This window comes from Streptomyces canus 299MFChir4.1 (assembly GCF_000383615.1).
In the GTDB taxonomy this organism is placed as follows: Bacteria; Actinomycetota; Actinomycetes; order Streptomycetales; family Streptomycetaceae; genus Streptomyces; species Streptomyces canus_C.
In genome coordinates, this window is sequence record NZ_KB911619.1 from 1 (window position 1) to 57,671 (window position 57,671).

General features: G+C 68.5%; 46 protein-coding genes and 8 pseudogenes (1 of these 54 running past the window's edge). 23 read left to right on the forward strand and 31 right to left on the reverse strand.

All coding sequences use genetic code 11. The annotated features are described in order from the left end of the window. The 7 genes and pseudogenes from H293_RS51070 to H293_RS0141100 all read right to left on the reverse strand — a co-directional run. Positions 1-263 (reverse strand): helix-turn-helix domain-containing protein (locus H293_RS51070; protein WP_020123593.1); only part of this gene is annotated, 263 nt, incomplete at its 3' end. Positions 264-338: 75 nt separating this feature from the next. Next, positions 339-1,091 carry an alcohol dehydrogenase catalytic domain-containing protein gene (locus H293_RS51075; protein WP_020123594.1) on the reverse strand — a complete coding sequence of 251 codons (753 nt, stop codon included), beginning with the start codon at positions 1,089-1,091 and terminating at the stop codon, positions 339-341. 105 nt (positions 1,092-1,196) lie between these two features. Continuing rightward, positions 1,197-1,708 (reverse strand): annotated as a pseudogene (locus H293_RS59395) (SDR family oxidoreductase). Positions 1,709-1,801: 93 nt separating this feature from the next. Further along, a complete protein-coding gene (locus tag H293_RS0141090) occupies positions 1,802-2,233 on the reverse strand; it encodes an Rrf2 family transcriptional regulator (protein ID WP_028808636.1) in 432 nt (143 codons plus the stop codon). A 230-nt stretch (positions 2,234-2,463) separates the two neighbouring features. Further along, positions 2,464-2,919 (reverse strand): Tn3 family transposase, encoded by a 456-nt coding sequence (locus tag H293_RS59400; RefSeq protein ID WP_020123596.1) that lies wholly within the window; start codon positions 2,917-2,919, stop codon positions 2,464-2,466. Beyond that, on the reverse strand, positions 2,916-3,782 hold the full coding sequence (locus tag H293_RS59405; protein WP_078612829.1) for a Tn3 family transposase: 867 nt from the start codon (positions 3,780-3,782) through the stop codon (positions 2,916-2,918). Before H293_RS59405 ends, H293_RS59400 begins: the two co-directional genes overlap by 4 nt. 206 nt (positions 3,783-3,988) lie before the next feature. Then, positions 3,989-5,476, reverse strand: a complete 1,488-nt coding sequence (locus tag H293_RS0141100; RefSeq protein ID WP_028808637.1) for a hypothetical protein — start codon at positions 5,474-5,476, stop codon at positions 3,989-3,991. A gap of 119 nt (positions 5,477-5,595) precedes the next feature. On the opposite strand from H293_RS0141100, the gene H293_RS0141105 reads away from it, so the two are divergent. Beyond that, entirely contained in the window at positions 5,596-5,907 is a 312-nt protein-coding gene (locus tag H293_RS0141105; protein ID WP_106968540.1) for a transposase, read from the forward strand. Positions 5,908-6,249: 342 nt separating this feature from the next. Continuing rightward, positions 6,250-6,381, forward strand: a complete 132-nt coding sequence (locus H293_RS60695; protein WP_020123599.1) for a hypothetical protein — start codon at positions 6,250-6,252, stop codon at positions 6,379-6,381. A gap of 98 nt (positions 6,382-6,479) precedes the next feature. Here the strand turns inward: H293_RS60695 and H293_RS55865 are convergent, their stop codons facing one another. Next, the gene (locus H293_RS55865; RefSeq protein WP_158694508.1) at positions 6,480-6,923 is read right to left on the reverse strand and encodes a nuclear transport factor 2 family protein; all 444 of its coding nucleotides are present in this window, start codon (positions 6,921-6,923) and stop codon (positions 6,480-6,482) included. A gap of 382 nt (positions 6,924-7,305) precedes the next feature. Between H293_RS55865 and H293_RS0141120 the strand changes: the two genes are divergently transcribed. Then, entirely contained in the window at positions 7,306-10,323 is a 3,018-nt protein-coding gene (locus H293_RS0141120; protein WP_020123601.1) for an AfsR/SARP family transcriptional regulator, read from the forward strand. A gap of 112 nt (positions 10,324-10,435) precedes the next feature. On the opposite strand, the gene H293_RS61805 is transcribed toward H293_RS0141120, so the two are convergent. After that, positions 10,436-10,624 carry a hypothetical protein gene (locus H293_RS61805; protein ID WP_199790254.1) on the reverse strand — a complete coding sequence of 63 codons (189 nt, stop codon included), beginning with the start codon at positions 10,622-10,624 and terminating at the stop codon, positions 10,436-10,438. Between the two features lie 554 nt (positions 10,625-11,178). On the opposite strand from H293_RS61805, the gene H293_RS0141130 reads away from it, so the two are divergent. Beyond that, entirely contained in the window at positions 11,179-12,147 is a 969-nt protein-coding gene (locus H293_RS0141130) for an alpha/beta hydrolase (protein ID WP_020123603.1), read from the forward strand. A gap of 171 nt (positions 12,148-12,318) precedes the next feature. Here the strand turns inward: H293_RS0141130 and H293_RS53955 are convergent, their stop codons facing one another. Further along, entirely contained in the window at positions 12,319-12,873 is a 555-nt protein-coding gene (locus tag H293_RS53955) for a TetR/AcrR family transcriptional regulator (protein ID WP_020123604.1), read from the reverse strand. Positions 12,874-12,953: 80 nt separating this feature from the next. Between H293_RS53955 and H293_RS55870 the strand changes: the two are divergent. Both H293_RS55870 and H293_RS0141145 read left to right on the forward strand, forming a co-directional pair. Then, a pseudogene (locus H293_RS55870) lies at positions 12,954-13,085 on the forward strand (3'(2'),5'-bisphosphate nucleotidase CysQ); the annotation flags it as partial. Between the two features lie 651 nt (positions 13,086-13,736). Beyond that, positions 13,737-14,120: a hypothetical protein gene (locus H293_RS0141145; protein ID WP_020123606.1), complete on the forward strand. Its 384-nt coding sequence runs from the start codon at positions 13,737-13,739 to the stop codon at positions 14,118-14,120. 81 nt (positions 14,121-14,201) lie between these two features. On the opposite strand, the pseudogene H293_RS61810 reads toward H293_RS0141145, so the two are convergent. After that, positions 14,202-14,399 (reverse strand): annotated as a pseudogene (locus tag H293_RS61810) (serine hydrolase); the annotation flags it as partial. A gap of 15 nt (positions 14,400-14,414) precedes the next feature. Here H293_RS61810 and H293_RS0141150 point away from each other — a divergent pair. Next, positions 14,415-14,801 (forward strand): annotated as a pseudogene (locus H293_RS0141150) (transposase); the annotation flags it as partial. On the opposite strand, the gene H293_RS0141155 reads toward H293_RS0141150, so the two are convergent. Continuing rightward, the gene (locus H293_RS0141155; RefSeq protein WP_020123608.1) at positions 14,785-15,447 is read right to left on the reverse strand and encodes an HAD family hydrolase; all 663 of its coding nucleotides are present in this window, start codon (positions 15,445-15,447) and stop codon (positions 14,785-14,787) included. The pseudogene H293_RS0141150 and the gene H293_RS0141155 overlap by 17 nt on opposite strands. Before the next feature lie 323 nt (positions 15,448-15,770). Between H293_RS0141155 and H293_RS0141160 the strand changes: the two genes are divergently transcribed. Both H293_RS0141160 and H293_RS55875 read left to right on the forward strand, forming a co-directional pair. Next, positions 15,771-17,171: a cytochrome P450 gene (locus H293_RS0141160; protein ID WP_158694509.1), complete on the forward strand. Its 1,401-nt coding sequence runs from the start codon at positions 15,771-15,773 to the stop codon at positions 17,169-17,171. 402 nt (positions 17,172-17,573) lie between these two features. Then, positions 17,574-18,176, forward strand: coding sequence for an IS3 family transposase (locus H293_RS55875; RefSeq protein ID WP_078612833.1), 603 nt, complete (start codon positions 17,574-17,576; stop codon positions 18,174-18,176). Here the strand turns inward: H293_RS55875 and H293_RS0141165 are convergent. Next, positions 18,096-19,175 carry a LacI family DNA-binding transcriptional regulator gene (locus H293_RS0141165; protein ID WP_020123610.1) on the reverse strand — a complete coding sequence of 360 codons (1,080 nt, stop codon included), beginning with the start codon at positions 19,173-19,175 and terminating at the stop codon, positions 18,096-18,098. The two genes, H293_RS55875 and H293_RS0141165, sit on opposite strands and share 81 nt — an antisense overlap. Positions 19,176-19,332: 157 nt before the next feature. Here H293_RS0141165 and H293_RS0141170 point away from each other — a divergent pair, with 157 nt between their 5' ends. Further along, positions 19,333-20,988: a glycoside hydrolase family 13 protein gene (locus H293_RS0141170; protein ID WP_020123611.1), complete on the forward strand. Its 1,656-nt coding sequence runs from the start codon at positions 19,333-19,335 to the stop codon at positions 20,986-20,988. 124 nt (positions 20,989-21,112) lie between these two features. Here the strand turns inward: H293_RS0141170 and H293_RS0141175 are convergent. Continuing rightward, positions 21,113-21,352, reverse strand: a pseudogene (locus H293_RS0141175) (SAM-dependent methyltransferase); the annotation flags it as partial. 580 nt (positions 21,353-21,932) lie between these two features. On the opposite strand from H293_RS0141175, the gene H293_RS60705 reads away from it, so the two are divergent. Then, positions 21,933-22,850 carry a hypothetical protein gene (locus H293_RS60705; RefSeq protein WP_020123613.1) on the forward strand — a complete coding sequence of 306 codons (918 nt, stop codon included), beginning with the start codon at positions 21,933-21,935 and terminating at the stop codon, positions 22,848-22,850. A 435-nt stretch (positions 22,851-23,285) separates the two neighbouring features. Here H293_RS60705 and H293_RS51100 read toward each other — a convergent pair whose 3' ends face one another. Continuing rightward, entirely contained in the window at positions 23,286-24,218 is a 933-nt protein-coding gene (locus H293_RS51100) for a LysR family transcriptional regulator (RefSeq protein ID WP_020123614.1), read from the reverse strand. A gap of 89 nt (positions 24,219-24,307) precedes the next feature. On the opposite strand from H293_RS51100, the gene H293_RS0141190 reads away from it, so the two are divergent. Next, positions 24,308-25,084: an alpha/beta fold hydrolase gene (locus tag H293_RS0141190; protein WP_020123615.1), complete on the forward strand. Its 777-nt coding sequence runs from the start codon at positions 24,308-24,310 to the stop codon at positions 25,082-25,084. Positions 25,085-25,381: 297 nt separating this feature from the next. On the opposite strand, the gene H293_RS0141195 is transcribed toward H293_RS0141190, so the two are convergent. Together H293_RS0141195 and H293_RS53960 are read right to left on the reverse strand one after the other, a co-directional pair. Beyond that, positions 25,382-29,179, reverse strand: coding sequence for a S8 family serine peptidase (locus H293_RS0141195; protein ID WP_028808640.1), 3,798 nt, complete (start codon positions 29,177-29,179; stop codon positions 25,382-25,384). A 735-nt stretch (positions 29,180-29,914) separates the two neighbouring features. Next, complete coding sequence (locus H293_RS53960; RefSeq protein WP_020123617.1) at positions 29,915-31,141, reverse strand: PucR family transcriptional regulator; 1,227 nt, start codon at positions 31,139-31,141, stop codon at positions 29,915-29,917. Positions 31,142-31,306: 165 nt separating this feature from the next. Between H293_RS53960 and H293_RS0141205 the strand changes: the two genes are divergently transcribed. The 5 genes and pseudogenes from H293_RS0141205 to H293_RS60710 all read left to right on the forward strand — a co-directional run bounded on the left by H293_RS0141205 (position 31,307) and on the right by H293_RS60710 (position 38,294). After that, on the forward strand, positions 31,307-32,611 hold the full coding sequence (locus H293_RS0141205; RefSeq protein WP_028808641.1) for an NAD(P)/FAD-dependent oxidoreductase: 1,305 nt from the start codon (positions 31,307-31,309) through the stop codon (positions 32,609-32,611). Between the two features lie 47 nt (positions 32,612-32,658). Beyond that, positions 32,659-34,641 (forward strand): S9 family peptidase, encoded by a 1,983-nt coding sequence (locus tag H293_RS0141210; protein ID WP_020123619.1) that lies wholly within the window; start codon positions 32,659-32,661, stop codon positions 34,639-34,641. 33 nt (positions 34,642-34,674) lie between these two features. Beyond that, positions 34,675-36,765 (forward strand): prolyl oligopeptidase family serine peptidase, encoded by a 2,091-nt coding sequence (locus H293_RS0141215; protein WP_020123620.1) that lies wholly within the window; start codon positions 34,675-34,677, stop codon positions 36,763-36,765. 57 nt (positions 36,766-36,822) lie between these two features. Then, a pseudogene (locus H293_RS62030) lies at positions 36,823-37,390 on the forward strand (transposase); the annotation flags it as partial. 67 nt (positions 37,391-37,457) lie between these two features. Further along, complete coding sequence (locus H293_RS60710; protein WP_020123622.1) at positions 37,458-38,294, forward strand: flavin reductase family protein; 837 nt, start codon at positions 37,458-37,460, stop codon at positions 38,292-38,294. A gap of 451 nt (positions 38,295-38,745) precedes the next feature. Here the strand turns inward: H293_RS60710 and H293_RS51110 are convergent. The 6 genes and pseudogenes from H293_RS51110 to H293_RS0141255 form a co-directional block, all read right to left on the reverse strand. Beyond that, positions 38,746-39,039, reverse strand: a pseudogene (locus H293_RS51110) (zinc-binding dehydrogenase); the annotation flags it as partial. Positions 39,040-39,531: 492 nt separating this feature from the next. Beyond that, positions 39,532-40,005: a type II 3-dehydroquinate dehydratase gene (locus tag H293_RS0141235; RefSeq protein WP_020123624.1), complete on the reverse strand. Its 474-nt coding sequence runs from the start codon at positions 40,003-40,005 to the stop codon at positions 39,532-39,534. 116 nt (positions 40,006-40,121) lie between these two features. Then, positions 40,122-41,084: a beta/alpha barrel domain-containing protein gene (locus tag H293_RS0141240; RefSeq protein WP_020123625.1), complete on the reverse strand. Its 963-nt coding sequence runs from the start codon at positions 41,082-41,084 to the stop codon at positions 40,122-40,124. Between the two features lie 23 nt (positions 41,085-41,107). Next, complete coding sequence (locus tag H293_RS0141245) at positions 41,108-42,718, reverse strand: AMP-binding protein (RefSeq protein WP_020123626.1); 1,611 nt, start codon at positions 42,716-42,718, stop codon at positions 41,108-41,110. 2 nt (positions 42,719-42,720) lie between these two features. Then, positions 42,721-43,746 carry an LLM class flavin-dependent oxidoreductase gene (locus tag H293_RS0141250; RefSeq protein WP_020123627.1) on the reverse strand — a complete coding sequence of 342 codons (1,026 nt, stop codon included), beginning with the start codon at positions 43,744-43,746 and terminating at the stop codon, positions 42,721-42,723. Between the two features lie 48 nt (positions 43,747-43,794). Then, the gene (locus tag H293_RS0141255) at positions 43,795-44,814 is read right to left on the reverse strand and encodes an Ldh family oxidoreductase (RefSeq protein ID WP_020123628.1); all 1,020 of its coding nucleotides are present in this window, start codon (positions 44,812-44,814) and stop codon (positions 43,795-43,797) included. Positions 44,815-44,854: 40 nt separating this feature from the next. On the opposite strand from H293_RS0141255, the gene H293_RS0141260 reads away from it, so the two are divergent. Then, complete coding sequence (locus H293_RS0141260; RefSeq protein ID WP_020123629.1) at positions 44,855-45,325, forward strand: MarR family winged helix-turn-helix transcriptional regulator; 471 nt, start codon at positions 44,855-44,857, stop codon at positions 45,323-45,325. Positions 45,326-45,329: 4 nt separating this feature from the next. Here H293_RS0141260 and H293_RS0141265 read toward each other — a convergent pair whose 3' ends face one another. Then, positions 45,330-46,643 (reverse strand): MFS transporter, encoded by a 1,314-nt coding sequence (locus H293_RS0141265; protein WP_020123630.1) that lies wholly within the window; start codon positions 46,641-46,643, stop codon positions 45,330-45,332. 169 nt (positions 46,644-46,812) lie between these two features. On the opposite strand from H293_RS0141265, the gene H293_RS51120 reads away from it, so the two are divergent. Further along, complete coding sequence (locus H293_RS51120; protein WP_020123631.1) at positions 46,813-47,322, forward strand: nuclear transport factor 2 family protein; 510 nt, start codon at positions 46,813-46,815, stop codon at positions 47,320-47,322. 123 nt (positions 47,323-47,445) lie between these two features. Here H293_RS51120 and H293_RS60720 read toward each other — a convergent pair. The 3 genes and pseudogenes from H293_RS60720 to H293_RS0141280 form a co-directional block, all read right to left on the reverse strand. Further along, positions 47,446-47,679, reverse strand: a pseudogene (locus tag H293_RS60720) (IS630 family transposase); the annotation flags it as partial. Between the two features lie 102 nt (positions 47,680-47,781). Next, on the reverse strand, positions 47,782-48,129 hold the full coding sequence (locus H293_RS53965; protein WP_158694510.1) for a 2-dehydropantoate 2-reductase N-terminal domain-containing protein: 348 nt from the start codon (positions 48,127-48,129) through the stop codon (positions 47,782-47,784). A gap of 156 nt (positions 48,130-48,285) precedes the next feature. Continuing rightward, positions 48,286-49,356 carry an isopenicillin N synthase family dioxygenase gene (locus tag H293_RS0141280; protein ID WP_020123632.1) on the reverse strand — a complete coding sequence of 357 codons (1,071 nt, stop codon included), beginning with the start codon at positions 49,354-49,356 and terminating at the stop codon, positions 48,286-48,288. Positions 49,357-49,538: 182 nt separating this feature from the next. On the opposite strand from H293_RS0141280, the gene H293_RS0141285 reads away from it, so the two are divergent. Both H293_RS0141285 and H293_RS0141300 read left to right on the forward strand, forming a co-directional pair. Beyond that, positions 49,539-50,099: a helix-turn-helix domain-containing protein gene (locus H293_RS0141285; RefSeq protein WP_028808644.1), complete on the forward strand. Its 561-nt coding sequence runs from the start codon at positions 49,539-49,541 to the stop codon at positions 50,097-50,099. A gap of 832 nt (positions 50,100-50,931) precedes the next feature. Continuing rightward, positions 50,932-51,612, forward strand: coding sequence for a DUF4241 domain-containing protein (locus H293_RS0141300; protein ID WP_259294645.1), 681 nt, complete (start codon positions 50,932-50,934; stop codon positions 51,610-51,612). Positions 51,613-52,001: 389 nt separating this feature from the next. Here H293_RS0141300 and H293_RS51130 read toward each other — a convergent pair whose 3' ends face one another. Next, positions 52,002-52,343, reverse strand: coding sequence for a hypothetical protein (locus tag H293_RS51130; RefSeq protein ID WP_020123637.1), 342 nt, complete (start codon positions 52,341-52,343; stop codon positions 52,002-52,004). Between the two features lie 325 nt (positions 52,344-52,668). Here H293_RS51130 and H293_RS60725 point away from each other — a divergent pair, with 325 nt between their 5' ends. Further along, positions 52,669-53,412 (forward strand): transposase family protein, encoded by a 744-nt coding sequence (locus H293_RS60725; protein WP_028808645.1) that lies wholly within the window; start codon positions 52,669-52,671, stop codon positions 53,410-53,412. On the opposite strand, the gene H293_RS0141315 is transcribed toward H293_RS60725, so the two are convergent. Continuing rightward, positions 53,295-53,864 carry a TetR/AcrR family transcriptional regulator gene (locus H293_RS0141315; RefSeq protein WP_020123639.1) on the reverse strand — a complete coding sequence of 190 codons (570 nt, stop codon included), beginning with the start codon at positions 53,862-53,864 and terminating at the stop codon, positions 53,295-53,297. The genes H293_RS60725 and H293_RS0141315 overlap by 118 nt on opposite strands. A gap of 242 nt (positions 53,865-54,106) precedes the next feature. Then, the gene (locus tag H293_RS0141320; RefSeq protein ID WP_020123640.1) at positions 54,107-55,012 is read right to left on the reverse strand and encodes an NmrA family NAD(P)-binding protein; all 906 of its coding nucleotides are present in this window, start codon (positions 55,010-55,012) and stop codon (positions 54,107-54,109) included. A 102-nt stretch (positions 55,013-55,114) separates the two neighbouring features. Between H293_RS0141320 and H293_RS0141325 the strand changes: the two genes are divergently transcribed. Beyond that, a complete protein-coding gene (locus H293_RS0141325; RefSeq protein ID WP_020123641.1) occupies positions 55,115-55,657 on the forward strand; it encodes a TetR/AcrR family transcriptional regulator in 543 nt (180 codons plus the stop codon). Positions 55,658-55,989: 332 nt separating this feature from the next. Here H293_RS0141325 and H293_RS0141330 read toward each other — a convergent pair whose 3' ends face one another. Beyond that, positions 55,990-57,671: the 3' portion of a carboxypeptidase regulatory-like domain-containing protein gene (locus H293_RS0141330; protein WP_020123642.1), read on the reverse strand. It continues 2,416 nt past the right edge of the window; the window shows 1,682 of its 4,098 coding nt (coding positions 2,417-4,098); its start codon lies beyond the right edge, outside the window; the stop codon is at positions 55,990-55,992.

A 57,671-nucleotide genomic window follows, 5' to 3' on the forward strand; every position in this document is an offset into this window, starting at 1 on the left:
AGCAGGCGGGGACGGCCTCCCGCCCACCGAGGGTCCAGGCAGGCCAGGCCGATCGCGTTGAACCGGTGGATCACATCGCGCACGGTGTCCTCGTCGGCCTGCACCAGCTGTGCGATCACCGGCACCCGGTTCCCGCCGGCCGAGGCCAGCAGCATCATCGCGCGCCGGTAGCGCACCGAGCTGGTGCTACCGCGGCGCACGATCTGCTGCAGCTTCTGCCCCTCCTGGTCGGTCAGTCTGCGCACACGGACAGGCTCGGCCACCGCGCCTCCAGCGGTCGGTTGGGACGTCACCGCACATCCAACCGTCATGACCGCCAACCCGGCGAACCTATGCGGTCAGAGCACTAGATCGCCCCAGACGACCAGCGTCCCGCCATCGTCGAGAAAGGGCAGGATCTCCCGCACGAAGGGACCGCCGTGCGCATCGGCGATGACCGGCACCGGCCTCCCGCGGACCGCCCCCTCCAGCTCGCGCTGCCAGCCGCCGCCTCCGGAGACCACGACGGGCACGTCCGGCCAGTTTGTGCGGACCGTTGACGCAGAGCGGTCACTGCGGACGACGGCGACAACGGGCCAGCCACGGTCGCGGGCCTGCTGAACGATGAGCTTGCCGACCGCGGACGCGGCCCCCGACACGAGGAGTGGAGAATCGCTCGGCGCTGCCGCGGCGGCCCTCAGCTCATCGACCGCACGGAGCACGTCACGAGAGGTGATGGTGTTGACGAGCAGGACGCTCGCCGTTTCGTCGCTGAAGGAGTCCGGGACGGCTACGGCGGCCTCGGCCGGCACGGTGATGTGCTCGGACCATGCGCCCGGGGCCGGAAAGACCGCTACCCGATCGCCGACACGGAGCGCCGGCACCGATGGACCCACCGCAGTCACCACGCCCGCCGCCTCGGTGCCCAGCCTGCGCCCCGCGGATCCGTCCGGCAGGCCGGTCTCCGTCGCGACCAGATCGCCGCGGTGGACCGGGGAGATGCTGACACGCACTTGGATTTCGCCGGCTCGAGGGGCCGGCGCCTCCGGCCGGTCCTCGATCTGCGCGACGGCTGCCGCATCGCCCGCCCGGTAGTGGACCACGCTCTTCATGACTCACTCCTTGTTGTGTCGAAGCCATTGCCCTGACGACGGTCGCAAGTACGCGGCTCAGACGCCCTGGAGCGTCGAATGCGTCCCGCGTCGCCGATTTGGCGTCTAGAACTGTGTGGCGCCGCCGTCGACGAGCTGTTCCGCGCCGGTGGTGAAACTGCTTTGGTCGCCAGCCAGGTAGAGGGCGGTGGCGGCGACCTCGTCGGGATGGGCGGCGGCATCACCGAGGCGCCGGCCGTCAGCAACGGCAGCGCCTTTTGGACAGTGAAGACCGTGCCCTTGAGATTGATCGAGGCAGTGCGGTCGTACTCTTCCTCGGTGATCGCGCCGAGCGGGCCGTAATCCCCGACGCCGGCGTTGGCCACCACGATGTCCAGGCAGCCGCTGCGGTTCGCGATCTCGGCGAAGAGCCGGTCGAGGTCGCCGAGGCCCGAGGCATCGCCCTGGATGGCGATGCCTCGGGCGCCGACCTGCGCGACGGCGGCGTCCAGCGCGGCCTTGCGGCGCCCGGTCCGGTAGACGGTGGCGCCCTCGGCGGCGAAACGGCGGGCGATCGCCATGCCTTTGCCGCTGGAGGGGCCGGTGACGAAGACGGTCTTGTCGTCCAGTTGGCCCATGAGACTCTGCTGTTCCTTAGTGTAACCATTCTTGTTACATCGGCGGGTGTGGGATGCGACTCCCCTCGATCAGGGGAAGTCGACGGCCCGAGGTCAGGCGGCTTTCAAGACGTCCCGCAGCACGTCCTCCAGCGTGGTCTTGGCCAGCTCCCTGCGCAGGGCGGCCTCCACGTCGTCGTACACGGCGGTCATTGCCGGCCCGATGCCGTGGCCCACGACGCACTCGGGGTCCGGTGTCGCGCGATGTAGGGCGAAGGCCGGTCCCGGTTCGATCGCCTGGTAGACGTCGAGCAGAGTGATCGCCGCCAGGTCCCGCGCGAGCATCCAGCCCGCCCCCGCACCTCGCCGTGAATCGGCCAGGCCGGCCTTGCGTAGCTCGCCCAGCAGGCGGCGGATCACCACAGGGTTGGTGTTGACGCTCGTCGCGATCTGCTCGGAGGTGGCGACCTCGTGGCCACGCCGCTGATGCAGCCCGATCCATGTCAGGGCGTGCGCCGCGATGGTCAGTCTGCTGTTGGCGCTCACGTCGGACTCCACCTCCCTCACCCCTCGGCTCTAGTCGTAACTGTAGTTGTTACAACCCTATGCGGCAAGTCCTGCGGGGCTGGCTGGACCGGCCTGGTCAAGGAGCACGCCACCCGCGGGCACACCATCGCCGAGTTCTTCTCCTCAGCCGGGCCACCGTCCATCGACTCCTGGAACGCACCCAGGGCCAGCACCAAACAGAAGCCGAACGGCGCTAGGGCCCCGCCAACCTACCGGCGGATCAGGTGCCCCCTGGTCTCTGAGCCAGTAGGACTCCAGGTCCGACTCTCCTGGTCATGCCGCCTGGCCGTAGCCGTCCGGGGCGGTTGGGTCGTTGCCTCGGAGCGGGCTGAAGTCGACGTCCAGGTGCGGTCGTACGCCTTGGGCTGGATGCAGAGTTCGTGGGTGGAGTACTCGCCGAAGCGGCGGATGTGCTCGGTCAAGTACGGCGGGATGTGGGCGAGGTCCTCGGGGCCGATGACGTAGCCCTCCTCCTGGAGCTTGCGCACGATCTCGGCGATGTCCAGGGCGTTGTGGAAGATCACCGCGTTCGTGAGCAGAACGTTGAACTTCACGGTCTTCTCCTGCTCGACGGGGTCGTTGTCGGTGATGACGCCGCCGTTGCCGAAGCCGATCCACTGGGAGAAGCCGTTGAACGCCTCGACCTTGTTCGTGGCGGCGGTCACCCGCCGGCGCAGCGGGGCGTCCGAGAGGTAGCGCAGCAGCTGGACGCCTTGTTCGTGGCGGCGGTCACCCGCCGGCGCAGCGGGGCGTCCGAGAGGTAGCGCAGCAGCTGGACGGTGCGGACGACGCGGCCGACCTCGCGAAAGGCCGTGTATGTCGCGTTCTTGCGTGAGCCCGCCCGTAAGCGCCGCAGCAGCAGCGTGGAGGAGATGGCGCCCTCGCGCACGGAGACGGCCACCCGCATCAGGTGCCGGAACTGGGACTCGATCAGGTCGAAGTCGATGACGTTGCGGCCCGGCTCCCCGAACAAGGCGTCGATGTGCACGTACTCGGCTCTCTTCGTGGGCCGGTAGAAGGTCAGGTCCTTCCGGTTCCTGATCCTGGGCATCAGGTCGAAGCCCAGCAGGTGCGCGAGCGCGAAGACAGGGAAGCTCTGGCCCTGCGTATCCGCGTGCACGGTGGTCGGTTTCAGCTCGAAGGTGTTCTTGAGCAGGCCCTCGATGATGTAGACGGCCTCCCACACCCCGCACGGGATGAAGTGCGTGAACAGCGATGTAGGTGTCGGAGATGTGGTGGTAGGCGATGCCGCCCGGCTAGCCGTACCGCACGGACGTCTCGGACAGCAGGTTGTTGAGGTAGGTGTCCATCTGGGTGCCGTCCGCGGCGACCGCGGAGCCGTCGCCCCACGCCTGGAGATATCCAGGCGGGCGTACACATTGACCAGGTCGGCGATCGCCTCGTCGAGCGTCGGGATGGACAAGTGCCGGTTCGCGGACAGCGACAGCTCGTGCCCGCTGACACCGGGGCTGTGGCGGGCGGCCTCGTAGGGGCCCATGTTGGTGCCCTTGACGAACGTGGTGATCACGTACCGGCCGAAGGGGGTCCTTCAGCTTCGGCTCGTTGCCGGAGGCGGGGCCGAAGCGGCGCCACCACTCCACCCAGTACGCCGTGCGGGAGATGATCCCGAGCAGGGAGCGCTCCGGCATCCTCGCCCTGATCTCCTGCTCCAACACCTTCGCCGAGGCGCGCTGCCCCTCGGCGCGGTGGGCCTTGAGAGAGGGGATACCTGTCTCAGGGTCGATGACCAGGCCCTCGTTGTCCGGGTACCCGGCATCCGCACTCGCGGCGGCCGCAGTGAGTTGTCCTCCAGCTGCCGACGGAACGCCACCGCGTCGTACGGCGCATCGTCGCCGGACTCGGCGAGGCCGACCTCCACCAGGTAATCGTCCAGCTTCGCCACGACATCCTCCCAGGGAAGCACCTGCTCACTTCCAAGTCGGCGTACTCCTCGGACCCGGTCATCGCGACGTCACCTGTGCGCAGTTCCTCGGCGAGCGCGGCGAAGACCATCGCCTCGAAGTGCTTGCGGACAAACGCGCCGGGCCGGTTCTTGTCTCGGACGGCTTTCTGCCAGTTCAGCGTGGCGAACGAGATGTCGACCGGGTGGCCGTCCTCGTGCCGTTCCGGGATGTAGTCGCGGGAGGTCTTGTACCGGCGGGCGTGCGCGAGCGCGTCCAGGACCCGGCTGTCCTCCGAGGTGGTCGTCAGTTCCAGGCGGCTGGTCAGGTCGTACATCGTGGCGCGGTCCTTGAGCAGGTGCCCGTACAGCAGCACCTCCCAGTAGTTGCCATGGTGGGCGGCGACCTTCTCGACTCTCTCGTACCTCCCCTCGAACACGCCGAAACCATCTACCGCTGCCGCATGCACTCCCAGGGCGCCGGCCTGCACCCGAAGGGCCTTCGCCATCGTGTGCAGGGCGAGCGCGAGCCCGCTGCCGAGCCGCGCGGCCACAGCGCCGGCCTCCGCGTCCTGGTCGAGTTCCCCGACCGCCGCCAGGATCTCGGCCGTCAGCGCTGCCGCCTTCTCCCGTGCGGCCTGGACTGGGCCGTCGGCGTCGATGTGCTGGAGCACGGTGCGGTAATTCGCGATCAACGCCTCTACGATGGCCTGCTGCTGCTCCCGGATGCTCTCCAGCTCCGCCTTGGCCCGCTTGACCTGCAACGCGATCCGCTTGTAGAACATCGTGGTCAGCTCGTCGCGGGCCCGCATCCGCGCCTTGTGCACGAGACACACCAGCAGGGCGAGCCGCTTCATCAGTTTGTAGTCCCGCAGTCCCGGCGCGTCCGCAGCGTCCGCCTCACGGGCGAAGTCCGTGATCTTCCCCGATGCGACACCGTCCAGCCACACCCCGGTCTCGCCCAGCTCGTCCACCCACCCAAGGTGCTCGGCCTGGGAGCGGAAGTGCGACCACGTCGGGGCCTTCGCCGACTGCTTCAGTTTGTTGTACTTCGTGGTGACGGAGGCGTCCTTGTCCGAGAGCAGGGCCAGCAGCCGCTCCCGGTGCGCCTTGCTGAGCTGGTCGTAGGTGCCCACGCAGATCGAGGCGTTCACCTCGGTGCGGACCTTCGCCGCGAGCGCGTCCAGTGTGGTGGAGCCCGGCAGCTCCAGCCCGGCCTCGACGACCTTCTCCAACGCGATGTTGATCAGGTCCGCCGGCCGGTTCTTCGACATCGCCTCGTTCCGCATCACTGCCTCGGCGATCTTCCGGGCCTTCGCCACATTTGTGCGAAAAAGGGGGAGCCGAAGACTGGTCCGTCGCCGGTCGACAGGCGGAAGACGGGGCAGCAAGCACCACTTGACCTGCGACGGACGCGGCACCCCGCTCAGAGTCATCACCACTGCGGCCAACGCGTCCCGGCCGGCGCCGCCGCCCCAACTCGCTGCTCGGGGACAAGGGTTACGACTCCAAACGCCACCGTGAAGAGTTGCGCAAGCGCCGGATCCTGCAGGTGATCTCCCGCAAGGGCGCCCCGAATATCAAGGGCCCGGGCAAACTCCGCTACGTCGTCGAGCAGACCTTCGCCCTACTCCACCAGCTCAAACGTCTCGCCGTCCGCTCGGAACACCGAACCCAACTCCACGACGCCTTCGTCCCATTGGCCTGCGGTCTCATCTGCTGGAGGCGGCTTCGGAAACCCATGAACGGCTGACCGGTGTCGGGGCAGGAGGGCCCACCAGCGGGCTGCTTCAGAGCGTTGGTACTCTCCGCATCCAGGGCTAGGCGGGGGAGATGACCGTGGGAGCGGAGCCGTAGAGTCCTCCGAGCCGGTGGTTCAGCGGAATTGGGGTTGGTTTCCTCTTCGGTGGGCTGACCGCAGTGGTGACCATTGCTGCGATCGGGAGGGCATGGGCTGCTTGTGACGTCGGCAGCAGCGCAGGATCCAACGGCGTGACTTTGCTGTTGCTTGCGCCTCTCATATGGGTCGCCGCTGCCGTTCCGTGGGGTGGTTCTGCACAGCACCCTCGGAAGACGCCATCGCAGGACAGGCCTGATGGCAGGGCTCATCTTCACCCTGTGGTTCATCTGGTTCCTTGCCACATGGCTCGGGATGCCCAACTCCTACCCCGCCCCGCTCTGCCCGGGCAACGTCCCACCCTGGTGGCCGAGCTTCATCCCGGCATGACACCGGCATGGCTGTGAACCACCTTGGCACCGGCAGCACCAACCCCCTCAGCACCCGCGACCAGCCGCTTCCCGCCAGCAAGATCGCGTTACGAGCTCTTAGCTCTCTTGCCCCCCTGTGACCGCCATCTTGCCCACAGGCGGAACGTAGCAATACCGGCGATAGCTGCGGACCAGACCATGCTCGGAGAGGGTGAACACATCCGCGAAGTCCAGGTCACGCGGTGCCACTTCCAGTGCGTCGGCCACTGCCCGTACCAACCGCCCGATTACCACCACGGTACGGTCCTCAGCCACCACGGTGGCCAGTTCGTGCCGTGAAAGAAGGTCTGCCTGAGCAGCCTGAGCCTGCGCTGCGGCATTGCGCCCGCTGTGCGACGCTACGCCGGGACGGTTGATGGTCACATCTTTCGTTAAGAGTGACGCATACCCATCGATATCCCCAATGTCTAGATAATGATAGTAAAGCATCACATGTTTGACGCCTTCTGCAGTTACCGCTGAACCTGCCGGAGGGTTCCCGATTCTGTCGATTTTCCTCATTGCCTGACTGACTCCCTGCCCATTCGTGGCGGCGCAAGCCGCACCATCGGCTCCGCGCACCATCGTCATCCGGCCCGCTAACTCGCTCCTATCTCCAGGCCATTCCGGCCGAGCTGATGCCCAACTTGTGGTCTGTTCGTGATCACAGGTGCCCACGTGCGGGCCGCACAGATGCGGAGGTCAGAGCGCAAACGCCGAGTTGCACGCCGAGGCGGATGGGTGAGCACGGATCGCGGCCAAGGGTGCCGGGTGCTCACCTACTGCTCACGGCGATCAGGGGGTGGATCTTGGCACCTACACTCATCAGGGTGACAAAGGGGCACACTATGTGTGGGGTCGGAGGGATCATGAACCGGTGCACCTCGAATCATGGAAGCCTGCGGTGAGTTTCACCTTTCAGGTTTTGGGCGAGCTGAAGGTGTTCAGCAGTGATTACTCCGTGCCCATAACCCCCGGCAGGCAGGAAGCTGTTCTCGCGGCCCTGCTCCTGGAGAGCGGCAGGCTGCTGAGCAGCGATCACCTGATTCGGCTGTTATGGGCCGAGGACCCACCCGAGACGGCCCGTACCCAGGTGCAGATATGTGTGTCACGCGTCCGAAAGGCACTGGCCGCCGGCAATGTTGAAGCCACCATCGTGACCCGGTCGGCGGGATACTTGCTACAGATCGGGAACACCGCCCTGGATCTGAACGTCTTCCGCGATGACGTCGCCGAAGCCCGGACCTTCGTCGGTGGTGGCAGGACGGCCGACGCGGCCGAGAAACTGCGCAAGGCCGTCGCTCTGTGGAACGGCCCCTGCCTGAACGGCATCTCCAGCGAGCTACTCGCCCGGGTCGCCCAACAGATAGACGAGGAGCGGCTCGCGGCCACCGAGACGATCGTCGAGTTGGAACTGAGTCTCGGCCGGCACCATCAGCTGACCGCGGAAGTGGGCCGCCTCGTAGAGGAAAACCCGCTGCGGGAACGTTTCCGCAGCCAGCTGATGCTTGCTCTGTACCGTTCCGGACGGCAGGCGGAGGCCCTGGATGTGTATCGACGGGGCCGCGCGTTGTTCCAGGAGGAGTTGGGTCTCGAACCTAGCCAGGATCTACGCCGCCTCGAACAGGCGATCATTACAGACGACCCGGATCTGCGACATGAGCCGGACGCCATCACCATGGCCGTGCCTATACGTGAGGCCAGACCTGTCACGGAACCAGATGGCACACCACCGTCCGAAGATGGTGTCGAGCATCCGCGCAGCGTCGTCATCCCTCGGCAACTCCCCATCGACACCGCAGACTTCGTCGGTCACGCAGGGCTGGTGACCGAGGCGGAAGAGGTCTTGACCAGCGCCCAGCCCGATCGAGCCACTGGCGTCGTTGTCATCACCGGCCGTCCCGGCATCGGAAAGAGCACCTTCGCCACCAGGGTCGCGCACCGACTGGCCGACGCCCACTTCCCAGACGGCCAACTCTTCTGTCAACTTCGCGGTGGCCGCGCAGATCCGGTCAACGCACGGGAAGTCTTGGGGCGTTTTCTGCGCGCGCTAGGCCTGCCCGGACCGGCCATCCCGGATTCGCTTGAGGAGCGGGCGGAGATCTACCGCAGCCTGTTGGCGGCTAGACGCATCCTCGTGGTTCTGGATGACGCCGCAAGTGAGGAGCAGATTCTCCCCTTGCTCCCCGGGAGCCGGTCGTGCGGTGCGCTCATCACGAGTCGGGCTCGGCTGACCGCGCTGCCGGGCGCTTACAGTGTGCCCCTGGAGACCTTGAACCAACAGGATTCACTGGAACTCCTCAACAACGTCATCGGCTCAGGCCGTGTGAACGGTGAACCGGAAGCGGCCAATGCACTGGCCCGTGCAGTCGACGGTCTTCCGCTTGCTCTGCGCATCGTGGCAGCGCGCATGGCGGCCCGTCCACACTGGTCACTGGCGTCGATGGTGCAGCGCCTCGCCGACGAGCGTCGCCGACTCGACGAACTGGCCCATGGTGAAATGACCGTGCGGGCCAGCCTCTCCCTCACATACAACGGACTGCCGGACAACAGCAGGAAGCTGCTGCGCCTCCTCAGCCTGACCAACGGGTCCACCTTTCCCAGCTGGGTCGGCGGCGCTTTGCTGAATGACTCCTCTCCCTTCCCATCCGACATCATCGAACCCCTGGCCGACGTTCAGATGATCGATGTCGCCGGACACGGGGCAGCCGGAGAGCTCCGCTACCGGTTCCATGACATCGTTCGGTTGTTCGCCCGCGAACGCATGGTTGCGGAGTCCGACGAGGCGGAGCGGGGTGTTGCGATCCGGCGCGTGGGCGGAGCCTGGCTCTCTCTGGTCGCCCAAGCACAGAGACACGCCTTCGGGTATGACTACTTCAGCGGGTCGGCTCCGCACTGGGACCCGCCGAAGAGCCACACCCAAGTCATTCTCTCCCAACCGATGGAGTGGTTGGACAGCGAACGGGAGAACCTGGGCCTGGCCGTGGACAGCCTCGCCACCGAGGACGAAGACGAATACGCATGGGAACTTGCCGTCAATCTGGCTCCGTTCTACGAGGCACGTGGATATCTGGACCACTGGGCCCGTACGCACTGCAAGGCTCTTACCGCGGTTCGCCGGGCAGACAACCATGTGGGTCAGGCAGCCCTGCTCGCCTCCCTCGGATCCCTGTACATCGATCGTCGGCAACTACCCGAGGCGCGGAAGGCATTGACGTCTGCGCAGGAGATCTTCGAAACGCTGGGTCACCGCAAAGGATTGGGCCTGTGTCGAAGGGATCTCGGCACTTTGGAGCAACTCACCGGCCGCGACACAGCCGCGATGAGACTCTTTCAACAGGCCGAACGTGACTTCGAAGCGATCGATGACGCCTGGGCGCGCGCCGCTGTTCTCACAGCACGGGCGGTCGTCCTGCTCCGGCAGGGCGACGGCCGACGTGTGGAAGCGGAACTACGCGAGGCACTGCAGACCTGGCGCGACCTCGGATATGTGGGCGGTCAAGCCCGCGCGATGCAGCGAATCGGCCAACTCCACATGCATCGCGGGCAACTCGATGACGCACGGGAGGTTCTGGCCGAAGTCCTAGGCATGGTCGTGGACGAGGGTGACGTGATTGGTGAGGGGCATCTGTTGCACAATCTCGGGCGCGTGCATGTGGAACTGGGGCGGCCGGCTGAGGCCACGGCCCTCTTCGAAAGGGCTCTTGCAGTCCGTGAAAGCATACTCGACAAGGTCGGCGCGGCCTCCGTCCGAGTCAGCCTCGCCGAGCTGTCTCTGCGAGCCGGCGAGACACGGAGAGCACGTGCCCTGCTGGAGAACGCGATGGAGGCGTTCGACATGCACGGCGTGGTGCATGAGCGCGAGCGCGTCGAGCGACTGATGCAGAGCGTGACCACTGCCCGCTCTCTCGGTCATGGATGACGTCATGCAGAACCGAGTTCCGTGTCGAGATGGGACCCTGGCCGGACACGACGTTCCCGTCCGCGGCCGAACGCGGCTTCCCCGGCACGGCAGGAAGCGTTCGCGCGTCGGTTCACAGCGAGACACGTGTGGTCCCGCGCTTGCGCAGGTAGGCGCGGAAGCCGCGGGAGCTGTAAGTCTTCTCCGCCACGCGTTCGTCGGGCCTGCAGCGTGGCCGTCCAACGCCGGTGCGCGGGACGCGGATACGCAGCGGCTTCGGCCGGGCCGCGCTCATCACCGGCGAGGTTCTCGTGGACCTCATGCTGAGCTGCCGCCTCCTGACGGGGCCTCACGGCGCTCAGGCGGGTGCCTGCCGTACCGGAGGTAGACGGACCGGCCGCGGCTTCTGCTTGGCCCTTTGGCCGCCGCCCTTATTCCGGGCCGCCTCCATCGCGGCGCGCCCGGCACGCCATGGCACGCGTCGCCGTGATGCGTGAACTGGCGGGAGACAGGCGGCAAGCAGACCGCTTCGCGCGGAGTGCAGCTGATGCAGGGAACCCCAGCGCCCTTGCCCCAGCGCGTTGGACCGCTTTGCACGCGCTGCCGCAAGAAGTCCACGGCGACGAGCGCGCACAGCGCGGCCACGGTCACCAGCCAGACGGTGAGCGAGACGTTCCCTGGTGCTCCTGAAACATGGGGGTGAACCGACGGTCATGACTCGGCATAGAGTGCAGCTCGCGTGCGGTACGGGCGGAATGCACGGAGCCACCCGCCGTACGGCGGGCAACTTCCGCCGTACGGCGGCTACGGGGTCGGGGGCCGGTACTGCGACCATGATCGAAAGGATCGCCGCGCCCCCTGCGTGAGGAGAAACCATTGTCCCCGGTTCCGCCGCCGTTCGACCCCGAACTCGCCGCCGTCCTCGAAGTGATGAAAGAGATGATCGGCCCGAGCCTCACCCTCGACGGCCTCGCCGACGCACGTGCGGGCCTCGGACCCCTGCTCCCGCCCGACGAGGTGCTGACGGGAGGCGGGGCCTTCGAGATCGAGGACCGGTCCGTGCCTGGGCCGGTGGGCGCGCCCGACATCTCGCTGCTGATCTGCCGCCCGGTCGCCTCCGCCGCACCGCGGCCCGTCATCTACCACATCCACGGTGGCGGCATGGTCCTCGGCAACAACCGGTTCGGCGTCGACATGGTCCTGGAGTGGGCCAAGGAACTGGACGCGGTCGTGGTGTCGGTGGAGTACCGGCTGGCACCGGAGAACCCGCACCCGGCCCCGGTCGAGGACGTCTACGCCGGTCTGGTGTGGACCGCGGAACACGCCAAGGAGATCGGCGGCGACCCGGGGCGGATCATCATCGCGGGAGCCAGCGCGGGCGGCGGTCTGACCGCCGCGCTGGCGCTGCTCACTCGGGACCGCAAGGGGCCGCAGCCGATCGCGCAGGTCCTCATATGCCCGATGCTGGACGACCGCAACAACACCCCGTCCGTGCGCCAGATGGTTGGCATCGGCAATTGGGACCGCACGGCCAACGAGACCGGCTGGACCGCACTGCTCGGCGAGCAGCGCGGCGGCCCGGACGTGCCCGCGTACGCCGCACCGGCCCGTGCCGAGGACCTGTCCGGGTTGCCCCCGGCCTTCCTCGACGTCGGCTCCGCGGAGAGCTTCCGCGACGAGGTAGTCACCTACGCCTCCCGGATCTGGCAGGCCGGCGGGGTGGCCGAACTGCATGTCTGGCCGGGCGGCTTCCACGGCTTCGACGGTCTCGCCCCACAGGCAGCCCTCTCCCAGGCGGCCCGCGCAGCCCGCCTGCGGTGGCTGCGCGGGATCGTCGGGGAGTAACCCCCCGTAGGGCCGGGCTCGGACGCGGCATCGCCGAGATAATCCCAGGACACCAGTGCCTTGCCGATCGTGCATGATGTGGTCCTAGAGAAACCGCATCACCGTAGGCCACAAGGCACTTCTCCGTTTCCGGAAGAACTATCCACAGGCATCGATCCGGCGGATCCGGGCTCAGCGGTCCAGACCCCAGAGCGTGAAGAACCTGTCGATCTGCGCCTCCAGGCCAACCGACCACACGCGCCCGGGCTTGTGGACACGGAGCGAGACGAGGCCGTGAAGGCCACACCACAGGTCCTCCGCGGTGACATCCGGACCCGACCCGCAGGCACGCAGCAGCGCGTCGATCCCCGCCAGCAACTCGTCGGCGGCCCCGGTCCGGACGTAATCTGCGCCCAGCTGGTCGGCACTTTCGAAACGCAGCTGGTACAGGCCGGGGTGCCGCGTTCCCCAGTCGACGTAGGCATGGGCGTAACGGCGCAGCCGCTCCAGCGGCGGTAGTCCCGGATCGTCGGACGCAGTCATCGCGTCGATGAAGACGGAGTCGATACGCATGAGCAGGGCCCGGTTCAGTTCACTCTGCGAGGAGAAGTACCGGTACACCGCGGTGGCCGACACTCCACACGCCCGGGCCACCGCACGCAGCGACGGAACAGCCGTGGCCAAGCGCGGCGACGCGAGTTCGACGGCGGCGGCCAGGAGTTCGGAGTACAGTCCTCCAGCTTGCACGCGCCATCCTTTTCCTCTGAGTTTCCTGCACGATATCCCCTCCGCCCGAACGGTGGGCCCCGCGCGACCAGGCCAGGGATGGGGCCCGGCCACCCGGCGAATGGTGGGTCGTGGATCCGGCCGAAGGCAACGCCAACCACCCGCACGCCCTGCCGGAGTGGGCGGTGACCGTCAATCTCGTGCGCGATAACCAGCCGGTGCTCACCGCGGTCAGCCCGCGTTGACCGGCGGGACACGTGATCCGATCCAGCGGATGCGCCCCCTTCGCGATCTCGAGCTCCCGCTGATCCGCACCGAGGGGGCCATGACTGCCCACACCGTGAACATCACCCCATCGCCCTGCGCGACAGGGTCGACGTCCTGGTCAACAACGCGTTCGACCCTGGCTCGTACGCGGCGCCGTCGACACTACGGTTGCGGACTTCGACTTGCGCGTCGCTTCCCCAGCGGCCGCTTTCGTGCACTACGCGAATCTCGCTGCCGAAGGGGCGCGGTCTGACCACCGTCGACCGTCCGTGTGAGCGTGAACCGCAACCGGAGCGTCCGCGCACGCTCATCTCGATCCGCCGCACGGTCGGGATCAGCGCGCAGTTTGGTCCGGGCGGCCAGCAGTCGCTCGGATACGAAGGTCTTCTCCATGGCTGTGCGGGCGTCCAGAGCTGCGCCTCGGATCACGGCTGGACGACACCGTGCCCACCGGCATCGACCAGCGTCACGGCACGACCAGTCCCGGACCTTACTGATCGTTTCAGAATGAGACGTACAGACGTTGGGAGAGCCGGTAGGCACGTTGACGTACGGGGAAAGTCAGGCAGGGCACTGGTGCTGCTGTACAAACGGTCACTATTAGCTGGGTGGCGAACATGATGATTTCGGTCGACGCGGCAGACACTGCAAATGTGGAGGCGTTGAGCGAGTGGTTGCGGACGGACGCCCCACGTCGTGCTCAACTGGAGGTCCACGGCGTCGGCTTCTTGAAGCTGCTCACCAGTCCTGAGACCAACCAATGGGGTGGCTGGAAGCACCCCGAGTGCCAGGTCTGGGCGGGTGCTTTGAACCATGCCGACCTCGACGCCCTCAAGCAGCGCGTGTTCGAGATGCCGTGGCGCGAGCCGAACCTGGTACAGCTCCTGATCATGGATCAGGAGGAGGGGTTCTTCCGCATGTGGATGATCCGGGACAGTGAACTGCGGCAGTTTGCACCGCTGCAGCCGAACGAGGATGACGAGGGCTTCTACCTGGGCTGATGAGCCGGGCCCGCGGCCCATGCCGACGGTGATTTTTTCAGCACGAAGATCTGCTGGAATGCCTAGCTCTTTAAGGTGGCCACCATTCCCGAAGACCGCATCTTGCGCTGTCATGCGGTTCTCTGCGAATAGCTTTCCAATGGTCATCGCAGTGATCGGCTTAGAGAGGCTGGCTATGTGGAAAAGGCTTGCGCTGGTCACCCGCGTATTGTGGGGGGCGTCAATGTAACCATATCCGCCGGTAGCAACTTCGGCCCAGTCAAACCCTCCCGTGTACACGATTTGCCCATTTTGGGGCAGCGGGGTGACTCCCCGCAGTTCGAGGTCGTCCTGGGTCGCATCCGGGTTCCTCGCCTGGGGCAGGGCAGGCCCCGCACCCGGCCGCGGCGGGTCCGCGCGGACAAGGCGTACGCCTCTCGCAAGAACCGTGCCTACCTGCGACGACGCGGCATCCTCTGCACCATCCCGGACAAGGTTGACCAGGCCCGTAACCGCAAGAAACTCGGCTCCCGTGGCGGCCGGCCGCCGAAGTTCGACGCGGTCGACTACCGTGAGCGGCACGCGGTCGAGTGCGGTATCAACCGCCTCAAAAGGCACCGGGCCGTGGCCACGAGGTGCGACAAGCTCGCGGTTCGCTACGAGGCGACCGTACTGGTCGCGGCCATCAACGAGTGGCTGTGACCAGGCGACTCAAGACGGGAAGCACGCCCCGCAGGTCGTCGTCGTCCACCGTGACGGTCGCCGTTTCGCGCGCTCCTGCCGATGCGTTGAACGCCACGCTCAACCCGATGGATGCGAACAGTGGCAGGTCGGAGCGGCTGTCTCCAACTGCCCCGCACGAGCGGGGAGCCAGCCCCAACTCCCGCGCCTGCGTGAGGGCGAAATCTCGTTTGTCGTACTCGTCGAAGTGACGGGCGACCCGGCCTGTGAACCGGCCGTCGGTGGTCTCCAGCCGTGGTCCGCTGAACGCGTGGAAGCCGAAGCGGTCAGTCAGGTAGCTGCCGACTGGCGACCAGGCGAGGGTTGCCAGTACGGGCACCAACCCGTTCTGCCAACACCAGGCCACCGTCTCCGTGATGCCCGAGACCAAGGGAAGCCCGTCGAGCCAGCCAGAGACCTGGTCTTCGGGAACTCCCGCCCAGCCGGCGGCGTCCAGCTCGGAGACCTGCCGATTGTCCACGGCGCCGGAGGCGTAGGCATCCTCGGCCTTGGCCAACTCGTCCCGATGGCCAAGGAAGCCAGCCAGAAAGACCGACGAACTCGTACCTGGGACGAGCGTGCCATCGACATCGAAGAACACGGCGCCCGCGTGATCGGATGAGAACACCGACCAAGGATGCCACTACCTCGCGAAATGCAGGGTCGGTCAGGGGCGCCCCTCCTACTTCCGACACACGCCGTAGCGGTGATCGCACTTGGGGGCGACGTCCGACCCCGGCCCGGAGCACCGTCGGGTGGAGCGCCACGGTGCGGCGGTCGCGGGTCGCTGTACGAACTCGGCAGAACTCGACAAAAGGCGGCGAAGAAGTGTTTACTCCAGGGGAGTTAACAGGTGTCAACCTTGCTGGAGGCATGATGCATGTCCCCTCTGCCACCCCTCGTCAGCACGATGAGGACGGCGAGGACGGTCGGATCCGTTCACGGCTGACCGTGTCCGATCTCCCCGAGCCGCCGGGTCTGCCCCTGCTGGGCCACTTGCCGGCACTGGCCCGTGGCGGAACCATGCACCGGACGCTGAGCGACTGGCGAGACCGCTACGGGCCGACCTTCCGGGTACGGCTGGGCCGTAAGGACGCGGTCGTCACCTCGGCGCCGGCCATCCTCGATACGGTGCTGCGCGAGCGGCCGGACACGTTCCGCCGCGCCCGCTCGCTCTCCGATCTGATCGCGGAGCTCGGGGCGTCCGGACTCTTCGACTCCGAGGGCGCGGACTGGCAGCGGTTGCGCCGCATGGCGACGCGCGGGCTGAACTCGGGTCAGCTGCGCGATTCCTACTCCGCGATCGCCCGGTCGACCGGGCGGCTGAGGGAGCGGTGGGAGGCCATGGCGGGTGCACGCGTGCCCGTGCTGGAGGATCTGATGCGCTACACCCTCGACGTGACGGTCGCCCTGACGATGGGACACGACCTGGATGCGGTAAGGCGGGCCGACGAGGACGGGCTGCACCAGCGACTGCCCCTGGTGTTCGACACTCTGACCAAGCGGATGAACAGTCCCTTTCCCTACTGGCGTTGGATGAGGCTGCCGGGCGACCGCCGCGTGGACGCCGTCGTCGCCGAGGCCGGCGCGCTGATCCGGGAGCTTTACGCCGACTCCCGGCACCGGATGGGCGCCGGGGAGAAGCCGCGCACGTATCTGGACTCACTGGCCATGGCGAGCCTCGACAACGACGAGCACATCACGGAAGGGGACGTGATCGGCACGATCCTCAACATGATGATCGCCGGTGAGGACACCGCCGCCGCGACCACCGCCTGGGCGATCCACCACCTCGCCGGTCACCCGGAGGTGCAGCAGCGGGTGCGGACCGAGGCCGAGGCAGTCCTGGGCTCCGATGGCTACCCCGCCGAACCGGCGGACCTGGCCCGGCTGCCCTACGCCGGGGCGGTGGTCAACGAGACGATCCGGCTGAACCCGGTCTCGCCGTTCATACTGCTGGAGGCCGTCACCGACACCACGGTCAGCGACGGCACGACCGATCTGCACATCGGGCGCGGCACGGTCATCGTGGTCCTGCTGACCCACGGCTCGGACCGTGACCCGCTCAGGTACCCGGACCCCGGGCGATTCGAGCCCGAGCGCTGGCTGTCCTCGGGGGCTCGGACGTCTCCGCAGGAACAACCGTTCATGCCGTTCGGCGGCGGTCCGCGCTTCTGCCCCGGCCGTAACCTGGCCCTCATGGAGAGCACGCTGGTCGTCGCGATGACATGTCACCGTTTCACCGTGGAGCCCGACACATCCGCCGGACCGGTCGGCGAGCGAGTGACCCTGGCTGTGCTCCCCACCCATCTGAACGTGCGGCTGCACCCTGCATCCGCCTCGGCCCAGTGATCGCGCACCATCACATTCCCCGACGCCTTCGAGGAGCGCGGTCAGACCTGCGCTATGCCGTAGTCCGAGGTTGCCTCGACCACCACCAGCGTGGCCCTCGTGGCGAGCAGGTGATCCCGCGGGGCGAGGACCGCATTCGTTGTCGGTCCCCACGTTGTGGTCTCGGTCGTGGATGGCGCCCGCCGCTTCGTACTCGGGGTGCGGACGCATGCCTCTTGCTGATGCCGAGGCCCACGCAGTGTTCGTGCAGCACGCCCACGGTCTTGCTCCCTCCCTGGCGGACGGACCCGTCATATGCCGTTCCGGGAGGACCAGGGTGAACAGGAATTCTGACGCAGGTGCTTCGCGGCAACACTCCACGGTTCCCGTGGTCGGCCGGTCTCGGCCGGATCGAACCCCACCATGAGCCCGAACCCGCAACAGCCCACGTCAGGGCAGACAGAAGCACGTCCGGCGCGCGCCAAGGCATTTGCCACGCCACTGGCGCACACCGAAGGTGCGCTGCATACAGCGTCGAGTTTCATGTGCGGCCGGCTTGGCGTCTCCAGATCCGGCTACGACTACTGGCGATTCCGCCCGGAATCCGCGACAGCTCAGCGGCGCGAAGAACTGAAATCGCTCATCGAGAAAGCCTTCGATATGTCCGACGGCCCCTATGGGCACCGGCGCATCCAGGCCCAGCTGCGCCGCTGGGGCGTCGCCGCAGGCGTGGAGCTGTTCCGCCGCCTCATGCGCGAACTGGGCCTGGTGCCCTGCCAGCCAGGTTCAACCTTTGAAGCCCTTCAACTGACTCGACCGGCCCGAGCGGGGAATTATCTGGCGCACCGGGGACACTCGATGGCCGTCGGCGAGGCAAACTCCTGGCCGCCTACGGGGAGAACCCATTGGCCGTTGACAGCGGAATTCCCCAGGATGTACCACCTATCACTCGGTCCGGCTGAAGCCTGCCTGGGTGCTTCCTCGCACCTGCAGTTGAACGGGCAGGCAGCGGTTGCGCGGACGTGACAGGGAGGCATCTGCACGGCCGGCGATCAGGCGCAGCAACGCTCTGGCCGCGGCTCGGCCCTTCGCGTCCACGTCTTGGCGGACCGTGGTGAGCGTGGGTCGCGTTCGTAGAGCGAGTGGATGGTCGTCGAAACCGACGACGGCAAGATCCTCCGGCACACGCAGCCCAGCGTCCGCTGCGGCAGCAAGTACCGCCTGCGCGATAACGTCGGTCAGACAGAGCGCGGCAGTGGGTCGATCGGACGAAGCAAACAACAGGCGGGCGCCTTCGCCGGCGTCCGCGACGTGTTTGGGCTGGTTGACCAGTGTCGGTTCGACACCGGCAGCCATCAACGCTTCCATCCACCCGGCGTGACGTTCGGCGATCACCCGTAGCTGCCTGGCAGCCTCCGGCAGAGGGCCGGGCGTCGGCCCGGCATCAGGCCCGAATCCCGGGGTGACCAGCGCTACCTTCCGATGGCCCAGGTCGACAAGGTGCTGGGCGGCCGCTCGGGCACCGCCACGGTCGTCGATGGTGATCGACACCTGACCGCGAGGGGCGGTCATGTCGACGTACACCAGTGGCAGATTGCGCCGTTGCAGCCAGTCCAACGCCGGCAGCCGTGGGTCACAGGAGAATGCAATCGCGCCGTCCATGGCGACATCACGAGCCAGCACGACCGTGCCCTCGGCGCGCGTTGGCAGGAGGGTGAGGGCCAGTCCGCTGGGTGCGAGCTCATCGGCGACCGCTCCGAGGAACCGAGCCGAGACCTCGTCAGAGAGGGCTTGGCGCAGCTCCGTGGCCCACAGCACCCCTACCGCGCCGGTGGCGCCAGTGGCCAACGACCGCGCCGATGGGTCGGGGCCGAGGTAGCCCAGTGACTCCGCCTCGGCCAGGATGCGCCCGCGGAGGGCGTCGGAGAGTTGATCGGGTCGGGAGAACGCATTCGACACCGTCATCCGGCTGACCCCCAGCCGGTCGGCGATGGACTGCAGCGTGACTCTGGCGATGGCCCTCACCTCCCGACCGCTCGACTCTCTCAACCATGCTTGCTCAAGCAGCTTGTCCAGCCGCCGCGCGCGGGCGCCCTGGCAAGCATGAAGCCATCTTGCACAATCCTGCCGCCGTAAATATCTTTACCGGTACAGAAACCCGTCGCGTTCAGGAGACACTGTCTTGCCTACCATCGCCTCCGACGCCACGTGGTGGCGCCAGGCCGCCGTCTACCAGATCTACCCGCGGTCCTTCGCCGATTCGAACGGCGACGGGATCGGGGACCTCAAGGGCATCACTGCCAAGATCCCGTACCTCGTCGAGCTCGGGATCGATGCCGTGTGGCTGAGCCCGTTCTACCCCTCGGCGCTCGCGGACGGCGGCTACGACGTCGACGACTACCGCAACGTCGATCCGCGCATCGGCACCCTCGAGGACTTCGATGAGATGTCCGCGGCCCTCCACGCGGCCGGCATCAAGATCATCGTGGACATCGTCCCGAATCACACCTCCGACCGCCACGAGTGGTTCCAGGAGGCCCTCGCGTCCCCCAAGGGCTCCGCGGCCCGCGAACGATACATCTTCCGCGACGGGAAGGGCGAGAACGGCGAGCTCCCGCCGAACTCGTGGGGCTCGATCTTCGGCGGCGGCGCGTGGGAGCAAATCACCGAACCCGACGGGGCGCCGGGGCAGTGGTACTTCCACTTCTTCGCCAAGGAGCAGCCGGACCTGAACTGGGACAACCCTGAGGTCCACGAGGACTTCCTCAAGACCTTGCGCTTCTGGGCCGACCGCGGCGTATCCGGGTTCCGCGTCGACGTGGCCCACATGCTCAAGAAGAACCTCGACCCGGCCTACGACGCGCTCCGTACCCTCATGTTCGGCGAGGCCTCGGTATTCCACGACGGCCAGCACCCCCTCTTCGACCGCGACGAGGTCCACGAGATCTTCGCGGACTGGCGCAAGGTCTTCAACGAGTACAATCCGCCCCGCACCGCCGTCGCCGAGGCCTGGGTGCCCGCGCACCGCCGCGCCCGCTACGCCTCCCCGGAGGGTCTGGGGCAGGCGTTCAACTTCGACCTCCTCCAGGCCGACTTCGACGCCGCCCAGTTCCGCAAGATCATCGCGGACAACCTCGCCTTCGCCGCCGAGTCCGGCACCTCATCCACGTGGGTGTTCTCCAACCACGACGTCATCCGCCACGCCACCCGTTATGCCCTGCCCGGCAACGCTGCCAAAGCAGGAGCGCAGTGGCTGCTCGACGGCGGGGACCCTGCGGCGCTGGACATCCCGCGCGGTCTGCGCCGGGCGAAGGCAGCGACACTGCTCATGCTCGCGCTCCCGGGCTCGGCCTACCTGTACCAGGGCGAGGAACTCGGCCTCCAGGAGGCGGGCCAGATCCCGTCCGAGCAGCGCCAGGACCCGACTTTCTTCCGCACCCAGGGCGAGCAGATCGGCCGCGACGGCTGCCGTGTGCCGCTCCCTTGGGAGCCGGATGGCACCTCGTTCGGCTTCGGCCCGGCCGGCGCGCACCTGCCCCAGCCAGAGTGGTTCGCCCACTACGCCGCGAGCGTCGAGGAGAAGGACCCGGCCTCGACCCTGGCGTTCTACCGGCGCGCGCTTGCCCTGCGCCATGAACTCCAGGGCGCGGAGACTCTCGTGTGGGAGCAGGCGTCCGACGACAGCGTGCTGCACTTCGTGCGCCCCGGCGGCTGGCACGTCGTGGCCAACTTCGGATCGGCCCCGGTCGCCCTGCCGGCAGGCGAGGTGCTCCTCGTGAGCGCCGACGTCGAGGACGGCAAGCTCCTCGGCGAGGCGACCGCCTGGATCCGTGCCTGATTTCCGCCCGTTCGCTGAGCTGTTGACAGTAATGGATCAGATGATCACAGGGCTGGAAAATGTCGATGAGAACTGACACCGGTCAGGTGCTTACGTCCTCGGTGGGGAACCGGGAGGAAGCGCTCTACCGGCCTACCGCCGAGATGAGTCCGCCGGGTCGCTCCTCGCGCTGCGGCGGGGTGCTGATGGGGCGGCCGTAGGCGGCAGCGCGCTCGCGCAGGGTGTGGCTGTCGGCCTCCCAGCCGTGCCCGGCCAGCCAGGCAACCGGGTCGTCGGGCATCTCCGAGATCCACATGGCCGCCGCCGATCCCGGCACCGCGTCCGCGCCGAAGCGCTCGATCACGCAGCGCGAGCCCAACGTCAGGCTGGACACTCGCCGAGGCCGCGGCTACCAGGGCGGACTGCCGGTAGCGGCGGCCACGGACACGGGTCGGGGACCAGGTCCAGGAAGCCGGACAGTGCGACCGCGTCCGTCAGCGGGACCGGCTCGGCAGTCAGGCCCAGTCGGGCCAGCGCGGTGGGCATGGGAGAAGATGCGGGAGCAGGCGCGGACTCGCCAGGTGGTCATGGGACTTCGACACTCACATGATCACTGAGACCGTGCCTGCACTGCGTTCGCCACCTGCCCGAACCGTGCTGGCCCCTCCAAGGAGGGGCCAGCACGGCACTCCGGACGAAACGGGATCACGCAACAGCCCCTGGCCCAGCGGCTGGGCCGCTCAGGTCGAGGTTTGCCTACCGGTCCCATAACCTCGACGGTTTCATAGCCGGCACGGGTCGGCCCTCCATGGCCCACTATCGCCCTGACGAGCTGACGCCAGTCATCGCAGGGGGCTGCGTGAAGGGCCGGTCTTGGCTTCTCCGACGGGAGTGGGGATCGCCCCGACCTGTAACGTGGCGATCTTCGGATGGCGTAGGCCCCGGAGTCCCGAAGGTGAATCCCCATGATGATTGACGAGCTGCCCGTCGCATGGAGGCTGTCCCCCAAGGACGTCCAGGCGGGGTGGCGTGCGCTGTGGTGGAGCGTGGGACCGGTCGGCGAACTTGCTGTGATGTTGGTCCAGCGGCGGTGCCTGAGCCGTGGCAAGTATCCCCGCGGGTGGATCGGATGGCGTGCCGAGACGCCGTTCGACGCAGAGTTGGTCATCGCCTCCGGGCAGGAGCAGCGGCGTATCCGGGTCGAAGGGATCGACATGTGGCCCAGCCATCTGGCTCTGCTGCCAGGCTCCCGGTTCCTGCTGGCGTCGGGCCGTACCTGTCGGGACGCGGAGGGATCCTGGTGGAAGAACGCTGTCGTGTACTCCGCCGAGGGCCGGCCGGAGGGTGCCTTCTGCCTCGGTGACGACATCCCGGCTCTGGTCACCGACCCCAGCGGGGGCATCTGGAGCGCCTACGGTGACGAGGTCATCTACGGCAACCACCCGGAGTCCGGGGCCGGCTTGGCGGGCTGGAACACCCGGGGTGTCGTGACGTGGGCACCGGAGGGGAGACTTCCCGACGGGCCGCTGGAGGGTTGCACGGCCGCCACGGAAGGCGAGGTGGTGTGGCTGGTCTGGTATAGCGCCAAAGGAACCTTCCTTACCCGGATCACACCCTCCACCGGCGAGGTCGCGAGCTATTGCAGCTCGGTGAAGAACCCGGACGGATTCGCGGTGCGCGGCACGCGGGTGGTTCTGACCGGCCGCGACCACTACAAGCGCAGCACCACTGTGACCCGCGCGGAGCTGGTCGGCGACGGGTGCGTCGCCGTCTGCCAGGAGCGAGTGCGGGTGCCCGGGCGGGTGGTCATGAAGTGCGGCCAGGGCCGCGACGGAACCCTATGGCTTCGAGCCGGCCGTACCTGGGTACGCATCGAGGCCTGAGAGCCGCGACCGTCAGACCAGCGGCAGGGCGCCCGTCAGGCCCACCGGTCGGCGGTCGCGGAGGCGCCGATCGCCGCCGAGAGATGCTGGCGCAGGGAGACGGCCCCACCGAAGCCCGCGTGGGCCGTGACCTCCTCAAGTGATTCCTCGCGGGAACCAGCCTCTCTCTCGACCTCCCACCAGCATCACCCTGAAGCGCCGACGCCAGTAAACGCCTGTGGAGCGCCAATAAGACGGGCGCCCGTGCCCGCACAGCGCGGTGAAGCAGGAAGCCCCCGGAAGGGTCAGACGACCCAGGCCGGAATCCCTGGACTTTAGGTCAGGGAGTACGTCAATCATGTTGCTCTTGCCGCTCACTATCTGGACTGCTTCCTCCGGGACTCAACCGTCCCAGTATCAGGCTGTCCAGTTCAGCGGGGGAACTTCAGTCAGCACCTACGACGACCCGAGTCCAACCGCAGTGGCTCCACTGTCCGCAAGCGGGAGACGCGCCAAGGCCCTGTTTGTGTATGTTGCCGTGGCGTGCCGAACGAAGCGAGCGACCCCTGGTGAGGTTTGCTGTTCGGCCCAAACCAGCCGGAGACGGGCCGGGGTGACCCCATTGACCTGGACCACTCTGATCCCGGGCGGCAACGGGCCGAAGCGCAGCATTTCCCGAGGCAGGAAGGCGATGCCGTTGCCCAGGCGTACCTGAATGAGGAGTTGCAGGACATCTGTGACCTCGGGCGCGGCGATCGGTGCGCCGTCCAGCCAGTAGGCGCGTTCGGTGTCGCTGCTGCTGGAGAAGGTGATCACGGCGTCCGGTAGCAGTTCGGCACGGTCGATGACCTCGCGGCTGGCGAGCCGGTGCGCAGCGGGGAGAAGGGCGACGCGTTCGTCGACGGCAAGCACCTCGCTGTCCAGGCCGCGGTCGTCGAAGTCGCCGCTGACGAGGGCGAGGTCGGTCACCCCGGAGCGCAGGTTCTCCAGCTGGGTCCGCCAGTCCGCCATCACCACTTCCGTACGCAGCCGAGGGTCTGCGGCGAGGTAGCCACGGATCATTTGGTCCAGGGCATCCAGGTCGCAGCCGCGAGCGCTGATACGCAGCGGGGGTGTGTCACCGCCGACCTCGCGGGCCAGCCTTACCGCGTCCGACACGTGTCTGGTGATGGCGCGAGCGTGGTCGGCCAGCACTGCGCCCGCCGGGGTCAGGGAGCTCCCACGGGGCAGCCGTTCGATCAAGGCAACCCCGACGGCTCGTTCCAGCGCGGCGATGGCGCGCGACAGTGCAGGCTGCGTCATCGTGAGGCGTTCGGCGGCGCGAGTGATGCCGCCTTCGTCGGCGACGGCCACAAGATAGTGCAGCTGGCGTATATCGACCTCTGCCATGTCGTCAGTGTGCCATGCCGATCCGGCATCGCGGCCCATGCCCGGAGTTGGATACCTCGACCGACACGGCCCGTGCAGGATTACCTGCCATGACTGTGGTATTCGTTCATGGCGTCCCGGAGACGCCGGCCCTCTGGGACAGTGTCCGCCGCCTTATTCCGCAGGAGAGCGTGGCACTGCGCCTGCCGGGGTTTGGCTCTGCCCGGCCGCCGCATCTGACTGACAAGGACGGCTACGCCGACTGGTTGGCCGGCGAATTGCTGGCGATCGGAGAGCCGGTTGATCTTGTCGGCCACGACTGGGGAGGCCACCTGGCCATGCGTGTCGTGTCGGCCTACGCCGACGTGCCGGTCCGCAGTTGGGTGTCTGATGTCGTCTATGGCTGGCATCCCGACTATCAGTGGCACGAGGTTGCGGCATTGTGGAACAAGAGCCCGGAAGGTGAGGAATTTCTATCGGCGATCCGCGCGGCGGTGCCGGGTAGCGGTGGCACTTTCGGCGATGTGCTGCGCACGCGCGGTATGACGGCGGATTTCGCTGCCGAAGTCGACGCCGCACACGATGAGACGATGGGCGCCGCCATCCTCGCCCTGTACCGCTCGGCTTGGCCGAATTTTCACATTGACTGGGGCACGGCGGTGACCGGACCGATCGACACGCCGGGACTTGTCTTGATGCCAACGGGCGACGACTTGGAGGGCGTCACCCAGGACGCGGAGTTGGTAGTCGCCCAAAACGTGGAGTTGGCGCGAAGGTTCGGCGCTCAGCTGGCGCGGCTTGATGGGCTGGGCCACTATTGGATGCTTCAGGAGCCCGAGCGAGCGGCGGAGACTCTGCAGAAGTTCTGGGCGGAGTTGCCCCGATAGGCCCCGTGCGGTCGGGTCGACTCGTGGGGCGACCCGACCGCGGAATGGGCAGCAGAGCCACATCGGGGCTCAGGCCAGTGTGCGAGGCCACCTCTGCGGCCGAGGCCCGACTGACAGTCATGAGATACCGGTAGACGGACTCTTCGGCGTCCGACACCCCTGCAGCCCTCAGCGTCATGGCACCTCCGCGCGACCGGCCGGCTTCAATGGTCGAACACCGTACTGCGCGGTTGTCACAGAGGGGGAGGGTGAGCGGGGCTCTCCTGGCCCCGCTCACCCCCTATGGGCTCCGAACGGCTATCCGCGGTGCAGGAAGGCCCGTTGCACGGTCTGCCGCACGGAGTTGCCCGCCGCATCCCGTGCCGTCACCTGCAGTGTCACGTACGCGTCGCCACGTATCCGGTACGGCTTCTTGATGGCGGTCTCGAACATGTTGCGCCCGTGGGCTTTCAATTTGGCCTGGTCCCATGTTTTGCCGTCGTCGTAGGAGACCTTGACCTGGAGGCTCACACCGTGGGGCGCGGCCAGGCCGTCCTGCGAACGGACCGACAGCCCGATCCAGTGGGTACGGCCGGAATCGACGGCGTTGTATGCGTCGACCGGTACGTTGTAGTCGAGCTGGAGCAGCGGCAGTGGCGTCGTCTCGCCCGCGTTTGCCGAGCGGAACGACCAGGACGTGTCGGTGTCGGTGCCGTACGCCCATTCATCGGAGATCCGCGAGGTGGTGAGATCGAGTCGGTAATCGGCCGCACCGGAGGGCACCTCGAAGTCCGCGAACCCGCTGTCTGCCTCCGCGACTTTCCGGCCGTCGCGGTACAGAGCGGCGGCGGCCGAGTCGCCCTGCGCCGCCTGTGCCGTACCGGCGGTGCCCCAGCCGCCGTCCTCGGCGATCAGCCGTGACTGGTGGCCGGCCTGCGAGTCGGTGAATTCCGGTATGCGCAGGCTCAGCACGTCGCCCGAGCGCACGGACGGTGTTGCGGTGAAGCGCGGGATCGACGGGCGTACGACGGCTGCCTGCCAGGTGTCACGCGTCTGCTCACCCGCACGGTAGGTGCGCGGGGCGTCGACCATTCCGACGCTCAACGGCGTGTCCTCACCGAACGTAGTCTGGTGATGCACCAAGTGTTGCCACACGGTGTCACCGGAACTGACGTATTCCGTTCGGTCGAAACCGGTCGGTACGTAGCGGGTGTACTGCAGCCAGGCGATGTCCTGATACGGCCTTCGGGCGAAGCGCTGCTCGCTCTCCCAGCGTGCGCCGCCGTTGTCCGCGTATCTGGCCTTCACCACGGCGCTGTTGCGCTCGGACACCGTGTACACCACCGTCTGGGGGATGCGCTGAGACGACACCTGCATGACGTCGTACAGGTACGGGCTGCGAGCGGTGCCGGTGAACTCGACTGTGGTGTCCCCCTTGCCGATCCGCTTCACCAGGGCGGCTCCGGCCTCGGCGCCGATCCTGACGGTCGGCACTGCCCAGCGGTCACCGGCCGGGCGCCAGCGGGTCCAGGGGATGTCGCTGAAATGGACGAGCACGACGCCGCGTGCGCCGGCGGCCGCGGCCTGCCTGGCCAACTCTCCTTCGTCGACGTTCTGTTCGTTGGTGAGCACTGCGAGTCTGCCTCGCGCCCGGCGGAAGGTCGGAGAGGAGGCGTCCCCCGCGTTCACGGCGGTCAGGCGCGTTCCCTTTTCGTCGAAGAGCGGTGAGGACGGCATGTAGTAGGCGTCCGGTGTCTCCTTGCCGCCGTGGCCTCCCGTTACGGTCATCTCAAGGAGTGGTGCGACGAGTTGCCAGCGCGAGGCGAACTCGAAGGTGCCGTCGGTGACGGCGGCCGTGGGACTGACGTACAGGCGCTTGCCGATGTCGAAGTACATCGTGCCCTGGAGCAGGCTGTGCCCGTCGATCTTCCGGTACGTCTGGTAGCTGAGGATGCCGCGCTGCTCGGCCGGCCGGGGCGTGCGGATGTCGACCAGCGTCGTCTTGCGCAGGTCGAGCGTGACGGACATGTCCTTGGTGACCTTGACCTCCGGCAGGACCACGTGGCGCAGTTCCTGTCCGTCGGCGGCCGGGTCCAGGGAGGAGTAGTCCAACTGGTAGGTGCCCTCCTCGACCTCGGCGACGGCAGGGTCGGTGCTGGTGTAGCCGACGAAGCCGTCGGTACCCCAGAGCGTCGGCAGCGCCTCCACCTGCTTGCCCGTGAGGTCCACCGTTTTGACGGTCAGCCGGTGCGTGGGTCCCTGCACGGCCAGGCTGACCGTGGTGTGCACGGTGACCTTGCCGTCCTCGGAGACCGCGGTCACGTATCCGTAGTAGTCGCCCCGCTGGACTCGGGCAGGATCGACCGTCAGCGGCACCTCGGCGGTGGCGCCCGCGGGTACCCGCACTGAGCCGGATCCGAGCGTTACCGCCCCTTGCCCGGGCGTGCGGCCTCCGGCTGTGGCCAACCGGGACGTGAGTGCCAGTGTGATGTCGGCGTCCGAGGCGTTCGTGTACCGCACTTGCGTCGTACGGACCGTGCCACCGCCGGTATCGAACGGCCCCAGGGCGACGGTGCCGGTCGCGGTCACGGGACCCAGAGCGGCCGCCGCCACGTCGAGGAGCCCGCCGCCCTGCTCGGTCACCGCCTGGTCCGATGCCGTGTGAGCCGTACTGATGAGCGCGTCCTTCAACTGGGCCGCGTTCCAGTCCGGGTGGCGCTGAGCGAGCAGCGCGGCCGCGCCCGCCACATGCGGTGTCGCCATCGACGTACCGGAAGCCGCTACATGCAGTGCATCGACCGGCTCACCCATCGTCGTTCCTGCCGCGCGAGCCGCAACGATGCCGACACCGGGTGCTGTCAGATCGGGCTTGACGGCGTCGTCTTCCGTACGGGGACCACGGCTGGAGAACGACGCGAGCCTGCCGGCGCGATCGACTGCCCCGACGGTGAGCGCCGCGTCCGCGGCGCCGGGGGAGCCGATCGTGCCCGGCCCCTGCTCACCGCTGTTGCCCGCCGCGACGACGAACAACGTGCCTGTGCGCTCCGAGAGTTCGTTCAGCGCGAGGCTCATCGGGTCCGTGCCATCGCTCGGACTGTCCGAACCCAGACTCATGTTGACAACCCTGGCGCCCGTGTGTGCCGCCCATTCCATTCCGGCGATCACCTGGGACTCGCTGCCGAAGCCGTCGTCCCCGAGCACCTTCCCGACGAGCAGGTCGGCGGCGGGCGCCACACCCTTGCCCCCCTTGCCACCACTGGACGCGGCTCCACTGCCCCCGACGATGGACGCCACATGCGTACCGTGCCCGAAGGCGTCCCCGGTACCGGAACTGCCGGAGAAGTCCTTGGCCTCGGAGATCCGACCGGCCAGGTCTGGATGCGACTGGTCCGCGCCGGTGTCCAGCACGGCGACCTTGACCGACTCGCCGTGCAATCCGGCGTTCCACACGGTCGGAGCACCGATCTGGGGAACGCTGCGGTCCAGGGTGGAGCGAACCCGGCCGTCCAGCCAGACCCGCGGGGAGCCGGACGTCTTGGCAGTGCGTGGCTGAACGTCCTCCCTCGCCAACTGCTTCCAGAACCTGCCGAGGTCCTCCTCGGCCACCCGCACGGACCGCGCGCCGATGCTGTCCAGCCGGCGGACCGGGGAGCCACTCTCGGCCAGGCTGCTCAACCGCCGTACTGCGGGCGCCGCCGCCCCATCGGCTCCCGCCACGATCAGTGGGAGCGCGTCGCTGTGCGCCTCGTCGTACCGTTGGGCGAGGAGCCCGCTGACGTCGAACAGATCCCGGTCCAACAGCCCCGCCGAGACCAGGTCCCCGGCGTCAGAGGGCAGGACTGTCAAGCGCCCGTCCTCCTCGTACGTGCGGAAGACGATGTGCCGTCGTCCGGGCCCGGGTGTGACCGAGGCGGTCCTCCGGCCTGTCGTGTCCGTGCTCACGGCCACTCGGTCACCCGTGATCAGACGAACGCTGCCGGCGCTCTTCGGTGCTGCCGCGCCGACCACCGCCTGCGCCGTGTGTGGTGCACCGCTGTCGGCTGCCACCGGCGAAACGGCTCCGGCGGCCAGGGCAAGTCCCGTCGATATCGCCGCCACTGGGCGGATCCGTCTCATCCTTGTCATGCCTTCCGTCGTACGCGCGGAGAAGTTCACGCGGTCGACAGAATCTGGTGCTACCGATCCTGATGTCACTTGTTTTCGCTGGCACAGGTGGGACATGTCGCAACCGCGACAGCAGGGCGCTACGGCGCGTTGCACGCCACGGGCATGGCTCATGTCCTGCGCCAGATACCCGGCGGCCAAAGCGGACGAGGAAGCCGAGGACGCGTCAGCCCTGCAACTTGCCGTGGACCACGCGTTGAAGGCATGGCCTCGCCTCCCCGCACCGGGCCAACCTCCGCGCAGGGAAGGGCAACGCCGAGTCTCCTTGTGTCGATTTGTGCCGATCACCATCGACTTGAGCAGCGGTCATGCACCCATCGGTCGTCGGACCGCCGGAAGAGCAGGAACTCGCTGCTCGTCGTCGGGACGACGGGGTGCGGGAGGAAGCCGATCCAGCCCGGCACCGGCAGCAGTGACCATAGATCGGCACGCGGTGTGGCCGACAGGGGGAGGCGGGCTAAATCCTGTCGCCGTTTCAGCCGCTTCAATGTGCTGAGCTGATGTCGCTCGGCTGCCCCATGGCGTGCCGGGCCGCCGAGTGAAGCACGTCGTTGGCACCGCCGCCATCCGAGCCGCTGACTCGTTTGACGAGTGGGTTGCGGGTCGTCTGTGGCGATCAGACTGGACAGCAGGGCCTGGTCGGCTGGTGTGGTCGCGGCCGCGTCATCCGCGACGGCGACGGATCCGTCAGTCCAGCAGCCGAAGTTGAGCGATCTTGACGGCGAGGTGGGCGGTCAGACGGTCGTTGCCGTGGGAGAGGGACAGGCCGGTGAGATCCTCGATGCGGCGCAGGCGGTGGTAGAGCGTGGAGCGGTGGATGTGCAGCAGTGCCGCGGAGCGCCCGGTGTCGCCCGCGGCGTCGAGATAGGTGGTGAGGGTTTCTGTCAGCTCGGGGTCACCGGAGCGCGGGTGCAGCAGGGTGCGGAGGCTCGCGGGCATGCTCTCGGCGAGCTCGGAGGGCGGAAGCCTGGCGAGGAGCCCGTAGATGCCCAGGCGGCTGTAGAGCGTCACTGCTTCGCCGCTGCCCGTCCTGCGGGCGACCTCTGCGGCGTGCATTGCCTCGAGGTACGTGGTGGCGGCGTCGGTGAGGCCGCGGGCGACTTGGCCGACTCCGACGCGGAAGGCCGCTGCCCAGTGGGGTGACGACTCCTCCCGCAGGCGCCCGCTGAGCGCCCCCGCCAGTTCTTCGGCGCCCGCTGCCGCGCGCTCGTCGCCGGCCCTGGGGTGGATGCTGAGGACCAGGGCGTGGTCGGGGCGGACCAGGGACAGGACACTCCCGGGGGCGGCCTGGCGGCGGATGTGCTCGACGGCCAGGTGCAGGACGAGCCGCCGCTCCTGCGGCAGCGGTTCGCCCGGCCCGTCGGCGGGGACGGCGACGACGGCCACGGTGCGGCCGGCCGTGGCGAGTTCCTCCTCGATGACCGCCTGGGCGGCCTCGGCGCGCAGGACGGGGTTCTCGGCGACGAGGTCGCGCACGAGTTCCCGCTCGCGGCCCCGGGCGATCTCGTCGCGCAGGTGTTCCCCGTGGAGGATCAGCGCGGCCTGACGGGCGGCCGCCCGCAGGGCATCGGCCTCCCGGGGGCCGGCCGGCCCTTCGTTGGCGGTGAGCCAGAGGTAGCCGAGCAGGGCGTCGTGGTGCCGGATCGGCATGCCGTAGCGGGCGACGGCGATGCCGATCTCCGGGCGCGGCGGGACGGTGAACAGATCCGTGGCCCGCGCGGCGCCCGCGGCCGCCACGTGATTGACGAGCTCACTCGACACCTCTCGGTGCATGAGGGACTCGATGCGTGCGGCGTCGGCCTCGCCGTGATGGGCGCTGTGCGCCACGAGCCGGACCCAGCGGTCGTCCACGGCCACGGAGCGCCCCAGCCGGGCGCCGAGCGCGTCCACCAACTGCTGCATGTCGCTCGCCATGGCCGCAGGCTACCGGTCCGGCCCGCAGACCAGCACCACCGATGTCGCACGATCACCGGCAAACGAGCAACGGATGTTGCGGGTCAGAAATCCTGGGCGTGCGTAACGTTCCCGGGGCAGGAGGAAGGGCTGCCCCGGGAGCGGCCCGGTACGGAGGTGATCCTTGTGTGGACGTCCGCGGACGCGGTGGTCGTCGGCGCCGGCGTGATCGGTTCGTCGATCGCCCTGGAGCTGGCGCGCGGTGGACTGCACGTCAACGTCGTCGACAAGCTCGCCGGTCCGGGCCACGGCTCCACCAGCGCCTCCAGCGCGGTGGTGCGGTTCACCTATCCGACGCGGGAAGGGGTGGCCGCGGCCTGGGAGTCCCGGCACTCATGGGAGGCGTGGCGCGATCACCTCGAGGCGCCCGCGGACGAGCAGCTGGCCGTGTTCCACGGCTGCGGGGTCGCTCTGCTCGATGTGGAGATGGCGCCGCGCGCCCTGTTCACCCGGCACTTCGACGAGGTCGGCGTCGGCTACGAGGAGTGGGACGCCGACACGCTGGCCGCGCGGCTGCCCGCGGTGGACACCGGCCGCTACTGGCCGCCCCGGCCGGTGGACGACGACGCCTTCTTCGAAGGGCCGCACGGCCGCCTCGGCGCGCTGTTCACCCCAGAGGGCGGCTACGTCAACGACCCGCAGCTGGCCGCGGCGAACCTTGCCGCCGCCGCACGCCGCCACGGCGCCGCCTTCCAGTGGAGGGCCCAGGTGGCCGCGGTCCTGCGGGCGCGCGGCAGGGTCTGCGGCGTCCGGCTCCACGACGGCACGGAACTTCACTCCCGCGTCGTCGTCAACGCGGCCGGCCCCTGGTCGGGGCACGTGAACCGGCTGGCGGGGGTCGGCGACGACTTCACGGTGGGCGTGCGGCCGCTGCGCCAGGAGGTGCACCTCGTAGCGGCCCCGCCCGGCTACCACCCCGGCGGCGCGAGCGGTCCGGTCATCGCCGACATGGACCTCGGCACGTATCTGCGGCCCGAGGGCAGGGAGTTCCTGCTGGTCGGCGGGGTGGAGCCGGAGTGCGATCCGCTGGAGTGGCTGGAGCGTCCCGAGGACGGCCGCCCCCACGTCTCCGCTCCGCGGTTCCGCACGCAGGTGATGCGGGCGGCCCGCAGACTGCCCGGCCTGGGCGTGCCCAACCGGCCCAGCGGAGTGGCGGGAGCGTACGACGTCAGCGACGACTGGACGCCCGTCTACGACCGCACCGGCCTGGACGGCTTCTACGTGGCGATCGGCACCAGCGGAAACCAGTTCAAGAACGCTCCGCTGGTCGGACGCCTCATGGCCACGCTGATCCACGGCGTCGAGGCCGGGCACGACCACGACCGAGAGCCTCTCGTTCACACCGCCGAGCACACCGGCCAGCGCATCGGGCTCGGCGCCTTCTCGCGCCGCCGGCAGCCGTCGGGTTCGACCGGCACCGTCCTCGGCTGACCTCCGGCGGAGCAGTCCCCTCGCCCCACATTCACCAAGGGAGAGCCATGGAAACCGGGTCCGCGAAGACGACGTCACGCAGCGCCGTCGAGGAGCATCTGCGCCGCCTGCACCAGCCGGCCTTCGGCACACCGCACGCGCTGCGCGAAGCGCACATCACCGCCGACGGCCGGCATGTCACCGTCACCGGAGTCGTCCTCGACGCCCTCGAAGGTCTTCCGCGCACCGCCGTCTACACCGCCGAGGACGGGCGCCTGGTACCCGTCTCCGCCGCGCACGGCTCGGCGCACGGCGCCTCCCACTCCCCGGACGGCAGCACCCTCGCCTTCCTTTCCGACCGGGGCACCCCGCACCGCTTCCAGCTGCACCTGCTCACTCCGGACCGCCTCGGCGAGGCCGTCGCCGCCCCCGCCGTACCCGGCAGCGTCGAGTACGCGCACTGGTCCCCCGACGGGCGCGCCATCCTGCTCGGCATCGCACCCCTCGACGCGGATCTGGCGGGCAGCCAGGGCTCGGCGACCGTGGGCACGGCCTCCCCGGAGCCGGACCGGTCCTGGCAGCCGCTGGTCGAGACCGGCGTCGGCGGCGGGTTCCGCAGCCTGTGGCAGTACAGCCTCGACACCGGCGAGGTGCGGCGGATCTCACCCGAGGGCGTGAACTGCTGGGAGGCGAACTGGTGCGGCCCCGGACACGTCCTGGCCGTCGCTTCCGAGGGGGCGGACGAGGACTCCTGGTACGGGGCCACGCTGCGCCTGATCGACCTCGCCGACGGCTCCTGCCGGGAGCTGTACCACAGCGACGTCCAGCTCGGCGTGCCCGCCGGGTCCCCGGACGGCGCCACCGCGGCCGTCGTACGGGCCGTGTGCAGCGACCGATGGATCGTCGCCGGAGACCTCGTCCTCATCGACATCGCCACGGGCCGGTCGCGGACGGCCGAGGTCGGCGGCACGGACGTCACCGCCCTGCAGTGGATCGATGCCGACCGCCTGGGATTCCTCGGCCTGCGACACCTCGACTCCGTCGCAGGCATCATCGAACCGCGCGACGGCAGCATGACGGAGGTCCTCTCCACCGCGCTCGCCTGCGGCGGCGCCTCGCCCCTGCCCGCGGGCCGCTTCACCACCGACGGCAGCCTCCTGACCGTGCGGGAGTCCTACGACCTGCCCCAGCGGCTCGTCCTGGCCGACGCCCGCGGCGAGCACGTGCTTGCCTCCACCGCGCACCCCGGCACCGACTACCTGCGCTCTGTGGCGGGCACCGCCCGCCCGCTGTCCTGGGTGGCCCCGGACGGCCTGGAGATCGAGGGGGTGCTGTGCACTCCCGAGGGGCCGGGGCCCTTCCCGCTCGTCGTCAACATCCACGGCGGCCCGGTCTGGGGCTACCGCAACACATGGTCGATGAACCACCCGTGGGTGCCGCTGCTCGTCTCGCGTGGCTACGCCGTGCTCAGCCCCAACCCCCGGGGCAGCTCCGGGCGCGGCCAGGAGTTCGCCCGGCAGGTCGTCGGCGACATGGGGGGCGCCGACGCCCACGACATCCTGGCGGGCATCGACCACCTCGTCGACGAAGGGACCGTCCAGCCTGAACGCATCGGGCTCACCGGCGGCAGCTACGGCGGCTACATGTCGTCCTGGCTGGTCACCCAGGACACCCGGATCGCGGCGGCGGTCCCCGTCTCACCCGTCACCGACTGGTACAGCCAGTCGCTGACCAGCAACATCGGTGGGTGGGGCAATTCCTTCCTGAAGGCCGACCTCGCCGAGCCCGGCTCGGCCGCCCACACCCGCAGCCCCGTCTTCCACGCCCACAAGGCGCGCACCCCCTGCCTCGTCGTCGCCGGGGCAAAGGACCGCTGCACGCCTCCCGGGCAGGCACGCGAGTTCCACCAGGCGCTCCGCGCCCAGGGCATCGAATCGACGCTGCTGATCTACCCCCAGGAGGGGCACGGGGTGCGCAGCCATCCGGCGGTCGCCGACTTCCTCACCCGCGCCCTCGACTGGTTCGAACGGCACATGCCCGCCCGCCCCTGAAGCCCCCGAGCAACTGGCAGGAGACGCACCGCCATGAAGCGACCGCTCGATTACCCGCCCACCCGCACCGGACACGCGCAGGAGACCGTATCCGGCGTCAGCTTCCCCGACCCCTACCGCTGGCTGGAGGAGGACACCGACGAGACCCAGGCATGGCAGCAGGCGCAGAACCGGCTCACCGACGAGAACGTGCGGGACTGGCCGCACTTCGAGCGCCTGCGGCAGCTGGTCGACCACTGCGCCGCCGACGGCAACGGCTCCCCCCACTGGATGACCGATCCCACCCCGGTGTTCGCCGGCGGGCGCTGGTTCCGCCTCGACCGCTCGGCCGGGGACGGCGGCCCCGACTACCCGGACGCCGCCGTGGTCAGGGTCTGCGACACCCTGGAGGAAGCGGGCAAGGTCGTGTACGACCCCCGCAGCGACGGCGCACACGCGGTCTTCTGGATCGCCCCCTCCCCGGACGGCACGATGGTCCTCACCGGGGTTTGCACGGACGGCGGAGAGCAGGGCGAATTCCGCCTGTACGCCACCGACACCGGCGAACTCCTGCCGGACGCCATCCCGCACCGCTGCCACGGCCTTCTGGTAGTTCCGCAGTGGACGCCCGACAGCGCCGGCTTCTTCTACACCGCCGCCGACCCGGCAGGCGACGCCTACTCCTTCCCCGTCTACTACCACCGCGTCGGCGCCGGGGCCCCTCCCGCCCCGGAGGCGGTGGATGCCCCCGACATCCCCCTCGTGCAGGTGGACCCGGCCGGCAGGTACGCGGTCGCCACCAGCGTGTTCGCCTTGCCGCGCTACGTCTGCGAACTCCCGGAGCGCGCCTGGCGCCCCTTCGTGCAGGACGTCGACGCCATCGTCGTCGGCGTGATCGACGGCGACCGCTACCTCGCCGTCACCAACCACGGCGCACCCCGCGGCCGGCTGGTGTCCATCCCCTTCGACAGCACCACCCCCGGCGACCCCGCCACCTGGCAGGAGATCGTGCCGGAGTCGCAGCGGGTGCTCAGCCATGTTCGGGTCGTCGGCGAGCAGTTGGCCGTCTCCGGCTCGGTGGACACCGAGGCCAGAGCCTGGATCTTCGACCGCGACGGCACAGAGCTGGAGGAGGTGCCGCTGTCCGGCCCGGGCGCCTTCCCCAACGACGCCCTGTCGCACAACGCGCTCACCCCCGACGGTCACCCCGACGAGTTCGTCTTTCTCCACTCCACCCCGCTGACCTCCCCGGGCCTGTACCGCTACCGGCCGGGCACCGGGCACATCGAGACGCTGCGGCCGCCGCGGACTGAACTGCCCGGTGCCACCGTGTCGCTGCGCTGGGCTTCCTCCGCCGACGGCACGCAGGTGCCGTACCACCTGATCCTGCCCGCGGGCGCCGACGGCACCGAGCCGCTGCCAACCCTCATCACCGCCTACGGCGGCGGGCGGGTGGCCTGGCCGCCGCAGTACCCGGGTCCGCTGGCCGCCTTCGTCGCTTCCGGCGGCGCCCTGGTCCTCTCGCACCAGCGCGGCGGCAGCGACCTGGGCAGCGACTGGGCCGACGCCGGACGCCTCGACCGCAAGCAGAACAGCTTCGACGATCTCTACGCCGTCGCCGAGCACCTGCTGTCCACCGGCGTCACCACCACCGGCCGGCTGGCGGTCACGGGGTGGAGCAACGGCGGCATCATGGCGTGCGCGGCCTACGTCCAGCGCCCCGAGCTGTGGGCGGCCGTGGTGGCCCAGTGCCCCATCCTCGACCTGGTCATGGCGCACCGTGACCCGTACGGAAAGTTCGCCGTCCCCGCTGAGTTCGGCGGCTTCGACACCTCTGAGGAGGTCCACCACCTGGCACGGATGTCGGCGTATCAGAGAGTCGAGGAGGGCGTCCGCTACCCCTGGCTCTACGTCCACGCCGGCGCCGCCGACACCGCGTGCCGGCCGGGTCAGATCCGCAAGGGCGTCGCACGCATCCAGGCGGCCGCCGACCCCGACACCCCGGTCCTCACCCGCATCTGGGACGGCGTCGGCCACGGCCTGTCGACCCGCCGCTCCGAGGCGGTCTTGCACACGGCCTACTGGCTGTCCTTCCTCATGCGGCGACTCGCCATGACCCCGCCCGCTGCAAGCGCGGGCCCCTGAGATTCCAGCCAACAGCGGCATTGGGCTTGCCGTCGCCAGCGGTTCGCCGCGGAGAGGGCACGGGTGGCCACGCTGATCGGCAGGAAGTTCCACGTCTCCTACAGCGTCTCGGGCGCAACGAGGTTGAGTGGAGGTAAAAGGGCCCGGGCGGCCTGCGGGGGTTAATCTGCTTCGAGGACGAGGCGGGCTTCACCCGCAGGCCGCCCAAAGGTCGCACCTGGGGCCGGCGTGGCCACACCCCGGTCGTCACCGTAAGCGGACGACGCTCGGGACGCCTGTCGGTGGCCGGGCTGATCGCCTGGCGCCGGGCTTCCCGCACCCGGCTGTGCCACCGTTTGCTCACCCATCCCGCGGGCAAAGGGTCTCCAAGACGATGCAGGAACTGGTTGCCGAACGTGAGTGGCTGACGGTGTTCCTGCTTCCCGCGTACTCACCCGATCTGAACCCGGTCGAAGGTGTGTGGGCACACGTCAAACGCAGCCTGGTCAACCTCGCCGTCGTCGCCCTCGACCGTCTGGAGCGGCTCGTGCGCAACCGGCTCAAACGCCTGCGGTACCGACCTGACTCCCTCGACGGGCTCATAGCCGGGACCGGTCTGCCCCTGGACACCCCCATATCACCGTAACGAGCCGAGATCAGTAGCGGTCTCCCTCTAGCGGAAACGCCAAGCCGTCACCAAGCTCGCCGCCCACGTGGTCGACCACCACGGCCGGCCCAGCCCCTGCTCCGACACCACCTACGAGCCGCGGCCGGTCGCCGTCCCCTACGACGGATGCACCGAACCCAGCAACGTCAAAGCCGGAGGCAACTCCTACCCCATCCGTTTCCAATGCGTCGGCTGCGGCTTCTACCGGCCCGGCCCCTCCTGCCTCCCCGCCTTCGAGCAGCGCATCAACGAACTACGCGCCGACTGCGAAAGCGCCACCGCCATGGACGCCGCCGACTTCGTCATCACCGCCCTCACCGCCCAGATCACCGCCTTCGTGGTCCTCGTCAGTCGATGTTCAGCATGCTTGCATCAATGCGTGCGTTGCTTATATTATGTCAGCATGCTTACATCACGCCAGTTCCGGTCCGTCCTAGGGAATTTCCCCAGCGGGATTGCGGCGATCACCTCGCTCGATGCGGAGGGGAGAGCGGTGGGCATGGCGGTTTCGTCGTTTACGTCGGTCTCGCTCGACCCACCGCTGGTCGCGTTTCTGCCTGGCAAGGCGTCCGCCACGTTCCCCGCCATAGCCAGGCGCGGCACCTTCTGTGCCAACGTTCTAGCCGCTGGTCAGGAAGATGTCTGCCGAGCCCTGGCGGTGTCCGGCGGAGATAAGTTCGCCAATCTGAGCTGGCAACCCGGGCCCCACGGCAATCCGGTTCTCGAAGGGGTCGTGGCCTGGATCGACTGCACGATCGAGGCGGTACACGACGCGGGCGATCACCACATCGTCATCGGCCGCGTCGATGATCTGGCGGCCGACGCCACGGCGGACCCGCTGCTGTTCTTCCGAAGTCAATACCACCAACTCGCGGCTGCCTGAGCATCACCCGACGACCCGTTGTGGGGCCATCCCTAGACTCCGGTCTTGCCCCGACAGGTGGCCGGGCCGCGTCATTGTTTGACCTGGTGGATGCAGCGTTCGACGGAGTTCCGCTGCCCATGGACCGCGCGAGGCGAGTACGCCTTGCCGGCCTGCCCGCCGGCCTTCTTTCGGGACGCATCCTGGACGGACGCCGGTGCATCACCGGTCTTGGCCTGGAATGAGGACGAAAACCGTAGTCGGCAGCGGACGTTGACCGTAAGAGGGCGGTGGTCCTGCTGGACGGCTCCCTCATACGCCCTCGCCGTCGCTCGGCGTCATCGCCGACCTGGGATTCATCGGCCACAACGATGGCCCTCCTGACGCCTACGCACACCAGACAGGTCGGCGTGCCATTTTCGCGACGCATGGGTCTCTTTGGGGCCGCGCTCATGCGAGGCCCATGACGCGATCAGACGGTCAGGACGAGCTTGCCCTGGAGGTGGCCGCTGTCGAGCAGTCGGTGCGCGTCGGCGACACGCTCGAGCGGGAACGTCTGGTGCACGTGGATCCGGAGTCTGCCCTGTATACCGAGTTCGACGAGACCTCGCAGGGCGACCGGATCGGGGTCGACAGCAATGCCGTTGAAACGCATGCCGGCCGCGTCGTACTTGGCGGCGAGTTCCGAACTCTCCTCGGCTGCCACGGTCACGAGATGACCGCCTGGGCAGAGCACGTCGAGCGACCGCTCGACGGTTTCGCCGCCGCAGGGCCCGGTGTGCCATGGCAAGCTGATCGAGTTGATCGGCGGCATCTCCCGCAAGATGCTCACCCAGACGCTCAAACGCTGAGGCGCACGGACCTCATCAAACGCCACGCCTACGCCGAAGTGCCGCCCCGCGTCGAGTAAAAACTCTCCTTGCTCGGGGCGGCGTTGATCGATCCGATCCACATGCTGACGGAGTGGGCGAGGACGAATGGCGAAGCAGCGCTCGATGCGCTCGACGCCGGCCCCGAGCCGGCCACCCATGGGGACTGAGGCCTCCGCCGGGGCATCGCCTATCCTCTCGACCGCCACTCGGTGTCGGCCCAGCCGCGTTCGGTCTGCAGGTTTTCGATGCATCAGAAGATCTGCTGCACCGACGCGATATCTCCGTCTGCACCCGAACGCAGCCGGGTGCGCGGTCCGTGGTTTGTGTGCGGCGAGGACGCGGTCAGGCCGATGCGCGCATTGTGCCGGGACGTTGTGCCGGTCCGCCTACTCGGGCTTGGCGCCGAAGAAGGTCGTGTCGTCCAACGCGAGGACCAGGGACAGTAGTGCGCCCGCGTAGCTGTACTCCCGCATTCCCATGAACTGGCCGGAGACCAGCGGCGTGAAGGTGGACTCGCCGGGGCCGATGACCGGGCCCCGTGCGGTCGTCGCCGATGCCTTGATGTTGGCGAAGTGCACCTCGACCACCGGTTTGCCGGTGTCGTAGAGAGCGAAGGGGACCGAGTGGCTGGTGGTGGTCAGCCCGGCTGGATTGACGATGTATCCGTCCACCCGGTCGCTCGATTCGTGGATGTACTCGAGGATGTCGCCCTCATGGTTCGACAGGAACCGTTCCACTACGACGCCGAGCCGGGCACCCCAGTCCAGGACGAACTCCTTGAGGCCCTCGGCGGATGCGTTGGGGCCGTACATCCGCTTGTTTCGCCGTGCGAGATTGGAGACGTTCGGGCCGTCGATCACGGCGATTGTGTAGCGCTGGTCGCTTGTTCGCAGTCCTGCGATGGCAGACGTACCTGTCGTCACTTTGTCGGCTCGCTTTCGTGTTGTGCGTTCCAGGTGTGGGGCGTCATGGATGCTCACCAGGAGAAGGTCAGTGCCGCCGGCTTGTGTGCCGTGGTGGGCACGGGGCCGACGTGTCGGACGAAGCCCAGGCCGGGAACTCCGGCGTTCTCAAGCCAGTTGGCCGTGTCGACGAGGGCGGCGAGGTCGGTGTCGGTGTCGTAGCCGGCCAGTTCGAGGGCCTGGACGGCGTCCTCGGTGCAGACCCCGCCACCGCGCTGGCCCGGCATCGCGGGATGGCCGCCGCTGCCGGCGAGGGAGACGTCGATCGTGCCCACACCGAGAGCGGCGAGTTCCAGGACGTTCGCGATGCCGAGGCCTCGGCTGTCGTGGACCTGGACGGTCACCGACCGGAGGGGCACGTACTGAGACGCGGTTTCGAGCAACTCGCGGATCTGGGGCGGGGCGGCGTAGCCGAAGGAGTCGGCCAGGATCCACTTGACCACGCCGATGTCGACGAGCCGGCGGGCCAGTGGCTCCAGTTCGGCCGGGCCGCGGGCGGGGCCGGCGGGGCCGCCCCACGCGAAGATGACGTAGGTGCTCAAGGTGATGTCGAGGTCCGCGGCCACGGAGGCGAGGCGTTCGAGTTCGACGAGGGAGTCGGCGGTGCTGCGCCCGATGTTGGCGCGGGCGAAGTCCTCGTCCGCCGAGAGCAGGAAGGCGGCGGAGTCGGCGCCCGCGGCGGCGGCGGCGCGCAGACCTCGTTCGTTGCCGATGCAGCAACCGAGTGTCAGGTCGGGTATCGCGCGCATGGCGGCGAACACGTCGGCGGCGTCGGCGAGCCCGGGAACGAGGTCGGGGCGCACGAACGAGGACAGTTCGAAGTCCTGGATCCCGGCGCTGACGAGGCGTTGCACGAGTTCGATCTTCAGGCTTGTCGGTGCCTGGTGCGCCTGGAAGGTGAGCCTGGGTGTGATCTCGCGCAGCCGGACGATGGGCCGGGGCGTGGTGCCGGGTGATGGGGGAGGAGGTGGTGTCATCGACGTGTCTCCTTCGGCTGGGGTCAGCGGTGGCGGGTGGGGGTCAGGCCGGCGGCTTCGGCGTCCCAGTCGTCGTCGGTGAGCCCGGTCTTCCTCAGCGCCGCCTTGCGGATCTTGCCGGTGGGGGTGGCGGGCATGGCGTCGACGAGGCGGTAGTAGCGGGGCACCATGAAGTGCGGCATGGACCGGTCGCAGTGCGTGAAGAGGTCCTTCAGGTCGAGTTCGGCGTTGTCGGCGACCTGGACGACGGCCATGACCTCCTGCTCGCCGAGGTCGGAGGCCACCCCGATCGCGGCGGCCGCGGACACGGCGGGATGAGTGAGCAGGACGGCCTCGACCTCCTGGGAGGACACGTTCTCGCCGCGGCGCCGCAGAGCATCCTTCTTGCGGTCGACGAAGTAGAAGTAGCCGTCCTCGTCGGTGTAGCCGAGGTCTCCGGTGTGCCACCACAGATCGCGGGAGGTCTCCAGGGTGGCGTCGGGCTGGTGGTGGTAGCCGGAGAACATGATGTGCGGAACGCGGGGCCGGTACACGATCTCCCCGACCTGCCGGGGCGGCAGTGGGAAGCCGAGGTCGTCGTGGACCTCAAGGAGGGTCGTGGCCGACGGGACGCCGATGGAGCCGATTTTGCGTTGCCGTAGGGGATTCCAGGTGATCGTCTTGATCTCGGTGAGGCCGTAGCCCTCGACGACATGCACTCCGAAGCGTTCCTCGACCGCGGCCAGGACCGGTGGTGGAGCCGGCGCGGCGAAGACCTTACGGGCGGGATGGTCGCGGTCGCGGTCCGACGGGGGCTGGGCGAGCAGCATGGGCAGGACGGATCCGAGGGCGTTGAACTGTGTGACCTCGTGGCGGCGAATGTCGTCCCAGAACCGGCTCGCGCTGAACCGTCGGCCGAGCACGATGGTGGCGCCGGCGGCGACGGCGTGCAGGGAGAGGTTGAACTTCGCGGCCCCGTGGAACAACGGCAGGCATGTGTAGAGCCGTTCGTCGGAGGTGGTTCCCATGGCCACGGCGAACTCGTGCGCGGCGACCACCGGCATCAGCGCCGGATAGACCGCGCCCTTGCTGCGTCCGGTGGTCCCGGAGGTCAGCATGATCGCCATCGGGTCGTCCAAGGCGACCTCGGGAAACGCCGTGGACGCGTCGCCCCGGCGGATCATGTCGTGCCAGGTGAGGATCTCGACACCGGGCAGCGACACATTGGCCGGGGCGGCGTCGGTCAGCAGCACGATCGTGCGCAGTGCGTGGGGGCGTTCCGGCAGGGTGGCGACGAGGTCGAGCAGCCCGGGCTCGGTGAGGAGGACCTGCACGTCCGTGAATCCAAGGGCGTGTTCGAGGAAGGTGCCCTTGTAGGCGGTGTTCACGGGTACCTCGACGAGGCCGGCACGGGCGATGCCGAAGAAGGCGACGAGGGTTTCGGTCCGATTGGGCAGGAATACTCCGACCGATGAGCCGGGAGCGGCTCCGAGGCCGAGCAGCCCCCGCGCCACGGCCGAGGCCGCGGCGTCCATTTCCGCATAGCTGAGTTGCTCGTCCTCAAAGAGCAGAGCCGGCTTGTCGGGGGTGCGGCGGGCGCGGTCGGCGAGCAGCCCGCCGACCGTGCCGCCTCCCAGTGATGGCAGGTCGAGCATGGTCAGAGCTCCTTCTTGGCGCGCAGCAGGAAGGCTTCCAGGGCGGGGTCCCAGCCGGCCTCGGCGCCGGTGGTGACCAGGAAGGTCCCGATGCCCAGGTCGTGGTAGGTGCCGAGGGTGTCCAGGATCTGCTCCTCGGTTCCGACGAGTGCCTGCGAGTTGGCGAACCCGCCCAGCAATTTGGTCAGGCCGGTCCAGAAACAGGTGTCGTGGAGTTCTTCGTCGGTCAGTGCCAGTGCCCGCTGCCGACCGATGGAGTTGTCGGTCGCCGACGAGCGCAGGAAGGCGTGGCTGCCCTGGGCCTCGGCGATCTGCCGCTCGACCGAGCGTGCCTTGGCCCACGCTTCGTCCTCGGTCCTGCCGAGAAACAGCCGCAGGCTCAGCGAGAACTCGATCTGGCGCGCGTAGCCTTCGGCGGCGGCGCGAACCCGGGCGACGCGCTCCCGTGTTCCTGAGAACGGCTCTCCCCACAGCATGTAGAGGTCGGCGTGCCGGGCGCCGAAGTCCACCGCGGCGTCGCTCTCCCCGCCCATGAAGATCGGGACCTGCCCCTGGGCCGGGCGGGTGAGGAGCTTGACGTTCTCCGCGGCGTAGAAGCGGCCCTGATGGTCGAACGACGTCGGCTCGGTCCAGGTGCGGCGAACCAGGTCGAGGTATTCGATCGCCCGCTCGTACCGTTCCGACTTCGGGGTGTGATCGCCCTCGCGGTGCAGATCCTTGTCCGCTCCTCCCACCACCACGTTGATCGCCAGTCGCCCCTGTGCCAGGACGTCCAGGGTGGCGAAGTACCGGGCCGCCGCCGTCGGGGCCATGACGCCGGGGCGGTGAGCCACGATCGGCGAGAACTTCTCGGTCATCGCCAGCATGTACGGCGCCATCGCATGGTTGTGGGGCCAGATCGACGAGTAGCCCACGAGCACTCGATCGATCGCCTCCGACGCGTCGAGCTCACGCACCCGCTCGGCGAGCCGGGCGGGGTCGGTCTCGCCCGGCGCGAGCGGTTGGAGTCCCGTGAAGAAGTCGACCACGACTCACTCTCCTCATATTAGGATGCTCACACTATATAAGCATGCTGGCTATTTCCCTATCGTGATCTGCCTGAGGGCCTCCAGCACGGGAACCGTGACCTCGATCGTTCCGCGACGCAGGGTCTCCGCCCTCCGGGCCGCCGAGCGATCGAAGGGGACCCGGACCGCCGAACCGCCGTCGACGGGGCGGGTGTTGCGGACGGACTCGGCGAATTCGGCCGCGCGGGCACGGAAGTCGGCGGCGTCACCAAGCTTCGACGGGTCGAGAACGACGGCCAGGAAGCCGCAGTCGGAGACGCCGACGGGAGCCGCCGAGGCGCCGGCGAGCATGCCGAGGAGGTGGACGACGAGGGCGAGCCCGGAACCCTTGTGCCCACCCCAGACGGTGAATGCACCCTGCAGGGCCACCGCGGCGTCGGTGGTCGGTCGGCCCGCGGGATCGAAGGCCTTGCCCGCGGGCAGGGCCTCATCGAGCCGGGCCGCGAGAGTCACCTCCGCGTGGGTGATGGACGAGGTGCCGATGTCCCAGATCAGCGGGCCGTCGGCAGTGGGGAAGCCGAACGCGATGGGATTGGTCCCGAACCGGGACTCGGTGCCCCCGTACGGAGCGACGAGTGCAGGTGCGCTGCCCGCGATCATGCCGACGAACCCGGCGTCGACGATGCGCTCCAGGTAGTACGAGAACATCCCCGTGTACCAGGTCTGACGGGCTCCGACCATGGCCATGCCGTGGGCGCGGGCCTTCTCAACTCCGATCTCCGTCGCGCGGGCGGCGACGAGGTATCCGACCTGGTCCCCGCCGTCCAGGGCCGCCGACACCGGGGACTCCTGGACGACCTGGATCGGCTGCGGCGGCTCGGTCGCGCGGATCCGCTCGACGATCGAGACCGCGCGGGCCAGTCCGGCGTAGGACAGCCCTCGCAGCTCGCAGTCCATCAGGTGGTCCGCGATGACCGCGGCATCCTCCGGCGTGTAACCCACGGCGACCATCGCCTCGGTCACGATGCGGCGGGCCTCGTCCAGCGGCAGACTGGCCGTCGGTACGGAAGCGGTGGTCGGGTCGGGCATGGCAGAACCTCCATGTAAGGATGCTGTCTAAACTTGCAGCGTGGACACGACTACGGACCAGACGGACTACCTCACCGACGCGGTCACCCGCCTTGAGCGTGCCGTGGCGAACATCGGGGCCTTGAGGCTCAAGCCGTGGAGGATGACGCTGTCCGGCTACGCAGCCCTCAAGATCCTCGAGCGGCAACCCCATGTGTCGCTGGCTCAGCTTTCCCGGCGCTGCTTCGTGAAGTCGCAGACGATGACCAGGATCGTCGCCGAGCTCGAACGCAGGGAGTGGGTGGAGCGCAGCCCACACCCGGAGAGTGAGCGGGCCATCTCGCTGGCCCTGACCCCCGCGGGCCGTGCCAGCCTCGCTGAGATGGCTGCCGAGGTCGACAAGATCGAATCTACGCTGGGGGCGGAGCTGGAGCCCGGCCAGTTCCCCGAACTCGTCGCCACCCTCCGGCGATGCGCCGTCGCGGTCGAGGCCGAGATCAAGGATGCGCGCCAGGCGGCACGCCGGAGCTGACCACTCAGACCGGCTCGGGTGTGACCGCCGTGGAACGCTGCGGTGCGCTGGGCACCAGCACACCGTTCAGGCCGAGGGCGGTCAGTCCGCTCAGCACTGCCGAGCCGATGAGGACGAACGCGCCGGCGCGATTGTCCCCCGTGGCCTGGACGAGCCACTGGGTCGCGTAGATGACGGATCCACCGAAGATCGCGACGGCCACGTTGAACCCCAGCGCCACGCCCGTGCCGCGCGAGTGCACCGGGAACAGTTCTATGTAGGTGATGGGGGCGATGCCCGAGTAGAACGACGGCCCGGCGGCCAAGAGCACCGCGCAGAGGGCGAGCAGCCAGGGGTTCGACGTGGCCGTCAGCGCCGCCATCAGCGGATACGAGACGACCAGGATCACCGCGGTCGCGATGAGCAGCGCCCGGCGGCGCCCGATCCGGTCCGACAGTCGCCCGCCCGCGAGGACGAGCCCGATGCCTACGGCCAGGGCGCACCCGACCACGGCCGTCGCCGTCACTGCGGAGAAGTGGAGCTGGATGATCAGGTTCTGCACGTAGGTGAACGCCAGGTAGAAGCCGACGGCGTGAGTGGCCGCCACCCCGATCAGCAGGAGGGCACGCCGCACTCTGCGGTCGACCGGCGGCTGCTCCTGCATGCGGCCGCGGACCGCGACGAACTCGGGGGTCTCGCCCAGCCGGCTGCGCAGGTAGAGCCCGATCGCCCCCAGTGGGAGCGCCAGCAGGAACGGCACCCGCCAGCCCCAGGCCTGCATGGCTGTGGCGCTCAGGGACAGGTTCAGGCCCACCACGACGAAAGCGCCGATGAGCAGGCCGGCGAGGCTGCCCATCTGGACACGGCTGGCCATCTCGCCCTTGCGGCCCGCGGGCGCGAACTCGGCAGCGTAGATGATCGCGGTCCCGTACTCCCCGCCCGCCGCGAGCCCCTGCAGCATGCGCAGGACGACCAGCAGGATCGGGGCGGCAATCCCGATCGTCTCCGTGGTGGGCAGCAGTCCGATCAGCGTGCTCACCACCGCCATGCCGATAAGCGTCAGTACCAGCGTGGGCCTGCGGCCGAGGCGGTCGGCCACCGGGCCGAGGAGCAGCCCTCCGAGCGGCCGGACGACGAAGGCGGCACCGAACACAGCGAACGTCGACAGCAACGCCACGCCGGGAGTCGCGTCGGGGAAGAAGTTTCTCGCCAGCACTGCGGCCACGAAGCCGTATACCGCGTAGTCGTAGTTCTCGACGGTGTTGCCGATCGCGGCGGCCAGAGTGGCGCGTCGCAGAGTGCTTGCACTTGAGGGTTCTGCTTCGGACAGTGCCGTCATAGCGACCTCTCCTTCGAGGCGATGAAGCAGTCGGTGTGCGCAGCTGCACGGTGCCGAGACGTTAACCGAGCCGAAACCAGAATACAAGCATGCTTACAATTCATTCGGTAGCTGATATACAGTCCTGGGACGGTTGCCCCGCGACCGCAAGGGAAGGGAGGACCCATCGATGACAGACGCGACTCCGTCGACATCGACGAATCCGGCGCAGGACGGTGATGCCGCGGACCGGATCGCCGTCCGGGACGTCCTCGAGCGGTACACCTACGCGATGGATCGCCGCGACGAGGCACTCATGCGCAGTTGCTTCACCCCCGACGCCGACCTGTCCTACTTCGGGGGCCTGCGCCACTTCACCGGGAACGAGTTCGCGGACACGTTCGTGTCCTCACTCGAGCCGTTCGGATTCATCGACCACAGCATCAGCAGCCTGCGGATCACGGTGGACGGTGACGTCGCGGCGGTGAACATGCACCTCTGCGCGACGATGGCCCTCAAGAACGAACCGTCGGTCCTCATCCGGTGGGTCGAGGTGACGGACACGCTCGTCCGGGACCCCTCCGGCTGGCGCATCGCCGAACGCCGCCATGTGCCGTTCCTGCAGTACGAGTCACCGACGACGGCGATCGATTTCCCAGGCGTGGGCGGCACGGACCCGGACGGGGTCGACCCTTCGTAGACGGCGTGGCGTCCTTCGGTCGCGGGGAGCGAGCCGGCCATGCCGCCCCGCTCTCCACGGCGCCGCGCACCGGGCCCTGCAACTCTGGGACAGCTGCAGCCCATGGCTGACCAACTGGTCTTCTGAGTCAGAAGGCCTATGTGAATAACTGGCGAGGCGTTCGAGGATCTCGTCTGCTGTCTTGGTCCAGATGTAGGGCTCGGGGTCGGTGTTCCATGCGGCGATCCAGGTGCGGATGTCCTGCTCGAGGACCTGGACGCTCTGGTGGGTCCCTCGTCGTATCCGTATGTCCGTCAGTTCCGCAAACCACCGCTCCACGAGGTTGAGCCAGGGCGAGCCGGTAGGTGTGAAGTGCAGATGGCATCGCGCAGGTGACGCCGTTGAGTTCGCCGATGCGGATCTGCCCTCCGGGCAGCAGCTGGCGGACGTCGCCGTTCGCCTTGAGGCGCGTGACGATCTTCACCACGCCTCCAAGGGGGTGGCTTCCGGGTATCGCTCGGTGAGCAGGTTCAGGTGCCTCATGCCGTTGAGGAGGGGTGCCGCGACTGTTCGTCGCCCGACGGCGGGTGCGAGGTCGTCCAGAACGGCGGGCAGCGTGTCGGGCTTCACGCGCAGCAGGATGAGGTCGTAGGGCGAGTTCAGCTCGTCCGCGGTGAGACAGCCGGCGTCGAACCTTTCGACCTGCTCGCCCCGGGCGGACCGGAAAGGTGACCTGTCGGCCGGCGCCCACCAGCTGAACAACGTGGTGTTGATGGAGGCTGAGGCCTCCGTCGTGTACTGGACCGGGCGTGAAAGCGCAGGTGACACGGTCGTTCTGCTGAAGGCGCTCCCAACACCGAGGCGGGCAAGGCGTTCGTCGCACCGGTGCCGTTCGGCGAGGACCGGCACGTCCTGGCCGAGGCCGGATTTCTCAAGCTTTGACGGTCAGCCCGAATGCTCGATCGGGCACCGTCTGGACGCGGCTTACGGCTGGATGCTCTTTGCGGCGGTCAGTACACGCGCGGCTTCGCGTACGGCGCTGGTGTTGATCTTGCCTTGGCGGGAGCCGGCGAGTTTGGCCTTGATGTGGTCGCGGACGACGATGGGCTCGTAGGCGAGTCCTTCGGCCGCGTCGAGGTGGCTGGGCAGGGTGGAGATGACGGCGTCGATGTTGCCGTCGTGGAAGAACGCGACGGAGCGGCGGCGCTGGACGGTGCCGTCGATGACCGGGGGCTTGACGCGGTGCAGGGTGGACATCCAGCGGTCGTTGGTCAGCCGGGCGGTCAGGTCGCCGAGGTTGACCAAGAGGGCCCCGTCGGCGGGGGAGACGTCGTGCCACAGGCCGTCGCTGTCGAGGACCTGCAGGCCGGCGACCTGGTCCGCCCACAGGACGGTCACGATGCCGAAGTCGGTGTGCTCGCCCATGCCGATCAGGTCGCCGGCGAGGGATACGGGGCCTTCCGGCAGGGCGTAGTTGTTCAGCCGCAGCACGTCCACGGAGTGGTCGGTGAGGCGGGCGAAGAAGTCGCCGGGCACGCCGAGTGCGTCGGCGAAGGCCGTGGTGAGGGTGCGGGCGACGCGGGCGGCCTCGGTGTAGTACGCCTCGACCTTGGGGCGGAAGGCTTCGACGTCGGGCCAGAGGTTGAGGCCGTAGTCTTCCTCCGAGAGGTCGAGGTGCGGGAAGGAGCGGGCCTCTGTGCCGATGTTGAACGCCTCGAAGAAGTCGTTCATGCGCGTGGCCGGCTCGACGCCCAGGCTCAGGCTGAGCGACTCGCTCTTGGGCGGGCTGTAGCCCCGGTTGGCCCCCTTCACCTGGTACGCCTTCTTCGTTTCCAGTGGCAGGGCGAAGAAGGAGTCGACGGCGTCGGTCAGGCCGTCGAGGATCTCGTGCGGGATCCGGTGGCCGAGGATCTGTACGAAACCGACGGTGGTGCAGGCATCGTCCAGCTGCCGGGCGACCTCGGCCCTCTCCTCCCGGGTGCCGTCGGCGGTGTAGGCGCTGATGTCGACGATCGGGACTGAGAATGCGCGGGTCTCGGCGGTGTGCTCTGGCATGAGTGTCTCCAACTGTTCGGATACGAGCAGGGAAGGGACAGGAGGTGGTCGGGGCAGGGGCGGGGAGCATCCACGCTATCGCAAAATATTCTTGAGAGTAATTATTTCTTCTTCTGAATTATGTTGTGTCCGTGCGGTTACTGGGTTACTCGGCTGGCCGGCCGCCTTGGTAGCGTCCGGCCATGGACGATGAGCAGCAGGACCTTGCGAGATCGCTCGGAGCATCCATCCGCGTGGCCCGGAAAGCGGCCGGGCTCACGCTGACGCAACTGGCCGGGCAGGCCGGGGTGTCCCAGCCCTTCCTCAGCCAGGCCGAGAACGGCAACGTGATGCCCAGCATCATCAACCTGCACCGGATCGCGCAGGTTCTGGGTACCACGGCCCACCAGTTGCTCGAAGAGGGAGCCCGCGCTCCCGCGAGAGTCGTGCGCGCCGGCGAAGGGCGCTCGTATCCTCTCGGGCGCGGTGCCACGGTCCGCTTCTGCGTCGGCGGCAACCGCCTCATGGACTGCAACGAGGTCACGGCGGGTCCTGGCAGCGCTGCAGAGTCCGCCACCACTCACACGGGAGAGGAGTTCGTCTACGTCATCGACGGGACGGTACGCCTGGTCATCAGCGGCACCTCGCACCTGCTGCATGCGGGTGACACCGCCTATTACGCCGCCACGGAGTCCCACCAGTGGTTCAACGACAGCGACGCCCCGGCCAGGTTCCTGTTCACCAGTTCTCCGCCCGGCTTCTGAACCCGCCCGAGGCCGGGACCGCCCCTGGTCAGGCCGGTCACAGGAGCTCTTAGGCGACATGCACGACAAGGCCGCCGGGCTCCTGCTCGCCGCCCGCACCCAACGAGGTGAGCGGCGCCAGCAACTGCTCGAAGAGGCGCGGTTGTGGATCGACCTCGCGCACACCGTGACCCCCCCCCGCCCGCAGAGGCGGTGCCCGAGGACACCGTGGTGCGCATCTGCACCCGCGGTGGCGCCCTCACCGTCGTCCTGGAGATCTCCTCCCGAGGCCACACCCCTCTGCATCCGTGGCAGTGCCTGGGCTGCGGCCACGGCCACGAGCAGCACCGTGACGCTGCCGTCGAACAGGCCACCCAGCCCGCACGCCGCTGCTGGGCAGAACCCGCCCCCGCAACCGGACCAGTTGCTCTGCAACCTTCCAGCAGGACGGTGTGAGGTGTACTGGCGCCGCCCCGAAGGCCGGGTGGGAGGTGGGCCATGAGTGCGCAACAGCCGCAATGCTGGAGAGGGCACGCGTGGATCTCTCCGAGGAGATCGCACAGGAACGGGTCCTGGACGCCGCCCGGAAGTCCGCCTGGGAGGCTGTGGTCGCCCTGCCGCAACTGTTCATCGCCGTATGACAGCCGGCCCCGCCCATACCGAGGCCAGCCCCCACCCATCACACGGGGCACCGTCACCGCATGGTCCCGCTGGCCACTCGTGTACCGAGAGCGGGATAGGAGGTGCCGGGACGTCGGGCTCTGTCAGTGGGGCCCTCTACGGTTCGGCCACGGGATATACGGCAGATGAACGTTTGGCGGCAGGTCCGGAAGAGAGCCGGTACTTGGAGGCGGTGTTCACACTGGGGGCGCAGGTGGGCACGCATGCCGAGGATCCGGCGAGACCCGTGTACGTCGTTGAGGTGATGGAGGTAAGCCCGATCCGGGTGCCGAGCGGCCGGCTCGTCGTCGCCTCACCCTGGCCGGATGATTCCGACTGGGAGTTGCCCACCCCGGCCGGCCGGGAACTGAAGGACCCGATCCCGCCTGGCGTTCACCGGGTGCAGGCCTCCTGGACGGAAGCGCCGTTCGAGTACAACGGCGAGCAGTTCGACGGCCGCGAGGAGGTCGCCATCCGCTTGCTTGTCAGCGATGCCCCAGTGGCCAGCTGGGAGGCGGCCCTCGGTGTCGGTGAGAGCATCGAGCAAATCGTCCACGGTGAGCGGCCGGGTTTCGACTCCGAGGAAAATATGGGGAGTTTCGCCGACGCCACCGCCTGGCCATCGCTGACCGAGCCATTCCGCCAGTTCTGGCTCGACCTCGATGCGGGCAAGCAGGATGCATCCCGGGCCACCGAGTCTCTGGGCGAGTCGTTCGAGCGGGTGAGCGACGAAACTCTCGGAGCCGACCTCGTGACGTTCCCGACCGGAGGAGGGAGCGTTGTATGGCTGGGGCGCACGGAGACCGGGAGCATCGCCTCGATCGTCACGACTGGCCCGACCTTCTTCCATAACCGGCTGGTCACAGCCGTGTGAGCAAGGCCTGCCGGACGCGGTCGTAGCCCACCGGGCGCGGTGGGTCAGTGCGGGCGGGCACCCCATCCACAGGTCTTGACGATTACTCATACTGCGGCCCTGACCGGCGCTCGGAGGGTTGACCTGCAAGGAGAATCCGCATGAAGTCGCTGATCTAGACAACGCATTGCCGATCGAGACGAGCCCGTGATCTGCCTAGGACCCCGTTCTGATGGCTCTGTCAGAGGTGCCGCGTAGATTCCGGTCATGCCCGAGCCTTTGACTGAAGATCTCAGACAGTTGTTGAACGACTTGCCGCCTGGCCGGCTGCTGGGGCCGTGTCTTGCTCCGCATCCGGTGGTGTGGGTGAGCGATGGACCGGTCATGGATACGGCCGACTGGTGGAAGCGTCAGCAGGGCTTCACGAAATAGACGTCCGTCCAGTCGATGTAGTTAGCGTCAGGCGAGTTGATGACGCCCCAGATCTTGCCGCTACGGTCGTACAGAAACGCCACGGTCCCCGGGGTCTGGTTGTTGTTGTAGGCGCCGGGGCCGTACAGGTTGATGCCCGACGTGATTCCGCACTTCCAATAATCGAAGCTGTTCCCGCGGCCGTCCTCGCCGCAGAAATGTCCGTACGCACACGGGATCGCGTCCGGCTTCGCCTCCGCAGCGGTGGCGAAACTGAGGCTCGAGCCGACGGCGAACAGTCCCGCAGCCGTCACACCGACGAGCCGTTTGTCGAGTTTCATGCAGCCGTCCCCCTCGATCGATCGCTGACCAACCTCTTCGGCAACGTAGTTCTGTCAGAAGGCAGACGCCAACAATTCGAGCTCCATCGAAATGTTCCCCGCAGCGGGATGTCCCGCCTCGGCCCGGGGCCCGTGGAGCAGCGCATATCGTGCAGACAGACGTGGGGCCACGAGGCAGGGCGGCGTCGTTCTCGCGGTTGCCCCCGGTTGGTGAGGGGCGGGTGCCCTGTGGGCTTGGTGATGGGCTGCGCTGGGGCGGACGGAGGCGGGCACGGCTTCCGGCGATCATGAGGTGTCGAATCCCTGATCACCACAACGGAAGACCGTGCCTACGCGTTCATCATCGCCCATTCCCGCCGGTCTGGGCCAACTCGGCGACGCCGCCTCGCTCTTACCCGCCGACCACGCCGGGCTCCTGGCCCGCCTGGCGGCTGTACCCGATCCGCACCGCGCCCGGGGCCGGCGTCATCCGCTGGCCTTCGTCCAGGCGCTGGCCTTCGTCCAGGCGCTGGCCTTCGTCCAGGCGCTGGCCTTCGTCCAGGCGCTGGCCGCCTGTGCGGTCCTGGCCAGATCCCGCTCTCTGGCCGCGATCGCAAGGTGGGCCGCCGACGCCCCGCCCGACCTGCTGGTTCGCCTCGGCGGGCCGTGCCGGGAACCGGACACCGGACCGGCTGCCCCCGCGGAGGCCACCATCCGGCGCGTCCTGCAGAGAGTCGACGGAGACGCGCTGGATGAGGCGGTCGACGCCGACCTGTCCCACGCGTCCTCTTACCTGGTCCTGTTCGCCTACTGCCTTCTCGCCACGAGCAGTCTGCTGGCGATGGAGGTCTACACGACGTTCGCCCCGGACTCGGCCAGGGTGCGCCTGGGCAGGCTGCGCACCTGGATCGAGAACCACCAGGAGCGGGCACTGGTGACCGTGGCCCTCGGGGTTTCCGGCCGGGCGAGGGGTCAGTGCACGCCTGCGGTGTCGAGCAGGGTGGCCAGCGTGGGCGCGATGAGCCCGGTGAGGTTGTCGGCGTGGATGCCCGCGCGGGCGCTGGCGCCGTCGAAGACCAGGATGAGCTGACGGGCCAGCAGGTCCGGGTCGCTCGCGCCGCCCTGTTCGGCCTCGGCGCGGAAGAAGGCGGTCAGGTCCGCCTTGACCTGATGGGCGACCAGGCTCGCGGGGTGGCTTTGGTCCTTGAGCTCGATCTGCACGGCCAGGTACCGGCAGCCCCGGAACTCGGGCACTCCTGCCTGGGCCGCGACCTGCTCGAAGACGTGCAGGATCCGCTCGCGGGGGGACCGGCCTTCGTCCGCCACGGGCAGCAAAGTGGCCGCGTAGGCGGAGGCGCGTTCCTCCAGGCTCGCCGCCAGCAGTTCGTCCTTGCTCTCGAAGAGCTGGTACATGGAGCGCTTCGAGACCCCCGCCGCCCTGCACAGCGCCTCGACGCCGATGTTGACGCCGTCCCGGTAGGTGAGGGTGGCCGCCGCCTCCAGCAGTCGCTCCCTGGGGGTCAGTTTCACTTCGGTGGTCATACAGCGAGGTTAACCCGGGGCGGAACAAAATAAAACCGATCGGTTTCCATAGCTTGTGGCGACGTGGCTGTCCGAGCGGCCGCGCAGAAAGTGCCTTCTTGCTGGCGATGACAGAGACCTTGGACGGGCCCCGTCTTCCCAGCTCAGAAGGAACTTTCCCTTTCCTGATCAAGATCCGGACACCCCAACGCGCAGGCTGGTGGTTCGAGGCTCGGCGGACCGCTACTGCGCGGCGGGCGCGCTCACTCCGCCTGCACTGCTCCCGGGGCCCACTGCTCAAAGGTCGTCGTCTCGATGCCCAGCGCGTGGGCCATTTCCGGACGGGCCGGTGCCGGGTAGGTGTCCATCCGCCGCTGCGACTTCGCCAGTTCCGGCATGACCCCCCATTCGACAGCCTGCTCCGGGCTGCTAGGCAGCTCGATGGGCGTCGCCCGTACGGAGTTGAGTATGTCGACCGCGCGGCGCATGGACAGTACGTCTCCCGCGAGTTCCAGCACGACCTCGTGGAAGCGCTGCGGATGCGCAACCGCCGCGAGCGTGGCCGTACCGATGTCCTGGACAGCGACCCATGGGCGTGCGACGTCAAGGTCGTTGACGACCGTCAGTCGGTTCGAGGTGAAACCCTCGAACCAGATCGACGGCTGTCTCAGGTTCTCCATGAAGCTGGAGGGCCGCAGGATGGTCCAGGTGGCGAAGCCCGCCTCGCGCACCACCCGCTCGGCCTCGATCTTGCTGCGCCAGTAGTGGGCCGGGAAGGCTCCCCAGCGTTCCGCGTCGAAGGCCTCAGGATCGTCGATGCCGGCACCCGACACCGAGGAGTGCACGATCTGCTCGATCCCGGTCTCCCGGCTCACCGTCACCAGGTTGCGGGCACGTTGCACCTCGAAGCCGGCCATCAGGTTCGCGAAGTTCGCGGTCTCCATCGAGAACACCGCGGTCGCCCCGGCCGCCGCTTCCTTGAGGGATGCGGGATCGTCGAGGTCGCCGCGCACCAGAGTCGCTCCCGCCGCGGCCAGCCGGACAGCGGCCTCGGACGACGGGTCCCGGACCAGCGCCCGGACCGGCCGCCCCGCGTCGAGCAGCGCGCGGGCGACCGCGCCCCCCTGGTTGCCGGTCGCCCCGGTCACCAACACCGGATGGATTGTCATGGGTACTTCCCTCTCGCCAGCCAAACGGGGTGGCCCCCCGTTTGTGCTCGGAAATATATGGGGTGGCCCCCCGTTTGTCGAGAGGAGGTTAGGATCGGCGCGATGACAAGCCAGCAGATCCCACAGCGCGCCGACTGGCGGCGCAATCGCGAGCGCCTGCTCGCCGCTGCCGCCGAGGTCGTGGCGCGGGATGGTGCCTCCGCCTCACTGGAGGAGATCGCCCGGCGGGCCGGGCTCGGTTCGGCGACCTTGCACCGGCACTTCCGCTCCCGCGAGGCCTTGCTGACCGCGGTCTTCCATGAGGGTGTGGAGCGTCTGGCGGCACGCGGCCGGGAGCTCAACGAGACAGCGGGCGGCGGCCTGGCGGTCTGGCTGGAGGAGCTGACCCGCTACACCGCCACTACTCGCGGGCTGGCCGTCTCCCTGCGGCCCACCGTGGACGACAGCGGCTGCCACGGCATGTTGGCAGACGTCGCCGCCGAGCTGGCGGCAACCGCGGTGAGGGCCGGCCGACTGCGTCCCGAGATCACGGTCGACGACCTGCTCGCCCTGGCCAACGGCATTGCCATCCGAGCCGAGAACGACCCGGAGTTGGCCTCCCGCCTCCTGCGGATAGCCATCAGCGGAGTGGAACCACGGACATAGTCCCGGCTTCGTTGGCACGGCCCCGTAATGGCGATGACGGCAAGCCGTCAGGTCCACAGCCGACCGACTTCGAGTTCCATGGCGGCGCGTACGGACTCGCCCGGAGCCGCGGACCGCACTATGGCGACCTGGCCGCCACCGCCCGGTGAACCAACACCCGTGGGTGTGGCCTTTGTTGCTGCGGGGTACGTCAGACGAGGCCGCCGCCGGTGGCATCGGACAGTAGTCCAAGTGGCTTCTGGAGCGCTGAGACCTGAACATCGGGGGCCGGAAGGCCGGGGTGAGCCTGCCCCGTTCGGGAGCGTGTCACCCCGGCTTCCGGATGGTCCCGCCTACTTTCTCTTGAGGGTGAAGTTCTTGGTGACGGTGGACTTCTTCTTGATCGTCACCGTCGCGACGGTCGGCTGGAAGCCGTCCTTGGCGGCGATGACGGTGAGCGGGTTGTTGCGGACATCGAGCCACAGGGCGTACCCGCCGGTGGCGTCCGTCGTCAGCGTGTAGCTCGTGGCCCAGGTGTCGATCTGGATCGTGGCCCCCGCGATCGGCGCGGTGCCGCCGCCGGCGGTGACTCCCAGCACCGTCCCGGTGATCTTGCCCCAGGTGCTGGGCGGGGCGACGTGCATCTCGACGGGGAGCCTGGGCACGGAGTACGGAGTGTCGGTGCTGAAGGTCAGCTGGGCGGTGAAGGCTCCCGGTTGGGTCACCTCGGCCACGGAGGCGTCCAGGGTGATCGTCACCTTCGAGCTCTTGCCGGGCTGAAGAGTCAGCTGCTGCGCGCTCTCGTTCAACCAGCTGACCTCGCTCGACTCTCCCTGGTCGTAACCCGGCAGCACCTCCACGGTTGCTGCGGGGGTCGCCTGCGCGACGCCGCCACCGACCTTGAAGAAGCCCAGCCCGCCTCCACCGCGGTAGGTGGCGCGGTCGGCGTTGGGCAGGGCGGTCCAGGTGCCCGCCTTCGGGTCGAAGGAGAAGCCCTGGTTGGTGATGCTGTTCCCGGTCACACCACCCGCGGTGACGAGCAGACCGTTGGCGGAGGTGTACGCGGCGCCCCAGAGGGCGACCGGCAGGTCGGCGACCTGTGACCAGGCGTTGGCGGCGGGGTCGTAGACGTAGGAGTGCTTGATCTCGCTGTTGCCGTTGTATCCGCCGGCGCAGTACAGCTCGCCGCCGATGCCGGCGCAGGAACTCCAGGAGATCTGCTCCGGGTAGGCGGCCAGCGTGGACCAGCTGTCGGCGGCCGGGTCGTAGACGGTGACATCCGTGGAGCCGCAGGAGGTCGTCCCGCAGCCGCCGACCACGTAGAGCTTGCCGTCGAGCACGGCGCTGCCGGAGCCCGCGTACGGCTTGGGCGAGGCGGCGCCGGTGGTCCAGGTGTCACTGCCCGGGTCGTAGATCTCCAGCTTGGAGTCGGGGTCGCCGCCGGGTCCCCAGCCGCCGACGGCGTAGAACTTGCCGCCGATGAAGCCGTGGGCGGGATCCTCCCGGGTGTCCGCCGCGCTGGCCAGCTTGGTCCAGGTACCGGCGACCGGATCGAGGGCGTACATGTCCTTGGTGTCGGCGCTGCCGTCGAAGCCGAAGGCGGAGTAGATCTTCCCATCGTTGGTGGCGACAGCGTTGTCCATCACCTCGACCGGCAGGTCGGGGGCCGCCTGCCAGGCGTCACCGGCGGCTCCCGGAGCCACCTTGGCGGTGGTGCCCGCGGCGGCCTCTGCGGCCTTGCTCGACAGCGGGGTGTAGGTGCCCTTGACCAGTTTCAGCGGGGCGCCGCCCGCGGACTCGATGCTGAACCCGCCGGACTGTTCCCCCAGTTTGACGGTGGCGGCCGCCGTGCCGGTGTTCTTGACCGTGAGGGTCTTGGTGGCCTGCTCGCCCCATCCGACCGACGCGGTGATGGAGGTCTTGTCCAGCGTCAGCTGCCCGGCGCCGAGTGCGAAGTCAGCGCCGACCGCGCTGTCGGCCCGCACCTTCACCGTCTTGTCGAGCCCGGTGTAGTGCGGCTTCGCCGCGGTGAAGC

What these genes read in the sequence shown, in the direction of transcription:
- H293_RS51075 (WP_020123594.1), bottom strand. Translation starts at nt 1,091, where the DNA reads ATGAAGAGCGTGGTCCACTACCGGGCGGGCGATGCGGCAGCCGTCGCG.
- H293_RS60695 (WP_020123599.1), top strand. Translation starts at nt 6,250, where the DNA reads ATGGCAGGGCTCATCTTCACCCTGTGGTTCATCTGGTTCCTTGCCACA.
- H293_RS55865 (WP_158694508.1), bottom strand. Translation starts at nt 6,923, where the DNA reads ATGAGGAAAATCGACAGAATCGGGAACCCTCCGGCAGGTTCAGCGGTA.
- H293_RS61805 (WP_199790254.1), bottom strand. Translation starts at nt 10,624, where the DNA reads ATGAGGTCCACGAGAACCTCGCCGGTGATGAGCGCGGCCCGGCCGAAG.
- H293_RS0141145 (WP_020123606.1), top strand. Translation starts at nt 13,737, where the DNA reads ATGATGATTTCGGTCGACGCGGCAGACACTGCAAATGTGGAGGCGTTG.
- H293_RS55875 (WP_078612833.1), top strand. Translation starts at nt 17,574, where the DNA reads ATGAGCCCGAACCCGCAACAGCCCACGTCAGGGCAGACAGAAGCACGT.
- H293_RS60705 (WP_020123613.1), top strand. Translation starts at nt 21,933, where the DNA reads ATGATGATTGACGAGCTGCCCGTCGCATGGAGGCTGTCCCCCAAGGAC.
- H293_RS51100 (WP_020123614.1), bottom strand. Translation starts at nt 24,218, where the DNA reads ATGGCAGAGGTCGATATACGCCAGCTGCACTATCTTGTGGCCGTCGCC.
- H293_RS0141190 (WP_020123615.1), top strand. Translation starts at nt 24,308, where the DNA reads ATGACTGTGGTATTCGTTCATGGCGTCCCGGAGACGCCGGCCCTCTGG.
- H293_RS0141195 (WP_028808640.1), bottom strand. Translation starts at nt 29,179, where the DNA reads ATGAGACGGATCCGCCCAGTGGCGGCGATATCGACGGGACTTGCCCTG.
- H293_RS53960 (WP_020123617.1), bottom strand. Translation starts at nt 31,141, where the DNA reads ATGGCGAGCGACATGCAGCAGTTGGTGGACGCGCTCGGCGCCCGGCTG.
- H293_RS0141210 (WP_020123619.1), top strand. Translation starts at nt 32,659, where the DNA reads ATGGAAACCGGGTCCGCGAAGACGACGTCACGCAGCGCCGTCGAGGAG.
- H293_RS0141215 (WP_020123620.1), top strand. Translation starts at nt 34,675, where the DNA reads ATGAAGCGACCGCTCGATTACCCGCCCACCCGCACCGGACACGCGCAG.
- H293_RS0141240 (WP_020123625.1), bottom strand. Translation starts at nt 41,084, where the DNA reads ATGACACCACCTCCTCCCCCATCACCCGGCACCACGCCCCGGCCCATC.
- H293_RS0141245 (WP_020123626.1), bottom strand. Translation starts at nt 42,718, where the DNA reads ATGCTCGACCTGCCATCACTGGGAGGCGGCACGGTCGGCGGGCTGCTC.
- H293_RS0141255 (WP_020123628.1), bottom strand. Translation starts at nt 44,814, where the DNA reads ATGCCCGACCCGACCACCGCTTCCGTACCGACGGCCAGTCTGCCGCTG.
- H293_RS0141265 (WP_020123630.1), bottom strand. Translation starts at nt 46,643, where the DNA reads ATGACGGCACTGTCCGAAGCAGAACCCTCAAGTGCAAGCACTCTGCGA.
- H293_RS51120 (WP_020123631.1), top strand. Translation starts at nt 46,813, where the DNA reads ATGACAGACGCGACTCCGTCGACATCGACGAATCCGGCGCAGGACGGT.
- H293_RS0141280 (WP_020123632.1), bottom strand. Translation starts at nt 49,356, where the DNA reads ATGCCAGAGCACACCGCCGAGACCCGCGCATTCTCAGTCCCGATCGTC.
- H293_RS0141285 (WP_028808644.1), top strand. Translation starts at nt 49,539, where the DNA reads ATGGACGATGAGCAGCAGGACCTTGCGAGATCGCTCGGAGCATCCATC.
- H293_RS51130 (WP_020123637.1), bottom strand. Translation starts at nt 52,343, where the DNA reads ATGAAACTCGACAAACGGCTCGTCGGTGTGACGGCTGCGGGACTGTTC.
- H293_RS0141315 (WP_020123639.1), bottom strand. Translation starts at nt 53,864, where the DNA reads ATGACCACCGAAGTGAAACTGACCCCCAGGGAGCGACTGCTGGAGGCG.
- H293_RS0141320 (WP_020123640.1), bottom strand. Translation starts at nt 55,012, where the DNA reads ATGACAATCCATCCGGTGTTGGTGACCGGGGCGACCGGCAACCAGGGG.
- H293_RS0141325 (WP_020123641.1), top strand. Translation starts at nt 55,115, where the DNA reads ATGACAAGCCAGCAGATCCCACAGCGCGCCGACTGGCGGCGCAATCGC.